44 protein-coding genes and 1 pseudogene (1 of these 45 running past the window's edge) are annotated in these 57,671 nt (G+C 40.6%); 36 read left to right on the forward strand and 9 right to left on the reverse strand.

The features are described 5' to 3' along the window. Positions 1-192: 192 nt before the first annotated feature. The 11 genes from H5201_RS13350 (at position 193) to H5201_RS13400 (ending at position 13,180) form a co-directional block, all read left to right on the forward strand. Positions 193-939, forward strand: coding sequence for a hypothetical protein (locus H5201_RS13350; protein WP_182718697.1), 747 nt, complete (start codon positions 193-195; stop codon positions 937-939). A gap of 100 nt (positions 940-1,039) precedes the next feature. Further along, entirely contained in the window at positions 1,040-1,873 is an 834-nt protein-coding gene (locus H5201_RS13355) for an ADP-ribosylglycohydrolase family protein (RefSeq protein ID WP_182740070.1), read from the forward strand. A gap of 203 nt (positions 1,874-2,076) precedes the next feature. Beyond that, a complete protein-coding gene (locus tag H5201_RS13360) occupies positions 2,077-3,048 on the forward strand; it encodes a PoNe immunity protein domain-containing protein (RefSeq protein ID WP_182740071.1) in 972 nt (323 codons plus the stop codon). Then, positions 3,026-3,271, forward strand: coding sequence for a hypothetical protein (locus tag H5201_RS13365; RefSeq protein ID WP_182784821.1), 246 nt, complete (start codon positions 3,026-3,028; stop codon positions 3,269-3,271). The genes H5201_RS13360 and H5201_RS13365 overlap by 23 nt, the downstream gene beginning before the upstream one ends. 194 nt (positions 3,272-3,465) lie before the next feature. Beyond that, on the forward strand, positions 3,466-3,729 hold the full coding sequence (locus H5201_RS13370; RefSeq protein ID WP_145236163.1) for a hypothetical protein: 264 nt from the start codon (positions 3,466-3,468) through the stop codon (positions 3,727-3,729). A gap of 118 nt (positions 3,730-3,847) precedes the next feature. After that, positions 3,848-5,824 carry a TonB-dependent receptor gene (locus H5201_RS13375; RefSeq protein ID WP_182784823.1) on the forward strand — a complete coding sequence of 659 codons (1,977 nt, stop codon included), beginning with the start codon at positions 3,848-3,850 and terminating at the stop codon, positions 5,822-5,824. Between the two features lie 36 nt (positions 5,825-5,860). Continuing rightward, positions 5,861-7,597, forward strand: coding sequence for a cache domain-containing protein (locus H5201_RS13380; protein ID WP_182718702.1), 1,737 nt, complete (start codon positions 5,861-5,863; stop codon positions 7,595-7,597). Further along, positions 7,594-8,961: a sigma-54 dependent transcriptional regulator gene (locus tag H5201_RS13385; RefSeq protein WP_145236154.1), complete on the forward strand. Its 1,368-nt coding sequence runs from the start codon at positions 7,594-7,596 to the stop codon at positions 8,959-8,961. Before H5201_RS13380 ends, H5201_RS13385 begins: the two co-directional genes overlap by 4 nt. A 228-nt stretch (positions 8,962-9,189) precedes the next feature. Then, positions 9,190-10,152 carry a porin gene (locus H5201_RS13390; RefSeq protein ID WP_145236151.1) on the forward strand — a complete coding sequence of 321 codons (963 nt, stop codon included), beginning with the start codon at positions 9,190-9,192 and terminating at the stop codon, positions 10,150-10,152. A gap of 11 nt (positions 10,153-10,163) precedes the next feature. Continuing rightward, the gene (locus H5201_RS13395) at positions 10,164-11,639 is read left to right on the forward strand and encodes a DASS family sodium-coupled anion symporter (protein ID WP_182761813.1); all 1,476 of its coding nucleotides are present in this window, start codon (positions 10,164-10,166) and stop codon (positions 11,637-11,639) included. Positions 11,640-11,749: 110 nt separating this feature from the next. After that, positions 11,750-13,180 (forward strand): coniferyl aldehyde dehydrogenase, encoded by a 1,431-nt coding sequence (locus H5201_RS13400; protein ID WP_259398280.1) that lies wholly within the window; start codon positions 11,750-11,752, stop codon positions 13,178-13,180. A 40-nt stretch (positions 13,181-13,220) separates the two neighbouring features. Here H5201_RS13400 and H5201_RS13405 read toward each other — a convergent pair whose 3' ends face one another. After that, on the reverse strand, positions 13,221-13,946 hold the full coding sequence (locus tag H5201_RS13405; protein WP_145236141.1) for a tetratricopeptide repeat protein: 726 nt from the start codon (positions 13,944-13,946) through the stop codon (positions 13,221-13,223). 533 nt (positions 13,947-14,479) lie between these two features. On the opposite strand from H5201_RS13405, the gene H5201_RS13410 reads away from it, so the two are divergent. Both H5201_RS13410 and H5201_RS13415 read left to right on the forward strand, forming a co-directional pair. Continuing rightward, positions 14,480-15,346, forward strand: a complete 867-nt coding sequence (locus H5201_RS13410; RefSeq protein ID WP_182718705.1) for a DUF6279 family lipoprotein — start codon at positions 14,480-14,482, stop codon at positions 15,344-15,346. A 129-nt stretch (positions 15,347-15,475) separates the two neighbouring features. Beyond that, entirely contained in the window at positions 15,476-16,513 is a 1,038-nt protein-coding gene (locus tag H5201_RS13415) for a GGDEF domain-containing protein (protein WP_182718706.1), read from the forward strand. Here the strand turns inward: H5201_RS13415 and H5201_RS13420 are convergent. Further along, positions 16,510-17,454 (reverse strand): LysR family transcriptional regulator, encoded by a 945-nt coding sequence (locus H5201_RS13420; RefSeq protein WP_182718707.1) that lies wholly within the window; start codon positions 17,452-17,454, stop codon positions 16,510-16,512. The genes H5201_RS13415 and H5201_RS13420 overlap by 4 nt on opposite strands. Before the next feature lie 118 nt (positions 17,455-17,572). On the opposite strand from H5201_RS13420, the gene H5201_RS13425 reads away from it, so the two are divergent. The 6 genes and pseudogenes from H5201_RS13425 (at position 17,573) to H5201_RS13450 (ending at position 25,167) form a co-directional block, all read left to right on the forward strand. Next, a complete protein-coding gene (locus H5201_RS13425) occupies positions 17,573-18,739 on the forward strand; it encodes an efflux RND transporter periplasmic adaptor subunit (protein WP_149980115.1) in 1,167 nt (388 codons plus the stop codon). A gap of 8 nt (positions 18,740-18,747) precedes the next feature. Beyond that, positions 18,748-21,903 (forward strand): efflux RND transporter permease subunit, encoded by a 3,156-nt coding sequence (locus tag H5201_RS13430; protein ID WP_182784825.1) that lies wholly within the window; start codon positions 18,748-18,750, stop codon positions 21,901-21,903. Then, positions 21,896-23,272 carry a TolC family protein gene (locus tag H5201_RS13435; protein ID WP_149980117.1) on the forward strand — a complete coding sequence of 459 codons (1,377 nt, stop codon included), beginning with the start codon at positions 21,896-21,898 and terminating at the stop codon, positions 23,270-23,272. The genes H5201_RS13430 and H5201_RS13435 overlap by 8 nt, the downstream gene beginning before the upstream one ends. Positions 23,273-23,289: 17 nt before the next feature. Further along, complete coding sequence (locus tag H5201_RS13440; protein ID WP_145236115.1) at positions 23,290-24,315, forward strand: zinc-binding dehydrogenase; 1,026 nt, start codon at positions 23,290-23,292, stop codon at positions 24,313-24,315. Between the two features lie 84 nt (positions 24,316-24,399). Beyond that, positions 24,400-24,802 (forward strand): annotated as a pseudogene (locus H5201_RS13445) (NUDIX hydrolase). Positions 24,803-24,843: 41 nt separating this feature from the next. Next, complete coding sequence (locus H5201_RS13450) at positions 24,844-25,167, forward strand: GNAT family N-acetyltransferase (protein ID WP_145236108.1); 324 nt, start codon at positions 24,844-24,846, stop codon at positions 25,165-25,167. A gap of 102 nt (positions 25,168-25,269) precedes the next feature. Here H5201_RS13450 and H5201_RS13455 read toward each other — a convergent pair whose 3' ends face one another. Genes H5201_RS13455 through H5201_RS13465 form a run of 3 tightly spaced genes read right to left on the reverse strand, consistent with a single transcriptional unit; the run spans position 25,270 to position 28,784 of the window. Next, positions 25,270-25,893: a membrane integrity-associated transporter subunit PqiC gene (locus tag H5201_RS13455; protein ID WP_182784829.1), complete on the reverse strand. Its 624-nt coding sequence runs from the start codon at positions 25,891-25,893 to the stop codon at positions 25,270-25,272. After that, positions 25,893-27,548, reverse strand: coding sequence for an intermembrane transport protein PqiB (gene pqiB / locus H5201_RS13460; RefSeq protein ID WP_182784831.1), 1,656 nt, complete (start codon positions 27,546-27,548; stop codon positions 25,893-25,895). Before pqiB ends, H5201_RS13455 begins: the two co-directional genes overlap by 1 nt. A 9-nt stretch (positions 27,549-27,557) precedes the next feature. Continuing rightward, positions 27,558-28,784, reverse strand: a complete 1,227-nt coding sequence (locus tag H5201_RS13465) for a paraquat-inducible protein A (protein ID WP_149980384.1) — start codon at positions 28,782-28,784, stop codon at positions 27,558-27,560. A 164-nt stretch (positions 28,785-28,948) separates the two neighbouring features. Between H5201_RS13465 and H5201_RS13470 the strand changes: the two genes are divergently transcribed. Next, positions 28,949-29,710, forward strand: coding sequence for a transporter substrate-binding domain-containing protein (locus H5201_RS13470; RefSeq protein WP_310736702.1), 762 nt, complete (start codon positions 28,949-28,951; stop codon positions 29,708-29,710). Here the strand turns inward: H5201_RS13470 and H5201_RS13475 are convergent. Beyond that, entirely contained in the window at positions 29,699-30,514 is an 816-nt protein-coding gene (locus H5201_RS13475) for an acyl-CoA thioesterase II (protein ID WP_149980122.1), read from the reverse strand. The genes H5201_RS13470 and H5201_RS13475 overlap by 12 nt on opposite strands. Positions 30,515-30,758: 244 nt before the next feature. Between H5201_RS13475 and dnaK the strand changes: the two genes are divergently transcribed. The 9 genes from dnaK (at position 30,759) to H5201_RS13520 (ending at position 46,180) form a co-directional block, all read left to right on the forward strand. Then, entirely contained in the window at positions 30,759-32,675 is a 1,917-nt protein-coding gene (dnaK, locus tag H5201_RS13480; RefSeq protein WP_149980123.1) for a molecular chaperone DnaK, read from the forward strand. A gap of 187 nt (positions 32,676-32,862) precedes the next feature. Beyond that, on the forward strand, positions 32,863-34,005 hold the full coding sequence (gene dnaJ / locus H5201_RS13485) for a molecular chaperone DnaJ (protein WP_145236090.1): 1,143 nt from the start codon (positions 32,863-32,865) through the stop codon (positions 34,003-34,005). 333 nt (positions 34,006-34,338) lie between these two features. After that, positions 34,339-34,572 carry a FeoA family protein gene (locus tag H5201_RS13490; RefSeq protein ID WP_149980124.1) on the forward strand — a complete coding sequence of 78 codons (234 nt, stop codon included), beginning with the start codon at positions 34,339-34,341 and terminating at the stop codon, positions 34,570-34,572. Further along, a complete protein-coding gene (feoB, locus tag H5201_RS13495; protein ID WP_182784833.1) occupies positions 34,569-36,890 on the forward strand; it encodes a Fe(2+) transporter permease subunit FeoB in 2,322 nt (773 codons plus the stop codon). Before H5201_RS13490 ends, feoB begins: the two co-directional genes overlap by 4 nt. Before the next feature lie 85 nt (positions 36,891-36,975). After that, on the forward strand, positions 36,976-37,437 hold the full coding sequence (ybaK, locus tag H5201_RS13500; RefSeq protein WP_145236081.1) for a Cys-tRNA(Pro) deacylase: 462 nt from the start codon (positions 36,976-36,978) through the stop codon (positions 37,435-37,437). A gap of 311 nt (positions 37,438-37,748) precedes the next feature. Further along, the gene (locus H5201_RS13505) at positions 37,749-40,004 is read left to right on the forward strand and encodes an acyl-CoA dehydrogenase (RefSeq protein ID WP_145236077.1); all 2,256 of its coding nucleotides are present in this window, start codon (positions 37,749-37,751) and stop codon (positions 40,002-40,004) included. 223 nt (positions 40,005-40,227) lie between these two features. Then, entirely contained in the window at positions 40,228-42,330 is a 2,103-nt protein-coding gene (locus H5201_RS13510) for a TonB-dependent siderophore receptor (protein WP_182718720.1), read from the forward strand. A 650-nt stretch (positions 42,331-42,980) separates the two neighbouring features. Next, entirely contained in the window at positions 42,981-44,468 is a 1,488-nt protein-coding gene (locus tag H5201_RS13515) for an FMN-binding glutamate synthase family protein (protein ID WP_220497175.1), read from the forward strand. Further along, positions 44,468-46,180, forward strand: coding sequence for a thiamine pyrophosphate-dependent enzyme (locus H5201_RS13520; protein ID WP_182784835.1), 1,713 nt, complete (start codon positions 44,468-44,470; stop codon positions 46,178-46,180). The genes H5201_RS13515 and H5201_RS13520 overlap by 1 nt, the downstream gene beginning before the upstream one ends. 292 nt (positions 46,181-46,472) lie before the next feature. Here the strand turns inward: H5201_RS13520 and H5201_RS13525 are convergent, their stop codons facing one another. Next, on the reverse strand, positions 46,473-46,649 hold the full coding sequence (locus H5201_RS13525) for a DUF6435 family protein (protein ID WP_182762539.1): 177 nt from the start codon (positions 46,647-46,649) through the stop codon (positions 46,473-46,475). Between the two features lie 195 nt (positions 46,650-46,844). On the opposite strand from H5201_RS13525, the gene H5201_RS13530 reads away from it, so the two are divergent. After that, positions 46,845-47,795, forward strand: coding sequence for an oxidoreductase family protein (locus tag H5201_RS13530; protein WP_182784837.1), 951 nt, complete (start codon positions 46,845-46,847; stop codon positions 47,793-47,795). Between the two features lies 1 nt (position 47,796). Further along, positions 47,797-48,768: a Gfo/Idh/MocA family protein gene (locus H5201_RS13535; protein ID WP_182718723.1), complete on the forward strand. Its 972-nt coding sequence runs from the start codon at positions 47,797-47,799 to the stop codon at positions 48,766-48,768. 1 nt (position 48,769) lies between these two features. Here the strand turns inward: H5201_RS13535 and H5201_RS13540 are convergent, their stop codons facing one another. Further along, positions 48,770-49,612, reverse strand: coding sequence for an ABC transporter substrate-binding protein (locus tag H5201_RS13540; protein ID WP_182718724.1), 843 nt, complete (start codon positions 49,610-49,612; stop codon positions 48,770-48,772). Positions 49,613-49,813: 201 nt separating this feature from the next. Between H5201_RS13540 and upp the strand changes: the two genes are divergently transcribed. The 5 genes from upp to H5201_RS13565 all read left to right on the forward strand — a co-directional run bounded on the left by upp (position 49,814) and on the right by H5201_RS13565 (position 56,624). Further along, positions 49,814-50,443 (forward strand): uracil phosphoribosyltransferase, encoded by a 630-nt coding sequence (gene upp / locus H5201_RS13545; RefSeq protein WP_145236059.1) that lies wholly within the window; start codon positions 49,814-49,816, stop codon positions 50,441-50,443. Positions 50,444-50,445: 2 nt separating this feature from the next. Continuing rightward, positions 50,446-51,678 (forward strand): uracil-xanthine permease family protein, encoded by a 1,233-nt coding sequence (locus H5201_RS13550; protein WP_182784839.1) that lies wholly within the window; start codon positions 50,446-50,448, stop codon positions 51,676-51,678. Between the two features lie 149 nt (positions 51,679-51,827). Continuing rightward, entirely contained in the window at positions 51,828-53,570 is a 1,743-nt protein-coding gene (locus H5201_RS13555) for an HAD-IIB family hydrolase (protein WP_182718726.1), read from the forward strand. Further along, positions 53,563-54,783, forward strand: coding sequence for a glycosyl transferase (locus H5201_RS13560; protein ID WP_149980138.1), 1,221 nt, complete (start codon positions 53,563-53,565; stop codon positions 54,781-54,783). The genes H5201_RS13555 and H5201_RS13560 overlap by 8 nt, the downstream gene beginning before the upstream one ends. A 68-nt stretch (positions 54,784-54,851) precedes the next feature. After that, positions 54,852-56,624 (forward strand): sugar phosphorylase, encoded by a 1,773-nt coding sequence (locus tag H5201_RS13565; protein ID WP_182718727.1) that lies wholly within the window; start codon positions 54,852-54,854, stop codon positions 56,622-56,624. A gap of 28 nt (positions 56,625-56,652) precedes the next feature. Here the strand turns inward: H5201_RS13565 and H5201_RS13570 are convergent, their stop codons facing one another. Continuing rightward, on the reverse strand, positions 56,653-57,671 hold the 3' portion of the coding sequence (locus tag H5201_RS13570; RefSeq protein WP_182784841.1) for an ABC transporter substrate-binding protein. It continues 34 nt past the right edge of the window; the window shows 1,019 of its 1,053 coding nt (coding positions 35-1,053); its start codon lies beyond the right edge, outside the window; it ends in the stop codon at positions 56,653-56,655.

A 57,671-nucleotide genomic window follows, 5' to 3' on the forward strand; every position in this document is an offset into this window, starting at 1 on the left:
CGGGGCTGAGACACATCGCATTTAATCAGCTAAAAGCAGAAACAAGCTTTAATAAAGGCATGCCCGCAAAACAGAAAAAAGCTATGCGCAGTACAGATTACCTTGAAAAGGTATTGAAATCATAGACTTTTTTCATGCTCTTTCCCTGAGGTCTGACCCCGATAGTGCTATATATGAAACAGGTAGATTGATATGGTAACAGGTAACTCAAATATTCAGAGTTTGATTCACCCTCTAAGTCGGGCCGATTTTCGGTCTGACTTAGAGTACGGTGAAATAACTAATGTATATTACATTGAAAATGACTCTCATTTTGTAGTGGAAGAAAGTGTTAATTTCGAAGATGGTTCATCAAGTAAAAATTTCTATGTTTTTGATAGTGCTACCGGAAAACGTGTCTCAATTGAACAGCGAATACTTTCACTTAAGAATAAAATTTATAAGTATGAGCTTGATTGTGGGTGTGTGGTAGAAGCGACAGTTAGTATTGATAAAGAAACAGGCTGTGAATTTTTAAAATACGCACTTAAAGATGTAAAAGGTGATAAAATAGGCACGTTTCTTCTGCCCGGTTATCACTTCAATTTTAATTTTGATACTTCATATGAATTAGTACAAAAAAGGGCAAAAGAATTATTACAAACTGGTATCGATGAGGCGCTTAATTCAAAACTTTTTTTTGAGCGTTATTTTGCTGCAAATTTTGAAACGAAGACAGGGATACTTACCAGAAGTTTTCGTCGATATAACAGAAGTGTAGGTGAAAGCGGCTATGGTATTATGTATGCGTTTTTAAGCCAAGATATGTACAATAAGCTAAGAGTTGATGAAGACTTTATATCAATTTTAAAGAAGATTGCGGCAAATGACATACATCGTGAAGATAACCAATCAGCAGAGCAAGTTTTTAATGCCATGTTTAAAAACATTAACAAGTAGTTTTATAGAAACAAGTGATTGGATAACAGTATTCCTTTTACTTTCAACCAAAAGGGTATTATATAATCACTTTTTCCGAATTTAGAATGAGTTAAATATTATGTTGGTAGAAATAGCAATTGCCGATGCATATGGTGCGGGTTTTGAGTTTGTAGATCAGGAAATTATATCAGCCGAAAATAACCTCGAGACCTTTCGTGCGCATCAATTGTCTAACATTGCTGGGTGTTATACTGATGACACTCAAATGTCATTAGCGCTGTCTGAGTTAATGCTAAACGACGTTGACTGGACTGAAGCCCATATAGCCGAGGCATTTTTTCAATGCTATATACGTGATCCTGTGCATGGCTACGCAAAGCGACTACAAACGGCATTTTCTGAGGCGAGAAATGCAGACCATTTTGCAAGGTTAGTTAAAACGGATAGCTTTGGCAATGGGGCAATGATGCGAGCTGTACCAATTGGTTTTTTTAAAGATGAAGATGTAGTAATACGCAACGCCACAATACAAGCACGTGTTACTCATGACCATCAAATTGCAGTCGATGCTGCTGTTTGCATTGCTCTTGCTGCACATGCAGGCTTGTACAGCAAAGCGACTCTTAAAACATTGCCGGAGTATCTTGCATCTCGAGGTTACAAGTTTAATGCTAATTGGCAAGGAAGAGTTCGTGCAGTGTCAGAAGATACTTTGGCCGCAGTAATGTCTAACCTAATGCAGCATTTTAGCTATGAAGCTTTGATAAAGTCAGCTGTTGATTTTGGAGGAGACACAGACAGTGTCGCGTCAATTTGCTGCGGAATAGCAAGTTGTTATGATGGTGTTGATAAAACTCTTCCAAATAAGCTCGTTACTAATTTTTCTAAGGACAACTTTGGATTAGATTATCTCAGAGATTTAGACATTCAACTTAAGAATAAGTTTTTGTGATTAACCTAACGTATTTACATAAACACTTTAAAAAAATAGTAATCCCCCGAAAAACAATGAAATCCAACTATATCCTGTGTTGGCTAGGACAACTGATAATGGAACAATTACTTATTCAAAAATTGTTCATGTTAGTGGTGGCATACCAAAAATACCTCGTGGTAAGGCTGCCAGAGTGACTCAAATTAATGGTGGCTAATGTAATGCGGGATTACCCAAATCGTGAAGGAAAATTAAAACAATTCTATGCGAATAGAATGGGCATGTTAGCGCATGGTGAAAATGTTATTGAATCGAAAATGCTTGGATCGCAAAAGCTTGAATATGAACAATTGGAAAGAATATCAGATAGTTTAATAAACGTTGGGATAGAATTATCAATCTGTCAGTTTTCACTCGGTCATAGTATTGACACAATAAGAGAAACAGTCGAGCGGACTATCACTTACTATCTTAAAACAGACAATGAGTGGAGTAGCTATCCACATAGTGTATATACATTAGTCAAACTTATTTCATTGGCTATTTTGGTTGATGTTAGTGATAAAGCGTGGGCATTATTGGCTGAAAAATGGCAAAGTAGCGGCAGTAATGGCTATATATTGGCAAAACTGTTGAGTTATCGTTCAAACAATGTACAGCTAGGTCAAGATGTTCGCCTTAAAAAAATCGGTCAAATTTTGACTATCTCAAATATTAGTGACGATTGTGAATTTTTAGAAGAACTGAAAAAGTATTCTAAAAAATGGTACATTCGTTATAAAGGCTTACATTGGTACAATAGCCACAATGATGATTATCATATAGGTTATTTTGGGTACTGGGCAGTAGAAGCCGCTGCTGTCGCAAAAATGCGTGGTATAAGCCTAAAAAACACTCATTTTGGTAAATATTTTCCTTATGGTTTTTTTGATCTACCAGAACAGTTACCGAAAGAAAAGGGCGTTAAAAAAGAGCTTCAACAAAAAGAGCAGGCATTAAATACAATCACTTACCCTGGCTTAACTCGACTAAGTCTATCGCTTGATGGTGCTTGGCTAAATGAGAGTGAACAACGTTTATCATTAATCACCCATGATGAAGGTTTGGAGTGTGCCGGTACTGTGTATCTAAGTGACGAAAATACATTAGACTCATTTGCGTCAGGGAGGTATGAAGCATATGCCATGGTATAAACGGGTTGGAGTTGAAAATGAACGAAACCTCCCCATTGGCACTGTTAAAGAACAATTGATGCAAGGCGTTTGGAAAGGCGAAACTGAAGTCACTTCTTACATGGTATACGCTTTAAAATTTGACAAATATTTTATGGTTTTAACGTTTACCTTTATGGAAAAAGATAAAACACACTGCTTACCTATAATAGAGCGTTTGCTAGAGTCGATTCGTTATGAATAGCACAATTATTTGAATTAAAGTTCAAGAGTCTCTGATAAATATGGGGTTATTCAGTTCAAATACGGACATTTATCCTGTGCGCTTTTGGCGAGGCTGCTAAACTTACCCGGTTTGCTGTTTCAATGATTGAAAACAACCCTCCCCATGGAATGGGCCAGTTTGTTGGGTATGATTAAAAAGGATAGGGGACACCCGTGATTGCACTTTTATTTGATATTGTTGGTATGACAGGTACGTTTTTAGTGGTTGGCGCGTTTTTTATGCTACAACTGGGTAAAGCCACGCCAACAGGGCTTTTATATAACATGATGAATTTATCTGGCGCTATTTTGTTGCTTATAAGTCTTTGTTATAACTTTAATTTAGCAAGTTTTGTGATTGAAATATTTTGGATCGCAGCCTCATTAATTGGTTTATATAAATACCTAAAAGCTAAGCAGATTTCAGCTGTAGCCTAAATTTATAAATTAATAGAGAAAAACTCTCACGCCGTCGCGTATTTGTATTAATATTGTAAATAGCACGTTACTTATGATGTGCTAACTCCAATGAAAAATATAGGTGTAAAGCGGCGTAATGATTTTAAAGCTAACAGCATGTCTTTTTTTATGTGTTAACACAGCCCCCTTACTGGCGAGCGACGCTGATGATTTATTTGCGCTTAGCTTTGAAGATTTGCTTGACGTTCATGTCGATATTGCCTCAAAAACCTTAGAAACTCTCGCTTCTGCCCCCTCAACTATCACTGTTTTTAATCGCAAAAAAATAGCCTTACTTGGGGTGAATAATGCGTTTGAATTGATGAATTTTGTTCCTGGTATGCAATCTACTCGTGGTGATTGGGTAGGCGCTGTACCAAAAGATCACGCAAGAGGTGTTTACCTTGATAGCGGCAATATCTTAGTGATGATCAATGGTGAACGTTTAAATGAGTCATCATTTGGCAAAGCGTCAGTTTATATGCCTTATATACCTGTAGAAGTTATTGATAAAGTTGAATTTATACGTGGCCCTGGCTCTGCTTTATATGGCAGTAATGCATTCTTAGGGGTGATGAATATAGTGACTAAAAGCCAAAATAATGAAATGTCGCTGGCTGTGGGTAATGTAGGTCAAACCAGCGCTGCATTCTCGGTTAGTCATCAAGTTAATCAGCAAACACATCTGTTTGCTAATGGCGCGTATAACCAAAAAAGTGGTGAGCGTTATCCACAAGGGGTTAATGATCCGCTGCAATTAATTTACTTTGAAGCGGGTGTCGATATCAATAAACTGGCTGTGAGAGCGCGTTTTAACCAAGTTGAACTGAATGAGTTTTTAAATCTTGGTGGTTATTCTGACAGTAATCAACATCGTAGTGAGAATACTTTCCTATCTGTAGGTTATGATTGGCTTGAAACTGATACACGTACTTTGACTACAAAAATAGCGTATGCACATCATCAAATACAAAGTGCTGGATTAATCGCACCTGCAGCAACTTTACCTAACGCTAGTTATGATTTTTTTGTTGGTCCTGATTGGCATACAACGGATTTAACAGTCAGTGTAGAGGCCAGTCAGCAATTTAATAATGGTTGGTCAATCAATTCAGGCTTGCAATATAGCCGCGCAGAGCAACATAAAGCGGACTTACGTGTTAATTATTTTGATATAAACAGCGGTGAAATTATTGTTGAAGATCCGTTTTATCAAGGGGGGATTGTTACAATCAGTAATTATGCTCCATTTCAGAGTTTGCAATCTACCTTTGAAACCCGAAGTATTTATGGGCAAATCAAAGTGCCTTTTGCTGAGCAATTGACCTTATTTTTAGGAGCACGTTATGATGATGTTAAAGCGATAGACAGTAAATTATCGCCGCGCATTTCCGCAATCTACTCACCAACTCGCGCGCATACTTTTAAATTACAATACGGTGAATCGTTTCGCACTCCTGTGACGAATGAATTGTATTCAGATGATGATGTGACTAAGGGCAATCCAAACTTAAAGTCTGAATATGTTAAAACCACAGAGCTTGTTTGGCGCTACGAGGGACAAGATTGGCATATTAATTCGGTGCTTTTTTATAATCAACTTGTTGATTTTATTAATCTAGTGCCAAATTCAGCTGCCAATAATCAGTTTACCTTTGAAAATCAATTAGATGACATTAATCGTGGTGTTGAATTAGATAGCATGATCCACATTACTAGTGATTTATCAGTGGAAGCGACCTACAGCGAGTATTTTGATACGCCAATTAAGCCAACGTTTAAGCGCTTTGCTAGTGTGATTGCTAATTATCATTATCAGCAATGGGTGCTGAGCCTCAATAGTGTTTGGCGCGATGCTGTCAGTGGCCCGACAATGACAAGCGACTTTACTCAACCGGCTTACTTTTTGCTCGGCGGGGCTGTGAGTTGGCAATTTTCTGCACGCAGTGAAATTAGTGTTAAAGCCCATAATATCTTAGATAAGCACTACCGAGTGTACGATCCAAGAGTCACAGATGGTGCTGTTGCTGGTGTCGGCAGTGAATACTCGTTACACTATCAAATCAAATTTTAAGTTTTAGGGACGCTCAGGTGTGCCCTTTGGTTGAACATGCTGCGTTTTCCCCGAAAAATATTAATCGCTGTTGCCATTTTAATTAGTGTATTGTTGCTTAGTTTTCTATTTGGCCGACACTATGATTTAAGTCAAGCAAAGCAGCAAGCTGAACTCCAAGTGGGTCAATTGCGTAATTATCTTGATACCGAACTCTCTCGTTTTGCAACTATTCCTCATTTAGTTACTGATAACCAGTTACTCACTGCATTTCTCAGTGATACTGATCAGCCCGTGCAGCCTATTAATAATTACTTGGCTGATATCCAACAAGCCAGTGGTGCATCAGACGTCTATGTCCTTAATCGTGAAGGGGATGTTATTGCATCGAGCAATTGGCAACTTGATTACAGTTATATCGGTAATAACTTTGCATTTCGTCCGTATTTTTCTCAGGCATTGGCGGGTAACAAAATTGCCTATTTTGCTCTTGGTTTACGATCTAAAGAACGGGGTATTTATTTTTCTGAACCGATTTATCGCGATGGCCAAGTAATAGGTGTGGTCACCTTAAAAGTGAATGTATCTAAGTTTGAAACTGATCGACAATTACTGAATGCGTCCCACGCTAGCCATTTTTATTTAAGCTTAGACGATAATATTATTGCTATGTCCGATAGCCCCTCATGGCGACTCAATTCGTTGCATAGCCTCACAGCAGCAGACTATCAACACTTTACGACAAGCCGACGCTACCTAGAGTATGTACCAAAAGTTATCACTGCTGAGCACATTATTAGCCAAGGGATGCCCCTGTTATACGTTAATGATGCGAATAAACGCAGTAAATATATGCCTGCAAGTGCGCCGATTGAGCGACTTAATGCAAAAATAACTGTGCTTGTTGATATATCGTCGGTGAATATTAATCAACTAGGGCGATTGTTTTGGTTGAGTGTGATTTATGCTGGGGGGTTAATGCTTTTTTACAGTTTAATGGCACGTTTTGCCGGCTATAAAAAATTACTTTTTTCTCGTCATAGCCTTGAGCAAGAAGTTATAGAGCGCACCCATGCACTCGAAAAAGCACAAACAGCGCTGGTGCAAACAGCCAAATTGGCCACCATAGGTCAACTCAGCGCGGGTATTAATCATGAGATTAACCAACCCTTGAGTGCAATGAGTACGTATTTGGTTAGTGCTAAACGCTTGATTGCCAAAGGTGATATTGCAAAGGCAGCTGAAAATATTGTTATTGTGCAATCGTTGATCGAACGAGTACATAAAATTGTTGGACAATTAAAGCACTTTAGTAAACCGGCACAAACACAGTTAAGAGAGCAAAGCTTAAACCAGTTACTTAAAAATGCCATGGTGATCGCCTCCGCGCAATTAAAGCAGGATGATGTCAACGTTAACACCGCTGATATCGCTGACACTGTAAAAGTATGGGTTGATGGCATTAAATTTGAGCAAGTATTAGTGAATGTGATCACCAATGCCAGCCAAGCAATGGCTGACAGTACTGTGCGAGAGCTGAGTTTTGAGATAGAGCAGTTTGACGACCGCGTTAAGCTGTCTATTTTGGATACTGGGCCTGGTATCGAGTTACATGCGCTTGGGACTATTTTTGAGCCTTTTTATAGCACTAAATCGACTAATGGCCTTGGCTTAGGGCTATCTATTTCTAAGCAAATTATTAATTCATTTAATGGCTGTTTAAGTGCGCATAATCGCCCTGGCGGTGGTGCTCAATTCATTATTACCTTAGCAAGTACTAAAGGAGCGTTATGAATACGTTAGCAACTGATTGTAAACAGGTCATTGTTATTGATGACGAAGCGATGATCCGCGATTCACTTGACCAATTGCTGACACTCGAAGGCTATCAAGTACAGTGTTTTAGCGATCCAATGAGTGCTTTATCAAAACTTAATCGTCGTTTTAACGGGGTGGTGCTCAGTGATATTAATATGCCGAAAATGGATGGACTGGCTTTTTTAGAACAAGTTCAAGCATTTGATAGCGAATTACCGGTGATCTTTCTGACTGGATTTGCTGATGTATCGGTGGCCGTTAAAGCCATGCAATTAGGGGCTTACGACTTATTTGAAAAACCCCTTACAGAGCAGTTATTAGATTGTATTGCCAGAGCGTGTGATAAGCGTGCCTTGGTAATGGAAAATCGTGCTTTAAAACTAGCGGTAGAAAAAACGTCAGCCCCAGGTGTACGGATCTTAGGGGAAACCGTGCAAATGCAGCAAATGATGCACTTGCTCAATGCGGTGATCGACACTCCCGCAGATGTAATGATTGAAGGTGAAACTGGCACCGGTAAAGAGTTAGTTGCACGCTTTTTACACGACCAAAGCAGCCGTTCAAACTGTAATTTTGTGGCAATTAACTGTGGTGCCATACCAGAGCAACTGATTGAAAGTGAACTATTTGGTGCGGCCAGTGGCGCGTTTACAGGGGCAACACACAGTCGCCAAGGTAAGTTTGAGTTTGCTCAAGGTGGTACGGTGTTTTTAGATGAGATAGAAAGCACACCGGCATCATTACAAGTAAAGTTACTTCGCGTTTTAGAAGAGCGAAAAGTGACCCCCGTCGGCGCTAATACCGCCGTTGACTTAGACATACGTATCGTTGCGGCAACCAAAGTTGATTTATTATCCTTGGTCGAAAAAGGGGACTTCAGAGCTGACTTATATTATCGACTCAATTTAGTGAGGGTAAGTATTCCGGCATTGCGTGATAGGAAAGCTGATATTCCTTTATTATTCAAACATTTTAGCTCTATTGCCGCGACTCGTTTTCATAAACCTCCGGCTCCTCTAAGTAGCGATATATTACAGCGTTTACTTAGTTACCAGTGGCCAGGTAATGTCAGAGAGCTTAGAAACCAAGCTGAACGAGCGGTGCTGCTGGGTGCTGAATTAGCGTTCGCCAATACCGAAAATAATAATGGCAGTGAGTTATCGCCCGATCTGAGTTTGGCGGAAAAAGTGTGCTTTTATGAGCAATCTTTAATCGAAGAAGCCCTTGAGCGCCACCAAGGTAGTATTAAAGAAACTATGAATACCTTACAGATTGCCCGTAAAACCTTGTATGACAAAATGAGTAAATATGGCCTCAATCGTGACATGTTTATTGATTAACCAGAGCTTTGCTTAAGTGATTTACCTGCTCAGCTTAATTTGATGGGTGGAAACAGTGACACAGACGTTTTGATAGTGTGTGGGATCCCGCACACTTTATTGTAAGTATAATTTAATTTTAAACTTAACTATTTGAATATATTAAATTTTACTTTTTTATAAGCAGTTGGCAGTAAACTTGCCTTTATTAGCGGGAACAACAAATGATCCTAACAATAAGGGCACACAATGATAATAATAGACAAAAAGCTAACCCCTGTTTTTGTAGCAACGAGTTTTGCAGCAGCTTGCTTTGGACAAAGTGTTCATGCCGCAGAGTATGACATTTATGGTAAAGCAGAAGTGCAAATTGCTAATACTGACAACGGTGTAATGCGCTATGCTAAAAAAGGAACGCAAATCGATGCGCCTTTTTCACGCATTGGTGTGAAAGGGCAACATGTACTCACTGACTCGTTAAAAGCGGTATTTAAATACGAAGTGCAAGTAAAGGGCTTTGAGCACGATGATACAGATGAGCCATTTAGTGCCCGTAATACATATTTAGGTTTAGCGGGAAATTTTGGTGAAGTTGTAGTTGGTCGAAACGATACACGCTTTAAGTATTCAGAAGGTAAAGTTGATAACTTCAATGAAACTCAAGCCGATATTGCTCAATTACTACCGGGTCAAGATCGCCTTGGTGATACCATAACGTATAGTTCAAAATCATATGCGGGTGCTCAGCTATCACTTACCTATGCTTTGAAGGATGACAGTGCCAATAATGAAGCCGGCTATGCCGCTACGTTAATTTATGGTGACCGTGGTTTAAAAAATAAAAATTATTATGTGGCGATCAGCCATATTGATTCACTCAATAATATCAACGCCAGTCGCATCGTTGGCGCGTGGCAGAAAAATGATTTACAACTAGGTGCTATTTACCAGCACAGTGAGTCAGTAGATGGTACTAAATCAGGAAACGGCTATGTGTTGAGTGCCAGTTATACCATTGACAAATGGCAGCCAAAACTACAATTTGCCAGTGATGACTCAACTATTCGCCAAAGTACTAAGGGCAGCCAGTGGACTGCAGGTGTGGATTATTTATTTGATAAACAAACTACCGCGTACTTATTCTATACTGACTTAGATTTGCAACAGCAAACGGATAGTAGCTTAGCCCTTGGCTTAAAGTATAAATTTTAAAGGGGTTGAATATGAGCACACAAACTTTAGACGATAAACCTGAAAAAAATCCAATGATACAGATGTTGCTGCTGTTATTGGGCCCTGCGGTCATGCTACTTACGTGTTTGATCGATCCTCCTGCTGGCATGAGTACCGCTGCTCTTCGTACTTCAGGATTAGCATTTTGGATGGCATCATGGTGGGTGAGTGAAGTAGTTCCTATCCCAGCTACGGCGCTATTGCCGTTGGTATTTTCTCCGTTGGCTGACATTGCTGCGATAAAAAGTGTCGCTGCACCGTATGCGCACCCCTTAATATTTTTGTTTTTAGGTGGCTTTTTAATTTCCATTGCGATGGAACGTTGGGGCTTACACAAGCGCATTGCTTTACGTACTATGCTCTACGCGGGCTCAAAACCGAGTTTGCAGATATTAGCGATGATGTTAGTAACGGCATTCTTATCTATGTGGATGTCAAATACTGCAACAGCAGTGATGATGTTACCTATTGCTATGTCTATCACCCATTTAGTGCAAAAATCTAATCCAAATAATAATGGTTTTGGTAAAGCACTGTTACTTTCTATTGCTTATGGTGCCAGCATTGGCGGCATTGCAACATTAATTGGTACGCCACCGAATGCATTGATGGCCGCTTATTTATCAGATAGTTATAAAATTGAAATTGGTTTTGCGCAATGGATGATGGTGGGTGTGCCATTGTCACTGACTATGTTGATCATCTGTTGGTTGTGGCTGACCAAGTTTGCTTATAAAGTTGATAAAACAAATGAAAAATCTCAAAAAGTCGACACCAAGTCACTATTTAGCTCGCAGTTAAAAGGTCTTGGCACCATGCAACGCGCTGAGAAAGGGGTGTTATGTGTGTTTTTATTTGCAGCTGTGTGCTGGATATTTAGACCTCTGATCGCTGATTTTTCTGGTTTAAAAATATCGGATACCGGTATTGCCATTGCTGCAGCATTATTATTATTTGTTTTGCCTGCTAATAAAGGCAGTGATGAACGTATTCTTGACTGGCAAAGTGCGGCAGGAGTTCCTTGGGGAGTGTTATTGTTGTTTGGTGGTGGCTTAACCCTAGCGGCACAAATAAAGTCATCAGGTTTGGCTGAATACATAGCTCATATGATTGAAGGCGTCAGCGCCATTCCATTAGTATTGAGTGTATTAGTAATTGCAACCTTAATCACTTTCTTAACTGAGATCACCAGTAATACAGCAACCGCAGCTGGATTTTTACCACTACTTGGCCCTGTCGCTGAGTCAGTCACAGGTTCGCCATTGGTCTGGGTTATTCCTGCGGCTATAGCCTGTAGTTGTGCGTTTATGATGCCTGTAGCGACCCCGCCTAATGCCATTGTGTTTGGCTCTGGGCAAATTCAAATGCGGGATATGATCAAAGCCGGCTTTGCATTAAATATTGTTGCAATTGCGCTGATCACATTTGTCACTATGACCCTTGCTGCATCGGTATTTAATTTTTAAGTAATTCAAAGTTACCCAACCGGAGCGCTATTCGTTTGTTGATAGCGCTCTATATTGCCCCTGCTAAGAAACAAAGTTATAGTGGTTAAATCTTTATTTTGTTTATGAGTATGCTTTTGTCTGACACTGGCACTGTATGTAACCCTGAGCTAAAAGCGCAATTTGATGAAATGCAGCTGCATTTTGATGCCCAGCCATATTTAGCATTATCACAGCGGATCCGTTTATTAAAATCTTTAAAACGTGAACTGTTGGCATTAGAGGCTGAATTGGTAGCTGCAAGCTCGAAAGACTTTGGCTTTCGCACTGCTTTTGATACGATTTTGGGTGATATACTGCCTACGGTCAAAACGATCAGCCACACCATCAAGCATTTACCTAAATGGGCAAAAAATTCACCACGAAAAGCGGGTTTGAGCCTAGCGCCATCAAAAGTTGCTGTGAGCTATCAACCCAAAGGAGTGGTGGGAATAATTTCTCCATGGAATTACCCAATTCAATTATCAATCGTGCCGGTGATAACCGCAATTGCCGCAGGTAATCGGGTATTATTAAAGGTCAGTGAATTTACTCCGCACACCAATCAAGTAATCAAAAAACTATTTATCGGCGAGCTTAGCGAACATTGCGCAGTGATCGAAGGTGAAGCGCAATTAAGTCAACAGTTTAGCTGTTTGCCATTCGCACACTTATTTTTTACCGGCTCTACAGCTGTAGGGCGCCATGTTATGGCCGCTGCGAGTAAAAACCTTACCCCAGTAACTCTTGAGTTAGGTGGCAAATCGCCCGTTATCATTACCGCGCAAGCGGATATAGATAAGGCGGCTAAAGCTATTTTATTTGGTAAAATGACCAATGCAGGGCAAATTTGTGTTGCCCCCGATTATGTTTTAGTGCCGGAAAACTTACAGCATCAGTTAGTCAGAAGTCTCTGTAGCTTATATAAAAAACATTATAACTTAGGTGTCGAGGGGAAAAATTTAACCTCGGTTATTAATCACCACCATTTTCAGCGTTTAACCGATTTATTGGCAGATGCACAGCAACAGGGCGCACAGATAATTAAGCCGTTAGATGAAAACCAAAGCGACGAACATAAGCATCGTCTTGGTTTGCACATTGTGACTGATGTGAATGACAATATGAAGTTGATGCAAGAAGAACTGTTTGGACCAATTCTTGCGATTGTCAGTTATCAAGCTTTACCTCAGGCGATTGCATACATAAATCAACGTCCTCAGCCGTTAGCTTTGTACATAATGGGGCAAGATAAACAAATCAATGAAGGTATTCAACAGCAAACACAAAGTGGTACCTTCGCAATAAATGACACCTTAATGCAGGTGACTGCTGATGATGCGCCATTTGGTGGCTTAGGTCCTTCTGGGATGGGAAACTATCACGGTATAGAAGGCTTTTTAACTTTTAGCCATGCACGTAATACATTGAAAACGGGTGGTTTTAATCCTAAATTGGGATTGTTGCTGGCGCAAAATAAGATATTGATTAAAATACTTAAATGGTTGTACTTGCGGCCATAAATTGGCGTTAAGTACAATCCAATAGCGTTTTAACTGGCAGTTAAAACATCCGATCTTCGCCCGCATACAGCCCAGCTTGGATTTTTTCATACAATGCATCAGCTTTTTCTTTGGCTTCTGCAATTTGCGCAGGCATCAGCTTGCGCTCATCTAGCTTGCGACTGTGACTGGCATCTAAATTACCATTATACTCAGCAACAGTGTTCCAGATGTATGATTTTTCGATGTTTTTTTCGACTCCATGGCCTTCGAAATACATCAGCGCCATATTAAACTGTGCTAGCGTATAATTATTACCAGCGGCTTTTTCATACCATTTAATAGCTTCTTTATAATCTTGCGCAACGCCATCGCCGTTGGCGTACATCACACCCAAGTTAAACTGAGCAGCAGGTAAGTTTTTTGCCGCGGCTTGCTTAAAGAGTGAAACTGACATTTGTTTATCAAGTTTAACGCCTTTACCTTCTTGATAAAGTACAGCTAATGCAAACATTGAGTCGACGTGGTTCTTTTTAACGCCTTGCTGGTAAAGTTCAGCAGCTTTGTGATAGTCGCGCGTTACGCCGTGGCCACCTTCATATAGCTGCCCTAGCTCGTAAATTCCTGGTGCAAAGCCTTTTTCTGCAAGGTAGTTAAACTCTCTAAGTGCATCTTCAAATTGACCTTCATTGGCTGCGCGGATCCCTTCTTCAAGTCCCGCATGAGCAACACCACAGATGCTAAGTGCACCGACCATCAACAATATCTTAAACTTCGGCTGCCACATGACAATACCTCCAATTAGCGTGTTACTGTTTAATTTTAGTCTCAACAACCACAATTGCCCAGCTTCGCACTATAAATGATAAAACTTAGACATAAGATACAGATATTACAGAAAATTTAAAGGAATAAAAAAAGCCCCTGATGGGGCTTTTTGGGTCATATCAACCGTCACCGATATGAGCAATGTAGCAAGTGAGTGTGATCTTTTAATTATATTACTTGGGTCGAGTAAGTAATATGCTCGAAGCGTCACCATCTTCATCAACAACTTTGTACTAAAGGGGCCCAGCATCCTTACTGGTCGATCTTCCCTAGGGCACTGAGGTCGGTACGTTCAATTCTTACAAGAAGCGCAAACCTGTCGTGTTGGGCTGCTTGGTGTTGATGCGATCGATTATTACTTGTATTTGAGTGTGCGTCAATAGCTAAATGATAATTATTTCTATTTGTTCGGTTTTATTTTAATTCCCTCATTTACATAATGCGCTAAGTTGATTAACGTAGTGCTATAAATAATCGTAAGAAAAATAAAAAATGTCGATAAAAAACATGTGCTTGAATTATAAGTTCGCAGTAGTTGGTGTGTTGCTATTAGCTCTGACTGGGTGCTCAGCTACATTTACCTACAATAATATAGGCTGGTTATCGGCGTTTTGGATTGATGACTACGTTGATTTATCGAAGCAGCAAAGCAAACAAGCTAAAGACTTAATTAAGCAAAGTCGGGATTGGCATCGTAAGACGCAATTACCTTTGTATCGACAGGATCTGTTGGCATTACAAAAGCTACTTGATGAAGACCCTTCAGAGCAAGCATTATTAACGTATTTTCAAGGTTTTAAAACACATTGGCAATCGTTAGTTATGTATGTAAGAGACGATCTTATTGAACTTGCTATTGGTTTATCCACGGAGCAAAGAGAAGAATTTGTTGCTGCCATTGCAGAGGATATAACCACAGAAAGTGACGAGTATAATGAGCAAACCCCAACACAGCGTGAGCAAGATCGCCTTGAACGTCAGTTAGATACTTATAAACAGTGGCTTGGTAAACTGAGTGAACAACAAGTGTCTTTGATCACCCAAGCGAACAGCGAATTTCAAGCAACATTTTTATTAAGGCAAGCTTACAAGCAAACTCGGCTGGATAAACTCAAACAGGTATTTTTTGATAGCCAACTTAGCCGCGATCAATTTATTAGCCAATTATCAGCTGTCATTACTGAGCGAGAGGTGTTTATGAGTGACCAATTAATTCGCTTAGATGCTGAAAATTCAAAGCGCTATGCGCGTTTACTTGTGAGTTTAAGAGCCACGTTGACAGCAAAACAGCGCCAACATGCTAATGCTGAGTTCTCCGATATGTTAGAAGATATAGAACAATTAATTAATGATGAATAGGCTGTTAGTTACTAAGATCTTAATTTTAAAAATTTTTTATAAAAATGAATATATCAAAAACAAATAGAGCTTGTACTCTTTCAATTAACCGTTAGACTGACTTTTTTTCGTTCGAATTAAAGTTAATCAATGGATATCGCAGCCTTAGATAGCGCTCAAGTATTACGTGAAAATTTACTGAAATGGATTTGTTTCTGTTTCGGAATTTTAGCGAGTGTTTTTACCTATTTTAATCTTTTTATTAATGACTTTTACTCATTAGGGATTTTAGAAGGGGTTTTTGCTATTTATTGTTTTTATACTTTTAACTATGCTCGGACACGAAAATTTCAGACTTGGCAGCCGTTATTATTGTGCCTTTGTATTATGCTATTAGTAACCTTGGGAACTTACCTAGCTGCGATGAGGAGCGGTTTGTTCATTTGGACCTTTACCTTACCCGTATTATTTTATTTATTATTAGGATGTAAACGCGGCTATTATCTATCGCTATTATTGGTGTGTATACAAACCGCTGTGTTTACTAGTAAAACCTCTTTAGCACCATTTTTAGACCTTAACCTGTACCTAAATATGAGCTTTAGCTATTTGAGCATTTGGGTCATTGCACATACTTTTGAAGCGAGTCGAGCACAATTTGCAGAACGATTAGAAAACCTTGCCTTGTTAGATCCGCTGACAAACACCGGCAACCGTTTAGCAATGAACCATTACTTTGAAGTTGAGCTGGTAGACAAAATTAATTTATTTATTATGGTGCTAGATCTCGATTACTTTAAAAAAGTAAATGATGAATTTGGTCATGATGTGGGCGATCAAGTTCTGGTCGAAATTGCCACTATATTAAGAGAAACACTTAACAAGGGGCGAGTTTTTCGTACTGGTGGCGAAGAGTTTGCGCTGTTCATTCCTGATTCGAATCAACAGGAGTCTTATCAAATTGCTGAAAATATCAGAGTCGGTTTGCAAAGTACGGCTATCAATGTTGGTGAGCGTGAAATAAGTTTAACAGCAAGTATCGGTTTAGCTGCTTATCGTGATGGCGATAGCCTAAAACAAGCGATTAAAGCAGCAGATGAGCAACTTTATTATGCAAAAAAACATGGTCGAAATAACGTTTATTCTGACTCGCAGCAATACTCAGCAAAACTAGAACAGGTTTCTTAACCTTGATACATGTGCTCGAAACCGGGAATGTTACTTTCCCAAAGTGGTGTTTCTTTACCTAAGTGATCACGTATCGCATCAAAAAATAACCGTGTTCTTACAGGTAAATCACGGTGTGGATATACCGCGTACATCGCACTGTATTCTTGTAATTTGATGTCTGTTAATAAGGGCACTAAACGTCCTTGTTTTATTTCATCATTAATAATAAATGCTGGCGCGAGCACATAGGTTGTTCCAGAAAGCGTTTTATCGAGCAGTACCTCGGCATCATTGGCTCTAAACACACTCTTAATTTTTTGCTCTTGCGGTAGACCATATTGATCTACATAACGAATACCCTCAACGCGCAACGAAGTGCTGGAATAACTGGCTGCGGGTAAATCAATTAAGTCCTCTATTTTACTTGGCAATCCATACGTTTGAATAAACTCAGGTGCGGCTAATATTAGTAATCTATTGCGCGCAATTTTACGTGCGATCAGTGATGAGTCTTTTGGCTCACCGACCCGAAAAGCAAGATCAAAGCCTTCAGATACCAGATCAACTAACTTATCATCGAGTCTTAGTTCAACTTCTACTTGCGGGAAGCGTTTTTGAAAATCATTAATCACAGGTTGTAGATAACGCCTGCCGATAATAGTTGATGAAGTGATTTTTAATACACCGCGTGGCTCTTGGTGATAATTCTCGGCTAAACGTACAGTTTCACCTAGTAGTTGCCTCAACTCACTGGCCTTTTTAATCATTTCGGCCCCTGCAGCTGTCAGTGAAAATGAGCGGGTGGTGCGGTTCAGTAAACGTACTCCTAAATCATCTTCGAGACGACTTATTTGTTTTGAGATCACTGAACGATCAATATTACGGGTTTCTGCTGCTTTAGCGAATGAGCCTCGCTCAACGACTTCTAACAACATCAATAAGCGACTTGTGGTATCCATTAATTACTCACCAATATTTAATTGATGCCATATTGGCATTAATGAATTTAAAAATCTATGGTTTTTGTCCACAACAATGTTCCGTAACATAGAAAAATACACTAAATGGAGCGTCGTCATGAACAAACACTTAATAGCTATTGCAGTTTTAGGGGCATCACTTGCCCTCACCGGTTGTGCAGAAGAGCCTGCTCAACAGAGCAATCAACCACATCTTCAACCAATAGATGTTGCCTCGGTGATCATTAAGCCAGTGCAAAACTGGCACACCTACACTACGCGTTTAGAAGCGCCGGAAGAAGTATCACTTATGCCACGTGTTGCCGGAGTTATTGAGCATATTGCGTTTAATGAGGGCGACGAGGTTAAACAGGGTGACTTACTGTTTAAACTTGACGCTCGCCCATATGCTGCGGTTGTAGCAAGTTTAGAGGCACAAGTAGTCAGTGCTGAAGCCGCTTTATCGCAAGCGCAAAGTGAAGCTAAAAGAGCGGTGCGATTAACCGAGCGAAAAGCGATTTCAACAGAGCAAGCGGAATCACGTACCTCAACGTTACGCCAACGTGAAGCACAACTTGCTGCCTTAAAAGCCCAGCTAATTGCAGCTAATTTAGATTTAGAATTTACAGATATACGTTCACCCATTGATGGTGTGATCTCGCGTGCAAATATTACCAAAGGTAATAATGTGCTTGCAGGGCAAAGTGTACTGACTTCAATCGTATCAAATCAAACTATGTATGCTTACTTTGATGTTGATGAACGTACTTGGAATAGTTCATTTGATGAAGTAACCGCCGCTGCTCATCAGCAAGTAGTCATGCAAAAAGTGGGTCAAAATGGCTTTGCACACACCGGTTATATCGACTTTATTGATAATCAAATCAATGCAGCAACAGGTACTTTGCGAGTGCGTGCACGATTTGATGAAAATACCGCCTTACGCGCCGGTTCATTTGCACGTATTAAGTTAGCGGCCAATGACGTTACAGAGCAAGTTATTGTGCCTGATAGAGCAATTGGCACCGATTTGAAAAATCGCTTTGTGCTCACTGTAGGTGAAGGCAATATTCTCGAATATAAACTGGTTACAACCGGTGAGCGCTATGGCAGTTTTCGCGCTATTACCTCGGGCTTAAAAGCTGGCGATGTGATTGCGGTTAATGGTCCTGCGCGTGTTGGACCTGGCATGCCGATTTCACCTAATACAGTGACCCTAGACACAACTGGTGTTGCTTTTACGTTATCGCCAACGGCGCAGCACACGCTTATGGCTAAGAAGTAGGACGAATAATGAAATTTTCTCACTTTTTTATTCAACGACCGATATTTGCAGCCATGCTGTCATTGGTGATTTTAATCGCCGGTGGTATTTCGTTGTTTCAACTGCCGGTCAGTGAGTATCCTGAAGTTGTTCCGCCGACAGTTGTGGTAACTGCGAACTACCCAGGAGCAAATCCAACCGTAATAGCACAAACTGTGGCTACTCCATTGGAGCAAGAGATCAATGGTACTGAAAACATGTTGTATATGTTTTCCCAGGCGACCAGTGATGGGCGTATGACACTGACGGTAACGTTTTCATTGGGAACGGATTTAGATCGTGCGCAAGTACAAGTACAAAATCGGGTTAACAGTGCTTTGCCGCGACTACCACAAGAAGTGCAGCGCTTAGGCGTCGTCGCTGAAAAATCATCACCGGATCTAACCATGGTGGTACACTTATTCTCACCGGAAAAAACACATGATACGGCGTATCTATCTAACTACGCTGACTTATATGTGAAAGACCAAATTGCACGTTTGAGTGGCGTAGGCGATGTAAAATTATTTGGTGGTGGTCAATATTCAATGCGAGTGTGGCTTAACCCCGATGCATTAGCGGCACGAGAATTAACCGCAATGGACGTCGTCAACGCATTGCGTGCGCAAAACCAACAAGTTGCAGCGGGTAGCTTAGGTGCACAACCTGCTTCAACAGACAGTCAATTTCAAATATTGTTAAATGTAAAAGGGCGCTTAAACAGTATTGAAGAGTTTCAGCAAGTGATCATTAAAGTGGGTGAACAAGGTCAATTAACACGTCTAAGCGATGTTGCTCGAGTCGATTTAGGCCAAAATACTTACTCACTTAGAGCTGAACTTGATAATCAACCAGCACTGGCGATGCCGATATTTCAACGTCCTGGCTCTAATGCGATTGAGCTTTCAGATCAAGTACGCGAAACCATGGCGCGTTTATCGAAAGATTTTCCAGCTGGTGTTGAGTACGACATTGTCTACGACCCTACGGTATTTGTTCGCGGTTCGATTGATGCGGTGATCAAAACGTTACTTGAAGCTATCGCGTTAGTGGTAATTGTAGTGGTGTTATTTTTACAAACCTGGCGTGCTTCGATTATTCCACTTATAGCTGTGCCAGTTTCACTGATTGGTACTTTTGCGGTGATGCAGTGGTTAGGGGTCTCGATCAATACGCTGTCGTTATTTGGTTTAGTACTTGCCATAGGTATTGTGGTCGATGATGCTATCGTGGTGGTCGAAAACGTTGAACGTAACATTGAACAAGGTTTATCACCTCTGGAAGCAACGCGCGTGGCGATGACTGAAGTGACAGGGCCTATAATCGCGATTGCGTTAGTGTTGTGTGCAGTGTTTATTCCTACCGCGTTTATTAGTGGTTTATCAGGTCAATTTTATAAACAGTTTGCGTTAACTATTACTATTTCAACGGTTATCTCAGCATTTAACTCATTAACTTTATCACCGGCGTTGGCGGCACTATTACTTAAAAGCCATGATGCTAAACCGGATGCGCTGACGCGTTTATTAAATCGTTTATTTGGTCGCTGGTTATTTGCCCCCTTTAATCGAGTATTTGACCGTGGCGCCAAAGGCTATCAAAAGCTGGTACAAAAACTAATGCGCATGAGCGTGGTAGTGGTGATTGCATACGTGGTTTTATTAGGCGGAACAATTAAGCTATTTGATGCCGTGCCGGGTGGTTTTATTCCTGCACAAGATAAGCAGTATTTAGTTGCGATAGCACAATTACCTGATGCAGCGAGTTTAGACCGTACTCAAGATGTGGTTAGGCAAATGCAAGAAATTGCACTGCAAGTACCTGGTGTTGCAAACACAGTTGCCTTTCCTGGCTTGTCGGTAAATGGTTTTACTAACAGCCCTAATAGTGCCATTGTATTTACACCGCTAGAAGCCTTTAGTGAGCGAAGCGATCCGAGTAAATCGGCGATGGCTATTGCGGCACAGTTAAACCAGCGTTTTAGTGCCATTGATGAAGCATTTGTGGCTGTATTTCCACCGCCGCCAATCCAAGGTTTAGGCACCACGGGTGGGTTTAAACTGCAAATTGAAGATCGCGGTAATAAAGGCTTTGAAACACTATTTAACAGTTTGCAAACGGTGATTACTAAAGCTCAGCAAGATCCTGCGTTAATGGGGCTCTATTCAAGTTTTAGAATTCAAGTACCACAAATGGATATTGATATCGACCGAGAGCAAGCGCTTATTCAAGGTATTCCATTGAATGAAGTATTTAATGCGTTGCAAGTGTATTTGGGCTCAATGTACGTTAATGACTTTAATTTATTTGGCCGTACGTACCAAGTTAATGCCCAAGCTGATGCTGATTTCCGCCTTGATCCAGAACAAATATTGAATCTAAAAGTGCGCAATAATCAAGGGAATATGGTGCCATTGGGCTCGGTATTAACGGCAACGCCTACAACAGGCCCTGATCGAGTGATGCATTACAATGGTTACCCAAGTGCAGAGCTTAATGGTAGTCCAGCGCCTGGTTACAGTTCAGATCAAGCACAACAGGCAATTGAACTGATCTTGGCTGATAATTTACCTACGGGTATTGAGTACGAATGGACCGAAGTTACTTTTCAGCAAATTCTAGCGGGTAATACCATGGTCTATGTATTCCCATTAGTGGTGTTATTAGTGTTCATGGTATTGGCTGCGCAGTATGAAAGCTTACGTCTACCACTGGCTATTATTCTTATTGTACCAATGACAATATTCTCAGCATTAATGGGTGTATGGTTGGTTGGCGCTGATAATAATATTTTCACGCAAATAGCATTGATTGTATTGGTTGCCTTGGCTTCTAAAAATGCCATTTTAATGGTGGAGTTTGCACGCGATAAAAATAATCATGGGTTGAGTCATTTCGACGCTATTTTAGAAGCTTGTCGGATGCGTTTACGACCTATCTTAATGACGTCAATTGCCTTTACTGCGGGTGTTATTCCCTTAGTATTAGCAACGGGAGCTGGAGCAGAAATGCGCCATGCAATGGGCAACGCAGTGTTCTCGGGTATGATTGGTGTAACCGTGTTTGGTTTATTATTTACCCCTGTATTTTATATTTTGGTAACTAAAACCCGTAAAGTGACTACGCAGGAGCAAATTAATGAGTAAGTATAAGTTAACCGCTCTTGTTGTGGCGGGTTTATTAAGTGGCTGCGCCAGTAAAATTGATGAGCAGCAACAGCAAAATCAGCTACAAGAATTTGTTGCAAAAACACAGATCGCTGCACAGTTACAAGGTCAAGACGAACTTAACTGGTGGCAGCAATTAAATTCAACCCAGTTAAATAATCTAGTGCTCAGTGCGCGCGCTAATAATCATGATTTGCACACTAGTCAGTTGCAGTTACAAAGCGCGCTTGCTCGTTTAGGTGGGCAAAAAGCACAGTATCTTCCCCAAGGTGCAGTGGCAGTTGATGCCACTCGCTCAAGTACTGGTAACGTTAACACGCGTCAATCGGAAGCCAATGTTAACCTTGATTGGCAACTTGATTTATTTGGTAAAATAACTGCGCTTGTTGATGCTGCGAATGCAGGGGCAATGAGTCAAGCGGAACAATTACGTGCTTTGCATATTGAAGTTGTTACCTCTGTGGTAAAAGGGTTTGTCAGTTTTCAAGGTAATAAGCAAAAACAGCAGATCATTAACCTACAAATTGAAGCATTAGAGCAAAGTATTGCGGTTCTGCGGGCTCGCGTTGAGGAAGGGGTCGCTAATGAGCTTGATTTAAATCGAACCTTAGCACAATTGAAGCAGCAGCAAGCTTTGTTGCCAGATATTGAATACGCGCAATTTCGTGATCTAGCAACGCTTGCGACATTAACAGGGCAGTTACCTGCTGATCTAACCTTAGTTGATGAGCAAGCGCTGTTTGAGCATGCATTTACTGTAAGTTTAGCCACTCCAAGTGATGCCATTGCACTGCGTCCTGATATTAGCCAAGCATTATTTGAATTTAGCCAAGCTAATTCATTAAGCGTGGCTGCGAGTAAAGCATTATTACCTGATATCAGTTTAACGGCGTTTGCAGGTGTATTGAGCTTAGATAACAACCAGCTTTCTGACACTACGCAGCAATGGCAAGTTGCCCCACGCATTCAGTGGTCATTATTGAGCTACCCTGCGTTATTGGCGCAACGTGATGCTCAGCAATATCTCAGTGAAGCCGCTTACAGCCAATATCAACAAGTGGTGTTGGAGGCATTAGCGCAGAGTGAACTTTCACTGCAGTTATTAGTCAAACAAACTCAACAACTAGGCTATGCCAAAGCACGTTATGAGTTTGCTAATAATGCCTTTTTACAAGCGCAGGCGATGTACCAAGAAGGGCAAATACCTTACTTAGAGTTGTTAGATGCGCGACAGGATGTTTTAATAGCGCAGGAAAATGCAATTGACTCAACGATTTCATCATTACTTGCTAAAGTAGACACTTACCAAGTATTTAATGGTCGTTGGAGTTATGCGTTAGTTAATTAAGTTAAGTTGAGTTTTTGATGCCACATACTGATCTTTTATCAACAATCCCCGCGACAATGCGTGCGATTGCGTTACTTGAACCTAATGAACAGATTAATTTATCTGAGCTTGAATTGCCGGTGCCTGATGTTGTAGACAACGAATTGTTGATAAAGGTTGAGTATGTTGCGTTGAATCCAGTTGATGCGTATTTTGCTAAACAAGGTTTTTGTAAATGGCACTATCCTCATACCCTAGGCCTTGATGCTGTAGGGGTGGTGGTAAAAGCCACTAAAGGGGTATTTCCAAGTGTCGGTACTCGGGTTATGTGGCATGGTAATGTTGGCGACCAAGGGGTGTTATCGCAATACGCTAAAGTGCCTAACTTTGCTGTATCGCAAATTCCTGACAGCGTTACGTTACAGCAAGCCGCGACATTACCCTGCGCAGGGATGTCGGCATTAATAGCTCTTGATAAACTGCAATTAACCGAAGGTGATTCACTTTTAATTGAAGCTGGTGCGGGGGCCGTCGGTCAGTTCGCCATTCAATTTGCCAAACAACGTGGTGCTACGGTATTTACCACCGCGAGCAAACGCAACCATAAGCTTGTTAAACAATTGGGTGCTGATGTGGTGTTTGATTACAACGATAAAAAGCTTAGCGATAAAATTCGTAAAGAACTTGGTCCACAAGGCTTTGATGCGGTGCTCGATTCGATTGGTGGTGAAACCACTGTGCGTAATGTTGAATTAATGCGTTTTTGTGGCCGTATTGCGTGCTTAAATCCACTGCCTAAGTTTGAGCAGGAGCTGATGTTCAGACGTGCGCCAAATATAGGTATTGTTTCTTTAGGTGGAGCGTGGTTAGCAAACAGTTTATGTGCTCAGCAAAAAATGAGTTTTATGGGCAATTTATTGCTAGACAATTTAGCCAGTGGCAGTATCAAAATACCGCAGATCATTGAGGTTGAATTTAACGCCAGTAGTATTTCACAGGCGCTGAATAAACAAATTGCTGGTGGCTTTACCGGAAAGCAGGTAGTGAAAATTAGCCATGATTAATTATTAACCGTGATTCATAATCTTTAAGCCTCGCAATTGCGGGGCTTTTTGTTATTGTTTAAGGTTATCAACTTAGGGGGAAAGATGGCATTTACAGATTTTTATCGACTCAGCGCCCATGGGGTGATCACTAATGCCAGCGGGGAGGTTTTGCTGCTAAAGGCAAGCTATGGCGAGCTAAGCTGGGGATTACCTGGTGGCGCCTTAGATGTCGGTGAAACTGTACATCAAGCACTCATACGCGAATGCCAAGAAGAGCTCGGCTGTGAAGTGAAAATTGAACACTTAACCGGTATTTATTATCACAAAGCGTTTAATTCTCATGCTTTTATTTTTAGAGTTAGTTTGTTAAAAGATGCTGTGATCACGCTCAGCGATGAACACTTAGCACATCGTTATTATAAATTGTCGGAGCTTTCCAAGGTTCAACAACATAGACGCAGCCTGTTTAAATTATACCGGTACAGTTGATAGTGCTGCATTTTAATTTAGCTTAAACGATCACTATCATTAATAGGAAAACGAGATATGAATACGCAACGTTTAATTCTTCGCCATGGCCAGCTTAGTGATGCGTCGTTTATCTTGAGTTTATTAAATCAGCCGAGTTTTTATCGTTATATTGCTGATAAAAGCATTTATACCAAACAACAAGCCGAAGATTATTTACAAAAAACCTTTATTGATGGCCACCAACAGCAAGGTTTTGGACCTTATATTGTGGCAAATAAACAAGGCGTTGCCATGGGCATGGTGGGCTTATTCCAACGAGAAGCATTAGCAGTGCCTATGAAGCGGCTGCAAAACTATTACACGCGTATCAAGGTAAGTTCAGCTACATTGCCGCGATAGCCGACGCTGACAATACCGCTTCGCATGGGTTATTAAATAAACTCGGGTTTAGGTATATAGGCAAAGCAGTGCTTAATAATGATGGCACTGCTTTAGTGGTGTTTATTCTTGAATAAGAACACTCAGGGTAGTTGCTACCTGTTGATTAATATTCTGCCAGTTTTGCTCTAAGCTTTCGACGAGGCCTTCGTAATCATCACCAGTTAAAGGGTTAACCTCACTAAAATAATGAATTGTTTTTAAAGAGCGGCCATTTTCAAACGACGTATAATATAGGCGCCACAAACCAGAAATATCGGCATTACCTTGGTTATCACCATTGAAATGATGTAGCTCATATTCTAATTCATAATAACTTTGCTGATCTTTATCTGTTATAACAGGTAATCCTTTGACCACCATCCAGTTATCAAGCGTGGTAAATAATGTTTGATGGGCGCTTGCTGTTAGCATTTGATCTGGCGCTTCACTCCATAAGTGATAATTTGCAGCATTAACTTGGTTGTTGTCTAGTTTCATGGCGATACCTCGGTTATTCAAGGCTCCACGCAGGCTGACAGTCGTGACGCGCAATTGAGCTATTGTGTCAGTTGAACTGCGCTGCATTGGTTTTATGGTTTGTTCGAACTGATAATATTCAACCGGTGCATTAAGCGATTGGCTACACCCAGATAAAAATAGCACCCCGATTACAGCAAGAAATTGTGGTCGTAAAAGCGTGCGCATTATTGTTTCCTCGGTGTTGGATCACTAGGCAATGATTTATCAAAAATAAACATATTCGGTTGCTCATTTAAACCACGAGTAAGCGGTTGCAACTCTTCACTCAAGCGCTTAAATTCTGATAGCGTTTGTTGTAGCTGCTGATGAAATGAAGAACCTTGTTGGTAACTTGCCATGGTTTTTTCAAACTGTTTCATGGTGACATCAAATTGCTGCATGCTCTTGGTCATTTCAGCAAAATTACGATTAATATCACCGGGTAAATCTTGGGTATCTTGTTTACTTAACAATGTGCGCATTTCATTCGCCAGCGCTTGGTAATCAGCAAACGCGGAATCAATTTGCGCTAAGCTGTCTTCAATTTTTAAGTTTTTTACCTTATTTAATACGTCAGACACTTGATCTGCTAATACGGTAATGCCACTGGAAACACTTGGAAATACTTGATATTGAGACAGTGTTTCTAACTTCGCAGCTGGGGCATCGTGGTAGATATCAAAATCGACATACACAGCACCGGTGAGTAAGTTGCCTGGTTTTAAAGAAGCGCGCATGCCATTTTTGATCCAACCATCAACACTGTTTTGCCAAAATTGTTTGGCTGAGGCATTATCGTGGTAAATGCGGCCATACTCTATTTTTATCAGTACTGGCACAGCGGTATTATCAGTTCTAAAGTGAGCGGGTTTGCCATCGATCATCACATTTGCAGGTGCTTTAACAACAGTACCGACGCGCATGCCACGATATTCAACCGGGGCTCCGGCACGTAAACCTCGAATAGACTGTTCAAACTCAATTAGGTAATAGTCAAAATTATAAAAACGCTCCTCAAGAGCATCTTTGTAGCTGTTACTAAGCGAAAAGCTATGGCCTTCTTGGGCTAAATTACCCGGTGACTGTTGTTTAGGCAAACCAACCGAGATCCCTCCTTTTAATAACCTGCTTAATGAACCTGTTTTTACATTAATGCCATCGGCAGATAAATCAATTTCAACACCCGTATTGACCCAGAAAATAGAATTTAAGGTGATCAGGTTTTGATAAGGTTCGTTGATGAAAATACCATACTTCATCGCTTGATTCTTCCAATCAAATGTCGCTGTTTCAACTTGACCAATTTTATAATTCTTAAAAAATATACCGGTGCCGACATCCATAACCTCAGCATCATAGCTGAGTAATGAAAAGCGACCGCCTTTGACATCTTTATCAATCAGCGCTGGCTCTTCTTGTAATTTAAAATGCTCTTTTGTTTTACTACTTTCACCTGGTGAAAATTCTAAATATACACCCGATAGTAACGTGCTCATACCGCTGATACCCGTTTCATCAATACGTGGTTTTACTACCCAGATGTTGGCGTCTTCCGTGAGTAAGCCATCATAATGTCTATCAATTTGAGCTCGAGCAATCACACTGTTTTTAGTATCAGAGAGGCGAACGTGATCAATTTGGCCGATTTTCACACTACGTACTTTTATTTCAGTCTTGCCTGCCACGATACCCTCAGCATGAGGCATTGAAATATAAATGGTTGCGCCTTTATTAGCTTGGTATTGGTAAAGCATCCACACACCAACGAGCAAAGCTATAACCGGTATGATCCAAATCGCAGAAATAATAGGTTCTTTTTTTATATTAGCCGTTTCACTCATGCTGTTTCTCTAATTTATGGTCTTTTTATCATTGTTTGGCGAATCCCATAATAGCCGAGGATCAAACGCGTGTGCTGCCAACATTTGGCAAATCACCATGATAGTAAAAAATACAGTGCCTAAACCTGGTGTTACCGACATTAAATTCCCAAGTTGCACTAAGGCTACTAGAATTGCGACAACAAATACATCGATCATGGACCATTTACCAATAAACTCAGTTAATTGATAAACTTTAGTATAGCCCTTTGTTTGGCCGTTAGCGGGTTTGCTAACCAAAAAGCATAAAAATGTTAAAATGAGCGCTTTAGCTAATGGTACTACTACACTCGCTAAAAAAATGATTAATGCAATAGGGTATGAGCCAGCTTGCCACAGTGTTATTACCCCACCAATTAATGTTGAGGGGGATTCATCCCCCAAACTAGTGGTGTACATTATTGGCAATAAATTTGCCGGAATATAACAGGCAATTGAAGTTATTAACCATGCCGTTGCTTTTTGTACGCTGTGGGGGTTTCTGATATGGGTTTTGCTATTACAGCGAGAACAGTATTCGCTATCGCTTAGTTGATGGCAGACATGACAGGCTCGAATGTTACTATCTATGGCACGATAAGAAAGTTTTGCGGCTGCAATTTCAGCCTGAGGCTGTACTTGATCCCATAATCGAGCACGATTTAAGTGTGCTAATGAGCCAATATAGAAGAGTACAAACGCGGCATAGGCCCAAAAACTAACGCCAAAGCTGACTTCCGCTAGCGACATTATTTTTACCATGCTGACCAATACACCGATTAAAAATATTTCTGACATTATCCATGGCTCTAGCGCTAAGGTGAATTTGAGTAAGCGTCTGGCAATCGTTTGTGGAAGTACTTTAAGTAAGCCTAAATGCAGTGGGATCAAAATAGTGAGTAATGCCATTGGTAAACCAATAATACTAACATCAATAAAAATGCCTAATAAATCGCTGTCGTAATTAAACAAAATACGAGCGGCATCGGGCAAGGTAATCGTCTGTGTAATGCCATTACTACTAAATGAGATAAATGGATAAAACATACTGCTTAGCAGCATGAGTAAAGCACTAATACTGAGTGCTACAATACGGCTGTCATAATTTATATTTGCTGCGCATAGTTTACTGTGACAATGTGGACAGACAGCCATTTGTTTTGCAACTATGTGCGGGATATCAATAATCAAGTCACAATTAGGGCAGGCAGTTTGCAAATTAATAACCACTTAGAAGTATCTTAGATCAAGTTTGCATCAATTATATGCTAAATACAAATGCGAAATTGGTTTAACTAGGCTAGCCTAATAAGAAAGTTGTCATGTAATTTTACAGTTGCTAAAAAGCATCTATCTGTGGGTGGTGAATGAAGTATTTTATAGTGTTTTTTTTTGTTTTATATAGCACTTTTGCATTGAGTTTAGCTGCGCCAAAATCTAGCGACATTATTACCGTTGCGGTAAGCCCTTCTTTGCCTCCTTACGTCTTTAGTGAGGATGATACCGGCTTGCAGTTGCAGATTTTAAAATCTGCGTTTAAAGATCAAGGTATAACCAACCTAGATATCGTTTACATGTCTAATAAGCGTGCAGGGCAGTCCTTAGAACAAATGCAGGTCGATATTGCGATGAATTATGCGGGCGTGACGAGCCCTGCTATTTTTTCCAGTCAAAGTCTATTGGCTTATCAAAATGTAGCGGTGAGCCTGCAGAAAAATCATTTTAAAATTAACACTGTGTATGATTTATCGGGTAAGAGTGTTGTCGCCTTTCAAAATGCCACCGAATTTTTGCCGCCTCCATTTAAAACATTAACAACTAAACTGAGTTCCTATGAAGAAGTTGTATACCAAGCGGCGCAGGTGGATCATTTAATGAAAGAGTGGGTTGATGTGGTGGTACTAGAGAAACGGGTGTTTTTACATTATTTACAGCAGTATAAAGAATCGCACCCAATTAAGCCTATTACTATACACCCTATATTTCCTGAGGCACCTCGCCCTGCCTACTTTAATAGTAAAGTGCTACAAGAGATTTTTGATACGGGACTTGCCCATATCATTGCAAATGGGCAGTACAGTAAAATTATGGCCTTTGATGGCAGCGATTATGCTCAGGCTGTAGAACCAAACTCAATCAAATAATGCTACTGTTTGGCGGGTAAGCGCAAGCAACTCACCGGATTGTGACCAAATACAGCCATCTTCTAAACCATAACCATCTTTACAGTGGTGAGTTACTGCTTCAAATCCAAGCCACTCGTCGGCTGCCAACTGCGGTGTTTTCACAAACTCTAAATACCACGACATGCTACTGGCGGGCGCTGGTTGGTTAAACATTTGTAATAAAGTAGGCGGCCATGCATCCGTTAAGGCAATAATATGTGCCTCACTTAGTTCTGCTGGCGACTGTTTTAATTTCATCCAGCCGCCTAAATGCGACGTTTGGGCTGCTGTAAACGGCATTGCACCTTGCTGAGGACAAAGCGCGACATGTTGGAAGAATTCCGGCATGGCACCTGACTGAAATGGTAAAGTGTAACGTTCATTAACCGGTTTTAGGCTCATTGTTTTTGTCACTGGTACCTTAATAGCTGAATCTCGCGATTTTGCAAAACACGCTTGTACGACCACGCTTACTTGGCCGTTCTGCAGCGCTTTAGCCAGTACTTGTGTGCTACTTTTTCCTTCCCGTAAAATTTCGACGGAAAGAGAAAAATCAGCATCTGCTAATAAAGGACCTACAAAATTTGTACTAATAGATAACAAACGACGACTTGGTTCTATTTGTTGACGCATTGCCTGATACAGTAATGAGGCTGATAAACCGCCAAAAGCAGTTCGACCTTGGCACCAGTTAGCAGGAAATTGCATTGTTGCGTAAGTTTGCTCTGAAGGGGGAAGCTGACCTATAAGTGCCGCTTGCTGTAGTAGTTGGTCAAAATGCATAGTGATCCTTTGAGACATTTTTTATTTATTAGTGATTTTATAACACAGAAAAACTCATCAGACCAGATTGTGAAATGGCCCCTAATGATGCAAAAAACGTCAATCCACACATTAATTAGGGTTATTTGCAAAATAAATTACAAAAAAGCACTTTTTTTTCATTTTTACAGTTGAATTAAGTTTGTGGCATCCCTATCTACTAGTCATCGAACGTATTAATGAATTTTGAAGTTGGAGATATTTCATGGGTAAAATTATCGGAATCGACTTAGGTACTACTAACTCTTGTGTTGCAGTACTTGATGGTGGCAAAGCACGTGTTATTGAAAACGCGGAAGGCGATCGTACCACTCCGTCTATTATAGCTTATACGCAAGACGGTGAAACTTTAGTAGGTCAATCTGCTAAACGTCAAGCGGTTACTAACCCGACAAACACATTATTTGCAATTAAGCGTTTAATTGGTCGTCGCTTTGAAGACGAAGAAGTACAACGTGATATCGGCATCATGCCTTTTAAAATTATCAAAGCAGATAATGGTGATGCATGGGTTGAAGCGGGCGGCGAAAAACGCGCTGCACCACAAATTTCAGCTGAAGTTTTGAAAAAAATGAAAAAAACAGCTGAAGACTTCTTAGGTGAAGCAGTAACTGAAGCGGTTATTACAGTACCTGCTTACTTTAATGATTCACAACGTCAAGCTACTAAAGATGCTGGGCGTATTGCAGGTCTTGAAGTTAAACGTATCATCAATGAGCCAACTGCTGCTGCCCTTGCTTATGGCATGGACAAAAACAAAGGCGAAAACGTTGTTGCAGTATATGACTTAGGTGGTGGTACTTTCGATTTATCAATCATTGAAATTGATGAAGTTGAAGGTGAGCACACATTTGAAGTACTAGCTACAAATGGCGACACTCACTTAGGTGGTGAAGATTTCGATAACCGCGTAATCAACTATTTAGTTGCTGAATTCAAAAAAGATCAAGGTTTAGACTTAAAAACTGATCCACTTGCAATGCAACGTGTTAAAGAAGCGGCTGAAAAAGCAAAAATTGAATTATCATCTGCACAATCTACAGAAGTAAATCTTCCGTACGTAACTGCTGATGCAACTGGTCCTAAGCACATGAACGTGAAACTAACACGCGCTAAGCTTGAGTCACTAGTTGAAGATTTAGTAATGAAGTCACTAGAGCCATTAAAACGTGCCCTTGCTGATGCTGATTTATCAGTAAGCGACATTGACGACATCATCCTTGTTGGTGGTCAAACACGTATGCCTTTAGTACAAAAAACAGTTGCTGATTTCTTCGGAAAAGAGCCACGTAAAGACGTTAACCCTGATGAAGCAGTAGCCGTGGGCGCAGCGATTCAAGGTGGTGTACTTGCTGGTGATGTGAAAGATGTACTATTACTAGACGTTTCGCCATTATCTCTAGGTATTGAGACTATGGGCTCTGTAATGACTGCGTTAATTGAGAAAAATACGACTATTCCAACGAAGAAATCGCAAACATTCTCAACTGCTGAAGATAATCAAGCCGCAGTAACTATCCATGTCTTACAAGGTGAGCGTAAACGTGCTAGCGACAACAAATCACTAGGTCAATTTAACCTAGAAGGTATTCGTCCAGCACAACGTGGTACACCACAAATCGAAGTTACTTTTGATGTGGACGCTGATGGTATCTTACATGTATCTGCAAAAGATAAAGACACAGGTAAAGAGCAAAAAATCACCATTCAAGCATCTTCAGGCTTAAGCGATGAAGAAGTTGAAAAAATGGTTCGTGATGCCGAAGCACACGCAGAAGACGATAAAAAGTTTGAAGAGTTAGTAGCTGCACGTAACCAAGCTGATGCACTTGTTCACGGTACACGTAAGCAAATTGAAGAAGCGGGTGATGCATTACCAAGCGAAGACAAAGACGCAATTGAAGCGGCTGTTGTTGACCTTGAAGCTGCGATTAAGAGTGACAAAAAAGACGAGATTGAAGCAAAAACTCAAGCGCTTGCTGAAAAGTCACAAAAGTTAATGGAAATTGCACAAGCTAAAGCACAACAAGGTGGTGACGCCGGTGCCGAGCAGCAACAATCTGCGAAGAAAGATGACGACGTAGTGGATGCTGAGTTCGAAGAAGTTAAAGACGACAAGTAATTGTTGTTAGCGCTTCGCCTAACTGAAAACACGATGACTGATATCGCAATTTAAGTTAGGATGAACAACTAAGGCGCGCGGGCTAAAGCTTGACGCGCCTTTTGCATGTAAATTAGATGATAAATCGATACGATTTATCGATTTATCCGCAGCAATGCTGCAGTAAGAAAAGAGTAGTGTGATAGATATGTCAAAACGCGATTATTATGAAGTCCTTGGAGTGGCAAAAGACGCCAGCGAAAGAGACGTAAAAAAAGCGTATAAACGCTTAGCGATGAAATATCATCCAGATCGTACCGCAGGCGATAAAGAACTTGAAACTAAATTCAAGGAAGTAAAAGAAGCTTACGAGATCCTCACTGACAGTCAAAAACGTCAAATGTATGATCAATACGGCCATGCTGCGTTTGAACAAGGCGGTGGCGGTGGTGGTCATGGCGGCTTTGGTGGCGGCCATGGTGACTTTGGTGATGTATTTGGTGACGTGTTCGGTGATATTTTTGGAGGCGGTGGTGGCCGTCGTCAATCGCGTCAGCAACGAGGTTCAGACCTACGTTACAACATGGACTTAAGCTTAGAAGAAGCGGTTCGTGGTAAAGAAGTAGAAATTAAAGTACCTACGTGGGTGAGCTGTGAGCCGTGTGACGGCAGCGGTGCAAAAGCGGGTTCTAAACCGAAAACATGTACGACTTGTCATGGTGCAGGCCAAGTGCAAATGCGCCAAGGTTTTTTTGCTGTGCAACAAACCTGTCCAACCTGTCAGGGCACTGGTCAGATAATTTCTGATCCATGTAATAGCTGTCATGGTCAAGGCCGTGTGGAAAAAACCAAAACATTATCGGTTAAAATCCCAGCCGGGGTTGATACTGGCGACCGCATTCGTTTATCTGGCGAAGGTGAAGCAGGGGTACATGGTGCACCCGCTGGTGACTTGTATGTGCAGGTATCGGTACGTGAACACCGTATCTTTGAGCGTGATGGTAATAACCTATATTGTGAAGTGCCGATTGGGTTTACAACGGCTGCTCTTGGTGGCGAAATTGAAGTACCGACTTTAGATGGTCGTGCTAAATTGAAGATCCCAGCTGAGAGTCAAACGGGCAAAATGTTCCGTATGCGCGGTAAAGGTGTTAAGTCTGTCCGTAGTGGCGCAGTTGGTGACTTGATCTGTAAAGTGGTAATAGAAACACCCGTTAAGTTAAATGAACGCCAACGCGAGTTATTGCAAGAGCTTGAGCAAAGCATGGGTAAGGATGGTTCTAAAAACCGTCCAAAAGAAAAAGGCTTTTTTGATGGTGTAAAAAAGTTCTTTGATGATTTAACTAAGTAATCACTCATTACTTACAAAATGGCGCTAATTAGCGCCATTTTTTATTGGCTAACAAAAGCTTATTAATCTGACAAAAATAAGCGCTTTGTTGACAACCTCGCAGTAATACATATTCATAATGCTACCTTTACAGAGCGATTAGGCTCGTTAATCACCTGTCACTTAACGGCTATTTTATCTTATCAAATGAAATCCCGGACCCTATATGGGTAATTAAATGCCATTGCTGCTTTATTTTGCATTACTTATCGATATGATAATTAGTCTCACTTGCATGATTGAATAATCGGCGTAAAATCAGCGCCATTGATGTATTAAATGAAATGAGATGGCATGTTAACGTTAGACGAATTAGTAATTGGCCAACATGGCTCTGTTGTAAGCATCGATCCTAATGCGAGTTTGTTGCGCCAGAAATTACTTGCAATGGGTTTAACGCCAGGCGCTCCTGTCCACGTATTGCGCTTTTCTCCATTTGGCGATCCGATGATTGTCAAAGTTCGCGGTACCGTTCTTAGTCTTCGTAAATCCGAGGCAAAATCAATTAATTTGGAACTCGCAGTATGAATCCAAACATTGCCGTAATAGGTAACCCAAACTGTGGTAAAACTACACTATTCAACGCTTTAACCGGTAGCAAACAGAAAGTAGGTAACTGGTCAGGGGTGACCATCGATAAGAAAATTGGTCAATTTAAAGTGGCTGATCAGACTGTCGACTTGGTTGATTTGCCTGGCACTTATTCTCTAGATGTAAATGCACAAACCCCTTTAGATGAAAAAATTGCGCGTGACTATGCACTCAGTGGTGAATCACAACTGATCATCAATATTCTTGATGCATCAAATCTTGAACGCAATTTATACCTCACCGCTCAGCTGCTTGAGATGAAAGTACCTTTACTCGTCGTGCTAAATATGGTCGATGTGGCAAAAAGAAATGGTTTAGTAACGGATCCAAAGGCGCTAGAAAAGCGACTTGGATGCCCTGTGATTGCCTTAAGTGCAAATAATAAAACAGACATTACAGGTTTAAAAGAGTTTATTGCGCAAGGGCTTAAACTTAAAAAAGTATCAATGCATACCCCTAGTTATGAGCAAAAAATAACGCAAGCGGCCAACAACATTGCAGCCAGTTTTACTGCCAATAATAAACCGATAGAAAACATCGACACTGATTGGTTGTCATTGCGGTTATTAGAGCAAGATGAAAGCTGTTTTGGCTATGCTGATAAACAAACACTGGCAGTGGCAAAAGCTGAATTTGAACAGTTTGCCGATCACCATGAACTTGATGTGCTTTTTGCCAATGGTCGTTATGAGTTTGCCCATCAACTGGCTGAACTTGCTCAAAATACTAAAGGCATCGCCTCTGAAACCATTAGCGATAAAATAGATGCGGTAGTGATCAATCGTTTTTTAGGGATCCCAATATTTTTAGGGATCATGTATTTAATGTTTACTGTTGCGGTAAATGTTGGCGGCGCATTTATAGACTTTTTCGATATTGCTGTAGGCGCGATTTTAGTCGATGGCTTTGGTGAAATATTAACTTCATTAGGCGCACCTGATTGGCTACGCGCATTGCTTGCGGACGGTATAGGTGGTGGTATTCAGCTTGTTGCCACCTTTATCCCGGTGATTGGCTTTTTATACTTTTGTTTAGCCTTTATTGAAGATTCAGGTTATATGGCGCGTGCTGCTTTTATCATGGATAGATTAATGCGCGCCATTGGTTTACCGGGTAAAGCGTTTGTGCCTTTAATTGTTGGCTTTGGCTGTAACGTGCCATCAGTAATGGCAACTCGTACTTTAGAAACCCATAAAGATCGCTTACTGACTATTGCCATGTCACCATTTATGTCATGTGGCGCGCGCTTAAGTGTGTATGCCTTGTTTGTCGCTGCCTTTTTTACCACTAATGGCCAAAACTTAGTATTTGCACTGTATATTTTAGGTATTGTTATGGCGGTATTAACCGGTTTGGTACTTAAAAATACCTTGTTTAGTCCAACGCTTACCCCGTTTATTCTCGAATTACCTGCGTATCATATGCCAACGGCAAAAGGCGTACTTTACAAAGCATGGGAGCGCTTAAAAAGCTTTTGTATGCGCGCCGGTAAAACTATAATTGTGGTGTTTGTTATTTTAAAAATATTAAGCTCCATAGGTACTGATTTTACCTTTGGCAATGACAACACAGATAAATCGATGCTCAGTGAAATTTCAAAAATTGCAACACCGGTGTTTGCTCCTATCGGGGTAGAGCAAGATAATTGGCCTGCAACTGTCGGTATTTTTACTGGCGTATTTGCTAAAGAGGCAGTAGTTGGCACTTTAGATAGTTTATATTCAAATTTAGATGGCGTAGCGGCTGTGAATGAAGAGCCAGTTAATGTCATCGATAAAGTGGCTGAAGCATTCGCGAGTATTCCTGCAAACCTAATAGACGTATTTGGTAATTTACTCGATCCACTGGGTTTAAATGTCACTAATGTGAGCGATCAAAGTAGTGCGGCCATTGATCAAGAAGTGAATGTATCGACCTTCGCAACCATGGAAAACCTATTTAGCAGTCAACTTGCTGCATTCAGTTACTTAGTTTTTGTATTGCTTTATACACCGTGTGTGGCGGTGATGGGCGCTATGTACCGAGAAGCTGGAATGAAATGGATGCTATTTGTTGCAATTTGGTCAACAGGGCTTGCTTACATCACAGCCTCTGTGGTGTATCAAGTGGGTAACTTTAAGCAATCTCCGATGTTTTCGGCATTTTGGTTACTCGGGTGCGCTGTCGTTATTGCATTGGCAATAAGCTCTATGCGGATTTATGGTAATAAAATGGCTGCAAATAGTCGTTTAATCCCTGTTGTTAATATTATTTAGCCAGTATATATAGTTTAAAAAAGAGTACCTTGGTACTCTTTTTTTTGTTAATTTTAAAGCAGTTAACAATTCAATGGAGTTAGTCATGACGCCAGCTACACAATTATTAAAAAAACACAAGGCCACTTTTGAGCTGCTCAGTTATGAGCATAACTCAAGTACACATAGCTTTGGTTTAGAAGCTGTTGAAAAGTTAAATCTAGCCGCTGAGCAGGTTTTCAAAACCTTAGTATTTGAAACCAATGAATTGCAGTTAGTAGTGGCAATTACGCCTGTGAGTCAACAAGTTAACTTAAAGCTCTTAGCAAAAGCATGTGGTGTTAAAAAAGTACATATGGCCGCTGCACAAAAGGTAGAAAATAGCACCGGATATATTCTTGGTGGCGTAAGTCCATTAGGGCAAAAAAAACGCTTAGCAACTTACCTCCATAGTAGCGCAAAGCAGTTTGATATTATTTATGTAAGCGCTGGTAAACGCGGCCTTGAAATTGCACTTGATCCCAATACATTAATAAAACTGTGTAATGGCAAATTAGCTGACTTTTAGTGGTGATTAACAGTGTTAGTTAACAGTCGATAAGCTTACACTACTTACCTTGCACAAACTTTAACATATCTTTATTTTCCCTCATTTTGTTTCTATTGTTGCTGAGGTTTAATTATTTTAGCGTTTTTTAGTAAAAAAAAATCAACTTAATACTTTTCAGCGTACAAGTGTTAGCTCTTTTTATTCAATGGCTTAGATAGCCTAAAAATAAATAAATTGAAAAAACTGTTAAAAAATTGCTTAGAGTAATTGATCTAAACCATTTTTTATGACGTAATGTAGGTATTATTGTCTGGTCGGATGAGTTGATTATGAGTTTACGTACAAAATTAAAAAAAGTATTACCAAGTATTTCTATCACTGAACAAGAAGCCCTTGATGCGGGTGATGTGTGGTTAGAAGGCTCTATTTACCAAGGTAAGCCTGACTTCAACGCACTTCGCGCAGTCCCTGCTGCTGTATTGAGCGCAGATGAACAAGCATTTATCGACGGCCCATTACAAGAGCTATTGGGTATGATCGACGATACAGAAATTCAAAATGGCATTCATTTACCTGAATACATTTTAGATTTTCTGAAAAAGGAACGTTTCTTTTCACTGATTATTCCTAAATCATTTGGTGGTTTAGAGTTTAGCCCTTACGCAAACTCAACTATCGTTGGCACAATCGCCACTAAAAGTTCTGCAGTTGCAGTAACCGTTATGGTTCCTAACTCGTTAGGCCCTGGTGAGTTACTACTGCACTTTGGTACTAAAGAGCAGCAAGCACATTATTTACCACGCCTAGCCAATGGCCGTGACATTCCATGTTTTGCACTCACTAGCCCAGAGGCTGGTTCTGATGCCGGTGGCATTCCAGATTTAGGCACAGTGACTAAAGGCATGTACAACGGCGAAGAAGTACTTGGTCTTGAGATCACTTGGGACAAGCGTTATATCACCCTTGCGCCAATTGCCACCGTACTTGGTTTAGCATTTAAAGTGGTTGATCCAAATGGCTTGCTAGGTGGTAAGGAAAACCTCGGTATTACGTGTGCACTTATTCCAAAAGAGCACCCAGGTGTTGAACTTGGTAATCGCCATGATCCAATGGGGATTCGTTTTTACAACGGTACTACGCGTGGCAACAAAGTATTTGTACCAATGGACTTCATTATTGGTGGGCAAAAGAACATCGGCCGTGGCTGGCAAATGTTGGTTAGCTGTTTAGGCGCTGGCCGTGGTATTTCATTACCTGCATTAGGTGTTAGTTCATCTCAGGTAGCATTTAAAGGTGCGTCTGAATATGCTGCGGTACGTGAGCAATTTGGCTTAGCAATCGGTCAATTTGAAGGTATTCAAGAAAAACTCGCTGATATTGCTGGTAAAACATACCTACAAGAAGCAATGCGTGTACTTACAACCGAAGGTTTAGGCATGGGCTTAAAGCCATCGGTTGTGACTGCAATTGCAAAATATCACATGACTGAAATTGGTCGCGACGTGCTTGACTCAGCAATGGATATTCAAGCTGGTAAAGCAATTCAGAACGGCCCGCAAAATACGTTAGCAAGCGGCTATGTTGCACAGCCAATTGCCATCACGGTTGAAGGCGCCAACATTCTTACACGTAACTTGATGATCTTTGGTCAAGGTGTAATGCGTTGTCACCCATATTTACAATCGATGGTTGAATCAATCCACAGCGAAGATAAAAATGCAGATAAAGAATTTAACCGCATTCTGCGTAAAACAGTGGGTTATAGCGTAGCAAACAGTTTACGTGCATTTCGTTTAGGCGTATTACCATTTACAGCAGGTGCTAATTCACCACTTCCAGAAGTACGTGAATATGAAAAAGCAGCTCATAAATTATCAGCTAAATTAGCAGTATATGCAGATTTTTCGTTACTGGTACTCGGCGGAAAACTTAAACAAGCGGAAATGCTATCAGCCCGTTTAGGCGATGTAATGAGCTTCTTATATGCGGCAATGGCATCAATTAAATATTATGAGCAAAAAGTGGCAAGCAGTGAACGCGAGCAAGCAGCGCCATATTTCCACTACGCAACACGTTTTGCATTACAAAGCGCCGAACAAGCATTGCATAAGTTTTTAGACAACTTCCCTGCAAGTGGCACACGTAAGTTTATGCGTTTTATTACCATGAACTATTCGACTAAAATGCCAAAAATTAGCGATGACTTAATTCGCGAATTAGCTACACAGGCGCAACTTGACACGGCATTTAAAAAGCAAATCACACACTTAGTTAAACCTATTGAAGGTGATGGACATTACATTAACGAGCAAGCGTATAAAGCGAAAATGGGCTGTTTAGATTTACTCGCAAAAGTGAAAAAAGCCTTGCGTGCTAAAACAATCAAACCAGGTATTCGTTTTGCACTTACTCTTGATAATGCACTTGTAGCAAATGTAATCACTGAAGAAGAATACGCTAAACTGATTGATTACAACAAAAAACGTGAACGTGCAATTCGTGTTGATGAGTTTGATTTTGATATGAACTTATTAGACGAAAATGCAAAACCGATAAACCCACTGAAAAGTGTTGTTAATCAGTAATATTTTTTAATTCAACAATGTAAGCGCCTGCAGTATAGGCGCTTTTTTTGTGCTAAAAAAACTTAGAATCCATATTTATTCGTTAATAAGACAAGTGTTATTCCGCCGGCACAGTAATATGTTATTCAATTGTAAGTCTATAGGTTGTAAAACTTTATGATTGTATTTGTTGTTAAAAAACGTTAATCTAAGTGCAAATTGTTTTTATTTGACTTGAGGGTCCATGTTTAATCCAACTATTTCTTACATCTCTATGGCAGTTACATTAGCAATGTCGAGTGTAGCTTTTGCAAATGAGCAAGGCACAGAAGAAGCAAATATCGAAAAAATCTCTGTGCTAGGGCAACGGTTAGAATATAATACCAGCGCTACAGGCTTAATGCTTTCAGTGCAACAAACTCCTCAGTCTATCTCTGTAATTGATGCGCAAGCAATTCAAGACTTTGCACTAGATAATGTTGCAGATGTCGTGGGAATGGCTGCGGGGATCAATGTTCAAAAAGCAGAAACCAGCCGTTTTTTCTTTAGCGCACGTGGTAATCCCGTTACCAATTTTCAGTATGATGGCTTACCGGTTTTTTACAATAGCTTTTTTTCAGAAGCAGTATCAGATTCCATTCTTTTTGAGCGTGTGGAAGTAGTTAGAGGCGCCACTGGCTTACTCTCTGGAGCAGGTGAACCTTCAGCGGCAATCAATTTGATCCGTAAAAAAGCAGGTTTTGAACAACAAGGTTACGTTACTGCGAAAGTTGGTTCATGGCAAAATGTTAGACTTGAAGGTGATTTTAACACGCCACTCAATAGCGATGGCAGTATTCGTGGCCGTGTAGCTGCGAGTATTGATCAAGGTGAAAGCCATGTTGATTTAGCTGAAAAAGATAATCTTCAACTTTATACAACCGTGGGTTTTGATTTAGGCGCGAATACTGAGATGAACATCGGAATAGAGCATGCGAAACGTAGGCCTAAAGGCTCTACATGGGGTGCATTACCTTTATTTTATGCAGATGGCTCCTCTGCTGATGATTTAGCTATATCAAGTACAACGGCAGCAAACTGGACCTATTGGGACCGCGATAATACCAGTGCCTTTGTTAATTTAGCGCATAGCTTTACAAATGGGTGGCAGTTGAGAGCAGAATACGAACGCCGAGATGATAAAATGGATGGCAAACTATTATACTTAAGCGGGCATCCTGATCGAGACACTGGGCTTGGTATGAGTGGTTCGTCAATGATTTATCAAAGTGATCGTACTTTGGATAGTGCGCGCATATACGCAGATGGTCCTTTTGAGTTGTTTTCTCGAGAGCACCGCTTGATTGTTGGGGCTAACTTAAGTGATCAGCATGTCACTTCTGATTCATTTTATGCTATCAGTGGTGATCCCGTTGGAAACTTTTTACAGTGGGATGGCAGTGTATCTGAACCTACTTATGCAGATACCGCTATTACCGGAAAAAATAACGAACAGCAGGTTGGGGCGTATATTGCTACACAACTGAGTATAACGGATAAACTAACCCTTGTTCTAGGTAACCGCTTTAGTCGCTATGATTATGAAAATGAGATAGACAGTGCTGATAATTACAAACAAACGGGCATTAACACTCCTTATGCGGGACTAGTGTTCTCACCTGTACCTACGGTATCAATTTATACAAGCTACACTGAAATTTTCCAGCCACAAAATGCAAAAGACAAAAATGATCAACGTCTTGACCCTGTTGAAGGCAGTAATTTAGAAGCTGGGGTAAAAAGCACCTGGCTTGATGAACGATTACTTGTTACTGCTGCCGTATTTAAGGTCGAAAAAGATAATGTAGCAGTACTAGACCCTTCATTCACTGAACCATTGCCTGATGGTAGCTTTCCATATATCGGGAAAAAAGGTACGCAGAGTAAAGGTTTTGAGGTGGAAGTTTCAGGACAAGTGACTGATTCATTTAATGCTAATTTCAGCTACGCACATACCAAATCTGAAGATGAAAATGGTGATCCTTTTGCAACACATAACCCAGAGCACTTAGTTAAACTGTCTGGAATGTATGATTATAATGAGGCGTTCAAATTTGGTGTAAATGCACATTGGCAAAATGAAATCTATAATGAAAATGTTGGCCCTAATAATGCCTATCGTGCAGAGCAGGCAAGTTATTGGCTGGTTAATATGATGGCGCGTTACAAGTTTACAGATCAGTTTAGCGGTCAAATGAATATCAACAACGTATTTGATAAAAAGTACTACTCCAGTATTGATTTTTATAACCAAGGCTTCTTTGGCGCACCCCGTAATATTGAAGCTTCAGTAAGGTATCAGTTTTAACCACTCTCTATTTATCATAGCTTACCCCGCAAGTTAAAGCGGGTAAGCTATTCCTTCTTAGGTAGTTTACTTGATTAGATCTAATCACTTTTTGTACTTAAAGTGAGTGGGCAATGTCATTGCTGCCAAACACCAATGTAATCCAAAAAGCCATAAACTTGCGAATGGAAGTAAATCAAAGCCGACTAGTTTTTAGTACATTCAGATCCTAGCATACATGCTTACAATATCGCCAACATCTATCTACAGAGTTTATTCGTGTCGCTTTGCGATAAGATTTATTGATAAATCTTTATATGTAAACTCGCCAAACGAGTAAGGTAAATTTTTTGTTGATTATTTAAGGTAGTGTTCAGAAGGTAAATGATAGGGTAAAAATAAGTTATTTACTAAGTAAGCTGCACTCGCACCTAGGAATAGTGTGTTTGCTGTTTTCATTAAAATAGACAAAGGATTATAGTCTCATGAAGCAAGTCATGTCTTTTTTTCATTTAGTACTACGATCTTTTCTACCTATTTGCGCGGCGATAACAGCCTTGTTTCTAATCATTTTTGACTCATATAATTATTGGACACTCAGTTTAATTATTATACTTGCACTTTTATCCTTTCTTGGCGTTAGAGACCGCTTTCAAAAGAGTAATACACTTTTGAGAAATTACCCTGTAATTGCATGGGTGCGCCATATTTTTTATGATTTGCGTCCATTTTTGCGTCAATACATTGTAGAAGATGATTTAGAAGGGACGCCATATAGTTTTGCTGCGCGTAATCTTATTTATAATCGGGCTCAGGGTAAAAGTGACACACAGCCGCTGGGCACTGAGCGAAATGTCCGTGAAGATGGTTATACATGGGTGTGCCACTCAATGGCACCAAGCGCAGAGCCTGATAAAAAACCACGTGTCACGATTGGTAATGAGCAGTCTAGCCAACCCTATAATGCATCTTTATTAAATATTTCGGCCATGAGCTTCGGTGCTTTATCTGGGCGAGCGATAGAGGCTTTAAATAAGGGCGCTTCAATTGGTGGATTTTATCATGACACCGGTGAAGGAGGGCTTAGCAAATATCATAAAAAACACGGTGGCGATATTGTATGGGAACTCGGCACTGGCTATTTTGGTTGTCGTGATAAACATGGTCGTTTTGATCCCAAGCAATTTGCTGACCAAGCGCAAATCGAACAAGTAAAAATGACTGAAATTAAGCTAAGCCAAGGTGCAAAGCCGGGTCATGGTGGCATGTTGCCAGGCTCTAAAGTAACCCAAGAAATAGCCAACGCGCGACAAGTGCCTATTCATCAAGATTGCTTGTCTCCCTCAGGGCATTCTGCATTTTCAACCCCGATTGAGCTTCTGGAATTTGCGCAAAATATGCGTCAGTTATCAGGCAATAAACCCGTAGGTCTGAAGCTCTGTGTTGGCATGCCTCATGAAGTGATGGCATTAGGCAAAGCAATGTTAAGTACAGGGATTTATCCTGATTTTATCGTTGTAGATGGTGCCGAAGGCGGCACCGGGGCAGCTCCTAGTGAACTGTCTGATTGGGTTGGTATGCCTTTAGAAGATGGTCTCGTAATGATGCAAAATATGTTAGTGGGCACAGGGCTCAGAAAACATATTAAGTTAGGTGCCAGCGGTAAAATTTATAATGGTATGGGAATGGCAAAGCACATTGCTTTAGGAGCTGACTGGTGTAATGCGGCGCGTGCATTTATGTTTTCGATTGGTTGCGTTCAGGCGCGGCGTTGTGACAAGGGAACTTGTCCTACAGGCATTGCAACACAAGATCCGCAGCGTCAACGCTCCTTAGATATTGATATACAATCTGAACGGGCTGCTCGCTTTCATGCCAAAACTCTCTCAGCACTGGCTGAAATTGTAGGCTCAAGTGGTGTTATTCACCCAAGCGAGCTTAACCCGCATCAAATTATTACCCGTGTTAACGCTGCTCAATCTAAGTCGATTATTGATATTCACCCGCTTTTGCCTGCAAATAGCTTGCTTGACGCACCTAAAGATACAGCCTATGGCGATTGGTGGGAGGCGGCTTCACCGGATACATTCAAACCCATTAAAGACATAACACAAGCGATGGGAAAAACTTTATCAGCACATAATAGAGGGCATTATTAATGAGTATTACAGTTTCCGAAGTAATTGCTGACACGCTAATAAAAGCGGGTGCAAAACGTTGTTATGGTATTGTGGGTGATACAATTAACCACTTTACTAATGCAATCAGTAAAACGTCTCTAGAGTGGATCAATGTTCGACATGAAGAAGTGGGGGCATTCGCTGCTGGCGGTGAAGCATATATGACTAGGCAATTAGCTGTGTGTGCCGGCACCTGTGGTCCTGGAAGCTTGCATTTTGTTAATGGTATTTTTGAAAGCCATCGTAACGGATCGCCAGTTGTACTCATTGCTTCAAATGTAGATAGCTCTGAAGAAGGCATGGGGTTTCCACAGGAATTAGACCAAACTAAGATATACGATCAGTGCTCCGTTTTTTGCCAGCGTATTAATCATCCTAGTCAAGCAAGACGGATCGTTGCCCAAGCGGCCCAAGCTGCGTTAACTCATCAAGGTGTCGCGGTGGTTGTAGTGAATGGCGATATATTTAAAAATAAAATTGAAGATGATATCGCTTGGTCGGTACACCAACCACAGCCGTTAATTCGTCCAAATGACGCAGATTTAAACACCTTGGCGGGTATGATCCATAGTGCAAAGCGGATCACGATTTATGCGGGGATTGGCGCACGTGAATCACATGACCAACTAGTTGCGCTTGCTGATAAAATAAAAGCACCTATTGCACACAGCTCTCGTTCAAAAGAGTTTGTTGAACCTAATAACCCGTTTAATGTAGGTATGACAGGTATACTAGGTAATTTGGCTGGCATGCAAGCAATGGATGACTGTGATCTATTGCTATGTTTAGGCTCAGACTTCGCCTATACCCAGTTTTATCCGAAAAATGCACAAATTGTTCAAGTTGATACACAGGCGAAACATTTAGGAAGACGTACACCTATCGATTTGGGGTTGGTGGGTGATGTAGCCAATACAATTGAGGCATTACTGCCTTTACTTGAACAGCGCTCTGATGATTCTCATCTAAATAATGCACTAGAGCAGTGGCAAAAGGACAAAAAAGAGTATGCAGGAAAAGCAAGGCATGAGAGTGAGCTAATTCACCCTCAGTACCTAACGCAACTACTAAGTGATAAAGCCGATAGAAATGCTATATTTACCGCTGATGGTGGGAGTCCGATGGTCTGGTTACTACGCCATTTAGAGGCTACAGGTGAGCGTCGATTCTTAACAAGCCTACTGCATGGCACAATGGCAAATGCGTATCCCCAAGCGCTAGGTATTGCAAATGCATACCCACATCGGCAAGTGATTGCGATGTGTGGTGATGGTGGTTTAACAATGTTAATGGGGGATTTGCTGACACTAGTACAAGAGCAAATCCCAGTGAAATTATTGGTTTTCAATAATGAATCTCTTGGATTTGTTGAAATGGAACAACGAGTTGAAGGTCTACTAGATAACTTTACGAGTCTGCATAACCCAAATTTTGCTTTATTAGCTGAACAAATTGGTTTGCAGGGGTGGCAAGTTGATACTCCAGAGCGACTCCCAGATACGATGCAAGCTTGGTTAGATCATGAAGGACCTGCATTATTAGAAGTTAAAGTTAATCGTATGGAATTAGTAATGCCCCCTAAAATAGAGGCTAATCAAGTAGTTTCTACTGCCTTATTTGGAGTAAAAGCCGTTCTTAATGGTCGCTCAGATGAAGTGATTTCATTAATCCGAGATAACTTTATTAAGTAACAACGCCTTTTAAAATGGGAGGTATTACGATACCTCCGGTTTTTACTCATAGTGCCTCAACGTTTCTCGCTATGTTAATAAAATTATTCCTTCCCTAACAAGCGCTAGGATGCTCTTTGTGTTCAGGTCATTCAATCTAGCCCAGCACCATTAGGTGTCAGGATAAGTAGTTGAAATAGTGAGGATGAGTTTGTGTAAAGGGCTGATTTGTATGAATTGACTCAACCACGATTCACGGGGCTCAATAAAAAGCCCCATTTAATAATTTTAGATTGCAGGCTAAATATTATATTTACTTATTTTGTTTTTCTATCTCTATTATTTGTTTGTCTATTTGGTCTGCTTCAAAGGAGAGTTCTGAGTATTTGCGTATATCGCCATTACGTTGGGCATGCATGGCTTGTTCTAGTTTCATAGAAAGCTGCTTGTGTAGCTTTTTAGTTGGGTCTTTCTTAAAGAATGAAAACATATATTACTCGTTTAATAACTGGTGCGAATTGATACGTTTCAATCAATGCATTGGTTTACATTATGTTGAAATAGTAAGCTGGCAAAAAGATAATGATTGCTAACATGTAGTTAAGTAGTGTTCTGCGTTGCCTGTAAGCACTTTAATCTTAAAATGTTTATGTCATACTAGGTGTTTTTATGAATATTGGTGCGTATGTCTTTTTATCTGCCATTAATTGGTCTTCATTATAAAAATATTAAAATCACTGAAACAATCACTGCTTTATGGAGTGGCTGTGGTGAAATAGTGCGTTGTCGTTTAGACGGTAAAGCCTGCGTCATTAAAGCGATTAGTGTGCCCGATCACATAAATCATCCGCGAATTTCGCAAACTGAGTTTGCAATTAACCGAAAGCGTCACTCGTATGAAGTCGAATTCCATTGGTATCAGCATTATGCGTCGCGATTACCATCTAGAGCAGGTGCTTTAAGGTGTTTTAATGCCATAGAACATGAACAGCACAAAGTCTTAGTGTTTGCTGATTTTACAGAGAGTGGCTTTGTAAACGCAAAACCAATCCATACACATGTTACAGCCATTATTAAGTGGTTGGCGTATTTTCATGCTTTTCATTTTCAAGTCAAAGCTGATGGCTTATGGCCGCAGGGGAGTTATTGGCATTTAGCCACTCGGCCAGACGAGTATGAAAAAATGGCAGATTGTGCTATCAAGCAACAAGCACACAGCATCGATCAAACTATTCGGGCATGTCAGTATCAAACGCTTATTCATGGTGATGCAAAACTTGCGAACTTCGCTGTTAATAGTTCGACTATGGAAGTTTTAGGATATGACTTTCAATATGTTGGCGCTGGAGTAGGTGTTATTGACGTTATGTACTTTTTGGGTAGTTGTTTAAATGAACAGCAATTACAACAAAGAGCTGATGATTACTTAGCCGATTACTTTAAATATTTTGCCAACGCCATGCACATATTTGATAAAAGCGCATATAGCCATGCTGCTATTAACGAATGGCAAACCTTATGGCCAGTTGTATGGGCTGACTTTTACCGATTTTTAATGGGCTGGAGTCCAGAACACGTAAAAATTAATGCTTATATGCAATATCAAATTACAAAAACAAATTTTGGGGTAACGTAGAATGACGAAACAGATCCGTTGGGGAATGATTGGCTGTGGCGCTGTAACCGAGGTGAAAAGTGGCCCTGCGTATAAAAATACGAAAGGTTTTGTGTTGCAAGGCGTTACTCGACGAGATACCGCACTCGCTGAAGATTACGCAAAACGCCATAACGTGCCTATGGTATTTAAAACGGCCGATGAATTGATCGTAAGTTCTGATATTGATGCCGTGTATATCGCAACGCCTCCAGATAGCCATATGGAGCTTGCGCTAAAAGTTGCTGCTGCGGGCAAACCATGTTGTATTGAAAAACCACTGGCGCCTACATTGGCTCACAGTGAAGTTATTCTTGAAGCTTTCAGCAGTAAAAATGTTCCCTTGTTCGTCGCGTATTATCGACGTTCTTTACCGCGCTTTAATAAAGTAAAAAGCCTGATTGACACGGGCGAAATCGGCCAGGTGCGACATATTAATTGGCACTTAAGTAAAGCCTCCAGCGAGCAAGATAGATCAGGTGTTTACAATTGGCGTACCGATAAAACTATCGCACCAGGAGGTTATTTTGATGATTTAGCCAGCCATGGTCTCGATTTATTTGGTTACTTATTTGGTGATTATGAACAAGTGAAAGGACTGGCGACAAACCAGCAAAACTTATATGGCGCTTTTGATGCAATCACTGCGTGTTGGCAGCATAAAAACGGTATTACCGGCTCAGGAAGTTGGAACTTTGGTGGTTTTTCTCGTTTTGATGTTGTTACTTTATACGGTGAAAAGGGCGAGATCAGCTTTAGCGTATTTGATGAGCAAGCAATTACGGTTATTAACGAAAGTGGTCAGCAACAACTGAGCATTGAAAACCCGCCTCATGTTCAACAATATCATGTGCAAAATATGGCCTCGTCATTATTTGAAAATATTACACATCCGTCAACAGGTCATTCGGCCGCACATACTAGTTGGGTGATGGAGCAAATTTTAAACAACTAAATCAGCGTGCAGGTATTGCTACGTTAAAAGCATCTTGTAATGCGTGTAATATCAGCGCCTGCTCCGGCGGTGCAAATATTTGTGTGTGACTACTAATGATTATTTTCTGGATTTCAGGCGTTTGTAATGCTTGATCAAATAATGCAATCACTTGCTTTCCTTGTTCTGACTGCGAGCATGCAATATAGCCAAACACTGTTTGATTCGTGTCGTCTAGGCTGAGATAGCGGATATTTTCTGTGCTTGGATCTGTACCGTGACGAGAAGTAAACACCGATCTGTATTCAATAACGGCATCGAACTTATTTTGAAATAGCATTTGACTAAGGCGATAAGCACCTGTTGTGCCGCCTAAGCTCATAAATGATTTAGGATGCTTGGTAATATAATTATCTATTTCGTGACCATATGAACGCCCTGAAGCAATGCCGATGGTGAGATTATATTTATTTACCGCATCATTTAAACTAATATTTTCAGGCAGTTCTGGATGATTATACACCACTAAGCGGTTGGCCGGAAAAGCCATAATTGGGGAGGTACTAAATAATGCATTTTCAAGGCGATCAGGTGTTTTGACTTTATTGTACAAACACACATCTTTCATTGCATGCAATTGTTGCCACTCCCTTAATCTACTCGCTGTGATAAAGTTTAACGCGATTGCACCATTGAGCTGCTTTTCAATATCGAGCAAAAATTGAGTGGCTATGTTAAATGGATCATCATTTTCCTGTGATGCAAAGTCGGTCATCATTTGCACCTTTAATGGTTTTTTAGCCATCGCTAATGAAGGCATTATTGCTAAAATACCAATCAAGAGCCCAATAACAAACTTTGACATAAAACCTATGTGAGCAAATTATTCATAGCTATTATTATAGTGTAGTTGCGTTGAAAATGACAATTATCGGATTAAATGAGATAAAGCGCTGTATTAGGAACATAAAATAATTTTTTTATTGCACTGATCATGCTTTTTTAAAGTCTGATGGAATTTTTTAAGCTAAAATAAGCGCAATTTATTTTTCTTTTAGGCGCTATTATGACTATTCATGTAATTAACCACCCACTTGTTCAACATAAACTTGGCCTTATGCGAGAATATGGCATTAGTACTAAGAGTTTCCGTGAGCTTTCGTCTGAAGTGGGTACATTATTAACCTATGAAGCGACTAAAAACCTGCCACTGGAAAAAGTAACAATTACCAGTTGGGATGGTAATCAATTAGATGTTGAACACATCAAAGGTAAAAAAATTACTGTTGTGCCAATTTTACGTGCTGGCCTTGGCATGATGGATGGTGTTATGCAGTTACTGCCTGCTGCAAAAGTCAGTGTTGTGGGCCTGCAACGTAATGAAGAAACATTAGAACCAATTCCTTACTTTGAAAAGTTAGTAGGCAAAATTGATGAGCGCTTGAGCCTCGTTATTGATCCAATGCTCGCAACTGGGGGCTCGATGATTGCGACTATCGATATGCTGAAAAAAGCGGGTTGTAAAGAAATTAAAGTGATTGTATTGGTTGCCGCACCTGAAGGGGTTGAAAAAACCCTTGCAGCTCATCCTGATGTAGAGATTTTTACCGCATCATTAGACAGCCACTTAAATGAGAAAGGCTATATAATTCCTGGTCTTGGTGATGCTGGCGATAAAATTTTTGGTACTGTCTAACAGTGGATAACTCTACCTTTTCAATCAAAACAATTTTAACTGGGGCGCAAATGTTATTTGTCGCCTTTGGTGCCTTGGTGTTAGTTCCTTTATTAACGGGGCTTGATCCAAATGTGGCACTTTTTACGGCTGGTATTGGTACCTTGCTGTTCCATTTGGTAACTAAAGGTCAGGTGCCGATATTTTTAGCTTCATCATTTGCGTTTATCGCCCCTATTATTGCCTGCGTGCAGCTATGGGGTGTGCCTGCCACAATGGGGGGCTTAATGGCTGCAGGCGGGGCTTATATGTTGTTAAGTCTATTAGTGAAATTAAAAGGTGTAGCTACCCTGCATAAAATATTACCACCAGTTGTGGTCGGTCCGGTGATCATGGTAATTGGTTTAGCACTGGCACCTGTTGCAGTTAATATGGCAATGGGTAAAAGCGGCGATGGTTCAATTCAGTTGATTGCGTACGAGCAAGCCATTTGGGTGGCGGCATTTTCGTTGTTAGTGACGCTAATTTTCGCGGTATGGGGCAAAGGTGTATTTAAGCTGATCCCTATCTTAGCTGGAGTCATCGCAGGTTACAGTTTATCGCTATATTTAGGGATCGTGCAATTTGATGCTGTTACTAATGCACCGTGGTTTGCAATGCCAGCTTTTACTTGGCCTGAGTTTAAATGGCAAGCGGTGTTATTTATGGTGCCGGTGGCAATAGCCCCCGCTATTGAACATATTGGCGATATGATGGCGATTAGCCAAGTCACCAATAAAGACTATTTGAAAAAACCGGGCTTACATCGCACCTTGTTTGGTGATGGATTAGCTACTACTGCAGCGTCTATATTCGGCGGGCCACCTAATACCACCTATTCAGAGGTCACCGGTGCAGTGATGCTTACGCGTAACTTTAATCCTAAAGTGATGATGTGGACTGCCATTATCGCCATTATTTTAGCGTTTGTGGCTAAAATGGGCGCTGGTTTGCAAACCATACCAGTACCTGTGATGGGGGGGATCATGATTTTGCTGTTTGGCTCAATTGCTGTGGTGGGTTTAAATTCGTTAGTGGAAAGTGGAGAAGACTTAACGGCTCCACGTAACCTCAGTATTGTGGCACTCATTTTAGTGTGTGGCATTGGTGGTATGCATATCGGTGGCAACGAATTTAGCTTACAAGGCGTGAGCCTATGCGCTATTTTAGGCATAGTGCTTAATTTAGTGTTACCAAAGGCTGATAAGCCAACGTAATATTTTGCACATTCAGCTAATGATTTGCACCAAAATAGCGCATTTAATATGCGCTATTTTTTTAACTAACTAAAAAATATAAAGTTATAAAACTGGTCTAGTAACTGCATTTACCTCATTAACAGTGTCATACTGATCAGGAGCGTTTAATGCAAGAGACAAATATTGTGGATATCACCCCATTTTTAGCAAAACATCAGCTGCCACTCAAATATCAGTATTTGAGTGAACAGTATTTCGTCCCACTCGCTGAAGATATTCTCCACAGCAAACCAACTGATGGTCCAATGCTGGTGGCAATCAATGGTTGCCAAGGCTCAGGTAAAACGACATTAGCAGATTTTTTAGTTACTTGGATCAACTGTAATACAGCGTTTAATAGTATTGCGATGTCGATTGATGATTTTTATCACAGCCACGCGCATCGTCAACAATTAAGTAAAGATGTACATCCGTTATTTGCAACGCGTGGTGTGCCAGGTACCCATGATACAGCACTTATGCAGCAGACTTTTACCGCGTTACTTGCAGGTGAAGTAGGGGTGCCTTTGCCACAGTTTGATAAACAAACCGATGATCCAGTTACGCAAGCGTTATGGCCTACTAATAAACAGCCTGTTGATATCATTTTTTTTGAAGGTTGGTGTGTTGGTAGCATAGCGCAACAACCTTATCAATTACATCAATCAGTTAATCAATTAGAACAATACGAGGATCCTGAAGGTATTTGGCGACGCTGTGTAAACAGTTGTTTAGCGAATGAATACCAAGATATTTTTGCAATGATTGATTATACCGTGATGCTAAAAGCACCGTCATTTGCCGACGTATATGGGTGGCGATTAGAGCAAGAGCAAAAATTACTGTCGCATAAAGGACGAGGCCAAGGAACGTTCGATGAGCAACAATTAGTGCGATTTATTTCTCATTTTGAACGTATTACGCGAGAAAATTTAACTCAGTTACCAGAGCAAGTCGATGCATTACTGAGCCTAGATAAAGTACGTGATATTAGTGCCATGAAGCTTCGCGCTGATGATGTTGCAATGCCACTTATTTTCACTGATTTAGACGGTACGTTACTTGATCATAACGATTACCAATGTACTGAGATTGCTCCGTTTTTAAGCCAATTGAGTCGCGCAGGTATCGCTGTAGTTTTTAATACCAGCAAAACGTTTGCAGAGGTAATCGCACTGCAAAAATCACTTGGGTTAAACCAGCCGTTTATTATTGAAAATGGCGGGGCTGTATATATTCCAAAAAATTATTTTTCATTAAAACCAATTGGCTGCGAAGAGCTGGATGAACACTGGCGTTATGCGCTGTCGCCAACCAATAAACAGTTGTACAGTGAATTACTTGAATACGGTAGCGAGTTTAGTGCTTATTACCGTTTGTTCAGTCAATTATCAGCGCAAGAAGTCAGTCAGATAACAGACTTGAGCCTAGCACAAAGCGAACTTGCCCGTATTCGTGAATATTCAGATCCGCTTTTTTGGCAAGGCACAGAGCAACAGCTACTTGACTTTTTAGAAGCAATAAAACCGCTTGGTTATGAAGTGTTAATAGGCGGGCGTTTTATTCATTTAAATCGCAGTACCAATAAAGGTAAAGCGCAAAACTGGTTAGTAGAGCAATTTAAAAAACATTGTCGTCATGCTTTCACCACTATTGCACTGGGTGATAGCCAAAATGATATGGCGATGTTGGATGCCGCAGATATCGCGATTTTAATTAATAATCCTGCCAGTAAAGCCAAGGCAAAATTATCCCACAAACCATGGCGTGTTAGTGAACACCCAGCCCCACAAGGTTGGCTCGATGAAGTAGCAGATCTAAGTGTTATCAAAGCGCAATTAGCGTCTAAACAGGAGCAATCACATGGCTGATTTTTACCAAAATGGCATCATAACAACATTACATAATATTGCCGACCGTCCGCTGGCTGATCTAGAAGCTGAACTCGTTAGCTTTTCAAAACAACGGCCAATGGGCTTGATTTTACCCTCCTTGTACAGTGAACTTGAGGGCTCTGCATTACAAAATATTGTGCAAGAATTGAAACATGTTCCTTATTTGTCGCAAATTACGATTGGCTTAGACAGGGCCGATGAGAGTCAGTATCGTCATGCATTACAATTTTTTGCAGAGCTTGACCAACATCACCGCGTGCTTTGGAACGAAGGGCCACGTTTGCAAGCACTCGATAAAGAGTTGCAAGCGTTAGGCGTCGCGCCGCGTGAACTCGGCAAAGGCCGTAATGTGTGGTACTGCATGGGTTATAAATTGGCAACGGCAAAAGTTGAGTCAATAGCACTGCATGATTGTGATATTTTAACTTATGACCGTAGTTTATTAGCGCGATTAATTTATCCAGTTGCTCACCCGCGGTTTAACTATGAATTTTGTAAAGGCTTTTACCCTCGTACTGCTGATGGCAAGATCAATGGCCGTGTATCGCGTTTACTCGTTACTCCTTTATTGCGTTCATTTAAAACCATTTTAGGCAGCACTGACTACCTTGAATATATGGATTCATTTCGTTATCCGCTGGCGGGGGAATTTTCGTTTCGCCGTGATGTGCTCAACGATATTCGTATTCCTAGCGATTGGGGCTTAGAGATTGGCGTACTGTCTGAAATGTACCGTAACTACTCACACAATCGCTTGTGCCAAGTAGATATTGCAGATAACTATGATCATAAACACCAAGCGCTGTCACTGGATAATCAAGCGGCTGGCTTATCAAAAATGTCGATAGATATCACCAAAGCGCTGTTTCGTAAGTTAGCCACGCAAGGAGTGACATTTACCACGGAAACCATTCGGTCACTTAAAGCAACTTATTATCGTATCGCACTGGATTTTATTGAAACTTATCATAACGATGCCATGATGAACGGCTTAAAACTCGATATTCATCAAGAAGAAAAAGCAGTAGAAATGTTTGCGCAAAACATTATGAACGCAGGTGAGCATTTTTTACAGTATCCAATGGAAGCGCCATTTGTACCCAGCTGGAACCGAGTTGCTTCAGCAATGCCAGATGTGTTTGCGCGTTTAGAAGAAGCAGTAGAGCTTGATAATAAAGAGTTTTCATAATAATACTTAAGCAGAGAAGTAATTACAGATAAATAATTAAAAATTAGTATAAACAACGGGGTAGGGTAATGAGTAAAGCGTTATTTGAACAACGGGTTGAACAGCACCTGACGAGTATATATGAGGGTGTTGACTTATGTATGAGTATTGATGCGCTTGCAAGCATGTTGATCACTACCATGTTAAGAGACGACCCGGTTCGAGACCCTACGCCGCATAAAAACCGCTGGGATCAGCAAGATGTAATTTTGATTGCTTATGGCGATTCAATTATGCGTTATCGCGATGCAGATCAAGCAGTTGCGGTACCGAGTGAACCACCGTTACATACCCTTCATCGGTTTATGAAAAACCAGTGTGCGGGAACGATTAACGCGTTGCATATATTACCTTTTTATCCTTATAGCTCTGATGAGGGCTTTTCGGTAATGAACTATGTACAAGTGAATGAATCTCTTGGTAGTTGGGATGATATTCAAGGAATAGCTCAAGATGTAAAGCTAATGGCTGATTTAGTGATCAACCACTGCTCTAGTCGCAGTCGTTGGTTTGAAAACTTTATTCAGGGCAAAGAGCCGGGGTTAAGCTACTTTAAAACAGCTAGCTTAAATGACGATCTATCTGACGTTGTGCGACCAAGAACATCACCGCTACTTAATACAGTGCAAACGGCACTAGGGGAGCGCCATGTTTGGTGCACATTTAGCCCAGATCAAGTTGACTTAGATTTTGCTAATCCATTAGTGCTTAATGAATTTGTAGGTATTATTCGCCATTACTTGGATAATGGTATAAAGATATTTCGCCTTGATGCTGTGGCTTTTTTATGGAAAGAACTTAATACTTCTTGCATTAATTTACCGCAAACACATGAAGTGATCAGATTACTGCGAACGCTAATAGAGCATGTGGAGCCAAGTGCAGTTATAATCACTGAAACAAACATTCCTAATCGTGAAAATTTATCTTACTTTGGTAATGCCAATGAGGCACATTGTATTTATAACTTTTCATTGCCGCCTTTGTTATTACATACCTTGCTCAGTGGTGACAGTAAAGCGCTCAAACATTGGATGATGAGCATGCCGCCAGCGCAAAATGGTACTGCCTACTTTAATTTTATAGCTTCTCACGATGGAATTGGCTTACGTCCTGTCGAAGGGTTGCTTGACGAGGATGAACTAGGGCAAATGGTCAATACGGTTAGTCGCTTTGGCGCAAAGGTGTCAATGCGCACAGCGAATAATGGCACCAGCTCACCCTATGAACTTAATATTGCGTTATTTGATGCCTTACAAGGCACTCATAAAGGCGTGGATAAGTGGGGCTTACAACGTTTTACCTGTGCTCATGCTATTATGTTTGCCCTCGAAGGCATTCCTGGGCTTTATATTCATAGTTTACTTGGTACCACCAATGATTATGAACGCTTTGAAAATAGCCAGCATAACCGCTGTATTAACCGTCATCGTTGGCAAGAGTCGGCACTACTTGAAAAGCTTGCCGATCAATCAAGTCATCATTATCACGTGTTTACTCAAATCAATAATTTACTGGCTATTCGTAAGCAGCAAGATGCTTTTCACCCTAATGCGACGCAATTTACCTTACATTTAACCGGTGCTTTATTTGGTTTTTGGCGTCAAAGTATAGACCGTAGGCAAAGTGTTTTTTGTGTTTATAACATTAGCGATGAGCCTCAGACTCTGCTATTAGCTGATCTGAACTTAATTGATACTGAGCAGTGGTTTGAACTTATTTCTGCTCAGGCAATAGAGCAGGGGCAACAAAGTATTGAACTTGCGCCTTATCAGCCGCTATGGCTATCGAATCGACAATAGTTAGCTATTTTACTGGAAAACGGCAGAGTTACTGTAAAGGGCTGTAAATCCCCTTTACAGTTTTACTAAATTGAGCAAAATCAATGTCGGCTAAATCAGTTTCATTTATGTGCTTTACAAGAGGTATGGTTTCAGTAGTAAGGTTACTGAATATGGATAAATATGAATGATTTAGGGGAACTCGAGTATTTTCATTATGATGATCAACTATATTAATAAGTGCATAGGCACCTAATAGCACATGACCACCCAATGTTATGTCTAATGCTTCGATACCTTGTGGCACAGAATCCCAATTCATCCCACCAACAACTACCTTATGTGCACTATTGAGCGCTTGTAATGCCCGTTTTGCACCAAATCCTATAGCATCATTTGCGCACCAAATAATATTGATCTCAGGAGCAAACTCCATAAACGCTAACGTTTTTATATAGCTTTCCTGTTCAGACCAATTGGCAACCTCTTTTCCAATAAAGTTAACATCTTCATGTTGCTCAACAAATTCAGTTAGGCCTGCAACACGTTCTACCGATGCAGGCGTTGTATAATCGCCAATAAGGGCGAGTATATTAGCAGGTTGAGTCGATGTTGTTGAGTGTTTAATAAGTAACTGTTGTGCAAGCACTTTTCCTGCAGCATAATTATCCGGTATGACGCTGCCAATAATATTAACGCCAGCTCGTTTTAATGATATAAATTTTCCGATAGCAGGTCGGCTATATAAAAAATAAATAGGGATATTTCTGGTATTTAATTTTGCTAAGTATTTACTGACAACGCTTTTTTCATCTACCACAACTAAATAGTCAGGCTTGTCTTTAATTGCCTGCCTGATAAGCTCTTTCATCAAAATATGATTACGATTCGCGTATTTTATGTGCAAGTTTATATCTAAGTCATCCGCCGCATTTAGCATAATCTTAGATACTTTGAACCAAAAGTTACCGGTTGTATTTATTTCATCAGATGAATCTGCAAACCCGGGATTTACAAAGGTAATGTTTAATTTGGCAAAGCTAGAAGGGCTAATTATTAAACACAACA

Origin of the sequence: Pseudoalteromonas sp. SG43-6 (assembly GCF_014164365.1) — a bacterium.
GTDB lineage: Bacteria > Pseudomonadota > Gammaproteobacteria > Enterobacterales > Alteromonadaceae > Pseudoalteromonas > Pseudoalteromonas rhizosphaerae.

What these genes read in the sequence shown, in the direction of transcription:
- H5201_RS13350 (WP_182718697.1), top strand. Translation starts at nt 193, where the DNA reads ATGGTAACAGGTAACTCAAATATTCAGAGTTTGATTCACCCTCTAAGT.
- H5201_RS13355 (WP_182740070.1), top strand. Translation starts at nt 1,040, where the DNA reads ATGTTGGTAGAAATAGCAATTGCCGATGCATATGGTGCGGGTTTTGAG.
- H5201_RS13360 (WP_182740071.1), top strand. Translation starts at nt 2,077, where the DNA reads ATGCGGGATTACCCAAATCGTGAAGGAAAATTAAAACAATTCTATGCG.
- H5201_RS13365 (WP_182784821.1), top strand. Translation starts at nt 3,026, where the DNA reads ATGAAGCATATGCCATGGTATAAACGGGTTGGAGTTGAAAATGAACGA.
- H5201_RS13375 (WP_182784823.1), top strand. Translation starts at nt 3,848, where the DNA reads ATGATTTTAAAGCTAACAGCATGTCTTTTTTTATGTGTTAACACAGCC.
- H5201_RS13380 (WP_182718702.1), top strand. Translation starts at nt 5,861, where the DNA reads ATGCTGCGTTTTCCCCGAAAAATATTAATCGCTGTTGCCATTTTAATT.
- H5201_RS13385 (WP_145236154.1), top strand. Translation starts at nt 7,594, where the DNA reads ATGAATACGTTAGCAACTGATTGTAAACAGGTCATTGTTATTGATGAC.
- H5201_RS13390 (WP_145236151.1), top strand. Translation starts at nt 9,190, where the DNA reads ATGATAATAATAGACAAAAAGCTAACCCCTGTTTTTGTAGCAACGAGT.
- H5201_RS13395 (WP_182761813.1), top strand. Translation starts at nt 10,164, where the DNA reads ATGAGCACACAAACTTTAGACGATAAACCTGAAAAAAATCCAATGATA.
- H5201_RS13400 (WP_259398280.1), top strand. Translation starts at nt 11,750, where the DNA reads ATGCTTTTGTCTGACACTGGCACTGTATGTAACCCTGAGCTAAAAGCG.
- H5201_RS13405 (WP_145236141.1), bottom strand. Translation starts at nt 13,946, where the DNA reads ATGTGGCAGCCGAAGTTTAAGATATTGTTGATGGTCGGTGCACTTAGC.
- H5201_RS13410 (WP_182718705.1), top strand. Translation starts at nt 14,480, where the DNA reads ATGTCGATAAAAAACATGTGCTTGAATTATAAGTTCGCAGTAGTTGGT.
- H5201_RS13415 (WP_182718706.1), top strand. Translation starts at nt 15,476, where the DNA reads ATGGATATCGCAGCCTTAGATAGCGCTCAAGTATTACGTGAAAATTTA.
- H5201_RS13420 (WP_182718707.1), bottom strand. Translation starts at nt 17,454, where the DNA reads ATGGATACCACAAGTCGCTTATTGATGTTGTTAGAAGTCGTTGAGCGA.
- H5201_RS13425 (WP_149980115.1), top strand. Translation starts at nt 17,573, where the DNA reads ATGAACAAACACTTAATAGCTATTGCAGTTTTAGGGGCATCACTTGCC.
- H5201_RS13430 (WP_182784825.1), top strand. Translation starts at nt 18,748, where the DNA reads ATGAAATTTTCTCACTTTTTTATTCAACGACCGATATTTGCAGCCATG.
- H5201_RS13435 (WP_149980117.1), top strand. Translation starts at nt 21,896, where the DNA reads ATGAGTAAGTATAAGTTAACCGCTCTTGTTGTGGCGGGTTTATTAAGT.
- H5201_RS13440 (WP_145236115.1), top strand. Translation starts at nt 23,290, where the DNA reads ATGCCACATACTGATCTTTTATCAACAATCCCCGCGACAATGCGTGCG.
- H5201_RS13450 (WP_145236108.1), top strand. Translation starts at nt 24,844, where the DNA reads ATGAATACGCAACGTTTAATTCTTCGCCATGGCCAGCTTAGTGATGCG.
- H5201_RS13455 (WP_182784829.1), bottom strand. Translation starts at nt 25,893, where the DNA reads ATGCGCACGCTTTTACGACCACAATTTCTTGCTGTAATCGGGGTGCTA.
- pqiB (WP_182784831.1), bottom strand. Translation starts at nt 27,548, where the DNA reads ATGAGTGAAACGGCTAATATAAAAAAAGAACCTATTATTTCTGCGATT.
- H5201_RS13475 (WP_149980122.1), bottom strand. Translation starts at nt 30,514, where the DNA reads ATGCATTTTGACCAACTACTACAGCAAGCGGCACTTATAGGTCAGCTT.
- dnaK (WP_149980123.1), top strand. Translation starts at nt 30,759, where the DNA reads ATGGGTAAAATTATCGGAATCGACTTAGGTACTACTAACTCTTGTGTT.
- dnaJ (WP_145236090.1), top strand. Translation starts at nt 32,863, where the DNA reads ATGTCAAAACGCGATTATTATGAAGTCCTTGGAGTGGCAAAAGACGCC.
- H5201_RS13490 (WP_149980124.1), top strand. Translation starts at nt 34,339, where the DNA reads ATGTTAACGTTAGACGAATTAGTAATTGGCCAACATGGCTCTGTTGTA.
- feoB (WP_182784833.1), top strand. Translation starts at nt 34,569, where the DNA reads ATGAATCCAAACATTGCCGTAATAGGTAACCCAAACTGTGGTAAAACT.
- ybaK (WP_145236081.1), top strand. Translation starts at nt 36,976, where the DNA reads ATGACGCCAGCTACACAATTATTAAAAAAACACAAGGCCACTTTTGAG.
- H5201_RS13505 (WP_145236077.1), top strand. Translation starts at nt 37,749, where the DNA reads ATGAGTTTACGTACAAAATTAAAAAAAGTATTACCAAGTATTTCTATC.
- H5201_RS13510 (WP_182718720.1), top strand. Translation starts at nt 40,228, where the DNA reads ATGTTTAATCCAACTATTTCTTACATCTCTATGGCAGTTACATTAGCA.
- H5201_RS13520 (WP_182784835.1), top strand. Translation starts at nt 44,468, where the DNA reads ATGAGTATTACAGTTTCCGAAGTAATTGCTGACACGCTAATAAAAGCG.
- H5201_RS13525 (WP_182762539.1), bottom strand. Translation starts at nt 46,649, where the DNA reads ATGTTTTCATTCTTTAAGAAAGACCCAACTAAAAAGCTACACAAGCAG.
- H5201_RS13530 (WP_182784837.1), top strand. Translation starts at nt 46,845, where the DNA reads ATGTCTTTTTATCTGCCATTAATTGGTCTTCATTATAAAAATATTAAA.
- H5201_RS13535 (WP_182718723.1), top strand. Translation starts at nt 47,797, where the DNA reads ATGACGAAACAGATCCGTTGGGGAATGATTGGCTGTGGCGCTGTAACC.
- H5201_RS13540 (WP_182718724.1), bottom strand. Translation starts at nt 49,612, where the DNA reads ATGTCAAAGTTTGTTATTGGGCTCTTGATTGGTATTTTAGCAATAATG.
- upp (WP_145236059.1), top strand. Translation starts at nt 49,814, where the DNA reads ATGACTATTCATGTAATTAACCACCCACTTGTTCAACATAAACTTGGC.
- H5201_RS13555 (WP_182718726.1), top strand. Translation starts at nt 51,828, where the DNA reads ATGCAAGAGACAAATATTGTGGATATCACCCCATTTTTAGCAAAACAT.
- H5201_RS13560 (WP_149980138.1), top strand. Translation starts at nt 53,563, where the DNA reads ATGGCTGATTTTTACCAAAATGGCATCATAACAACATTACATAATATT.
- H5201_RS13565 (WP_182718727.1), top strand. Translation starts at nt 54,852, where the DNA reads ATGAGTAAAGCGTTATTTGAACAACGGGTTGAACAGCACCTGACGAGT.